Raw genomic sequence first — 57,671 nt, forward strand, 5'->3', positions numbered from 1 at the left:
ATTTCCATGTACAGGCTATTGCATATCCTCCGCCTAGTGGTTATCGCAGCACAGGACCGTCGGTGAGCCTGCTCCATCGGAAGCTGTTCCGCAACCGCCGCTAGCCTGCAACATTATTATTGGACAATCGTTTGCATTCCATAATCTCTTTTTTACTTCGATTTACTATTGTATTATTGTTAAGTTAATTTAATGCATTATAAATCATACGCATGAAGATATCTTTTTGGAGCACAAAAGCACAAGTCAGTTTACTGATGGGATTGGCTTCTCCTTTTATTTTTCAACCCACTCGAGTTGACGCTAAAGTAAGTACGATCAAATATTATAGTACAATAGGTCGCGATCAAGGCAACCGTATTATCACGATTCAGAAAATTAATCCGACAACAGTCGAGATAGTATACGATAATGGTCAACGTCTGACTTTAGATTTCTACGGTAATCATATTTTTAGGATGTTCCAGGATGTTCATGGCGGTATTATCCGTGATCCCGAAGCAAAACCCGAAGCAAAAATATTGGTAGAGCAACCTCGGAAAACGGTCACTGGGCTTGAGGTAAAGGATGAAGGTAATAAGGTCAGCATCTCCACTAACGATATTCTTTTTTCAATGGATAAACAGACTTCTCAGTTTAGTATCCTCAATCGGAAAAGCAATAAAATTGTCGTTGAAAGCTTAAAGCCAATTGTTTTCGAAGAGAAACAAGTAAGCGTTGAATTGAAGGAAAATGCGGATGAATACTTTTTTGGTGGCGGCGTTCAAAACGGGCGTTTTTCACATAAGGGAAAAGTGATTGCAATCGAAAATCAGAACAGCTGGACCGATGGTGGTGTTGCCTCTCCAAGCCCTTATTACTGGTCAACCAAAGGGTATGGTTTTATGTGGCATACCTTTAAGAAGGGAAGTTATACCTTTGGAGCCAAAACCCCTGGGACAGTAAAATTGGCGCATGATACAGATTATCTAGATGTCTTTTTTATGATTAATGACGGGATAGTACCTTTGCTCAACGATTTCTATCAATTGACGGGCAACCCAATTCTTCTACCGAAATTTGGTTTGTATGAGGGGCATCTTAATGCCTATAACCGCGATTTTTGGAAAGAAGATGAAAAGGGAATTCTATTTGAAGACGGCAAACGCTATAAAGAAAGTCAAAAGGACAATGGCGGAATCAAAGAATCGCTGAACGGTGAGAAAAACAATTATCAGTTTTCGGCCCGCGCTGTAATAGACCGGTATAAAGCACATGATATGCCTTTGGGCTGGATTCTTCCAAATGATGGCTATGGTGCTGGCTATGGCCAAACGGAATCTTTAGATGGAAATATCCAAAATTTGAAAGAGTTTGGTGATTATGCACGTAAGAATGGAGTAGAAATCGGTTTATGGACACAGTCTGATCTCCATCCGAAAGATAGTATAAGTGCATTACTGCAACGTGATATTGTAAAAGAGGTTCGGGATGCGGGTGTACGAGTCCTAAAAACGGATGTGGCCTGGGTTGGTCCAGGATACTCCTTTGGTCTCAATGGGGTCGCCGATGTGGGACATACTATACCTTACTATGGTAACAACGCTCGTCCATTTATTATTTCATTGGATGGTTGGGCAGGCACACAGCGCTATGCCGGTATCTGGTCGGGCGACCAGACTGGAGGCGTATGGGAGTATATTCGATTCCATATACCAACATATATTGGCTCGGGACTTTCAGGTCAGCCCAATATTACCTCCGATATGGACGGGATCTTTGGTGGTAAAAATTTTAAGGTCAATATTCGTGATTTTCAATGGAAGACCTGGACACCAATGGAACTCAATATGGATGGCTGGGGATCGAACGAGAAATACCCACATGCTTTGGGGGAGCCAGCTACTTCTATCAATCGTCTGTATCTGAAATTGAAATCTCAGTTGGTTCCCTATAGCTATAGTGTTGCGAAACAAGCAGTAGATGGACTGCCCATCATTCGTGCTATGTTTTTAGAGCAAGCAAATAGTTATACGCTTGGAAAAGCAACGCAATACCAGTACCTCTATGGTCCAAATTTCCTTGTAGCACCGATTTACCAAGAAACACATGTGGATGAGAAGGGAAATGATATGCGCAATGGTATCTACCTGCCGGATGGTGAATGGATTGATTATTTTACGGGTGAAAAATACAAGGGAGGGCGTATTATCAATAACTTTAATGTGCCTATTTGGAAGCTGCCCGTTTTCGTGAAAAATGGAGCCATTATTCCGGTGACCAATCCAAATAATAATGTGCTGGAAATCAAAAAAGATCAACGTATTTATGAAGTATATCCTTATGGGAACTCCAGTTTCCTGGAATATGATGATGATGGAGAGACAGAGGCTTATCGTTATGGTAAGGGCGCAAATACATCCATAACTTCACAGTTAAACAACAATAAAGTTGTTTTTGCGATTGCTCCAACGCAAGGCGAATTTGACGGCTTTGAGAAAATGAAGTCTACGGAAATTCGTTTCAACGTTAGCAAAGCACCGAAGAAATTGACGGTAAAGGTCAATGGGAAAAATAGCAAACTTAAAGAAGTGAATAGCATAGATGCGTTTAATACTTCTGAAAATGTATATTTCTACGACGCACAACCAAACCTGAATCAGTTTGCAACCAAGGGATCTGAATTTGAAAAAGTACCTTTGGTGAAAAATCCGATGTTGCTGGTACGACTAGCCAAACAGGATGTCTCATCGACCGCAATAGAAGTACAATTGGAGGGTTTCGAATTTGCTCCTGTTGACAACTATCTGGCTCAGACTGGTGCTTTGACTTCGCCCAAAGCTATTATCACAGATCAACATACACAAGCATATACCTTAACGCCAACCTGGGAAAAGGTTGCAAATGCTGATTATTATGAAATTGAATTCAATAATCTGATCTATTCGACCATCAAAGACAGTCAATTGCTATTCGAAGGATTGGCCGCGGAAACGGATTACCAGTTTAAAATTAGAGCTGTCAATAAATCTGGTGTTTCAGATTGGAGTACATTTGCCGCAAAGACAAAGGCAAACCCGTTGGAATTTGCCATTGAAGGAATCAAAGCAGAGACTTCTGTGGATAACCAAGGCGGAAATGGTATCAATAAATTGTTCAATTATGATGAGGGGGATATGTGGCATACAAAATGGGGACAGACTGCGGTTCCGTTTGATATGACCTTAGATCTAAAATCCGTTAATCAATTGGATAAGTTTGAGTATCTTCCAAGAACCGATGGCGGAAATGGCATCATTTTAAAAGGAAAAGTATTCTATAGCAACGATAAGGACACCTGGACGGAAGCTGGTAGTTTTGACTGGAAACGTGATGGCGAAATGAAACGTTTTGATTTTGGAACCCATCCGGTGGCTCGATTTATCAAAATTTCAGTTTCTGAAGCTGTTGGAGGTTTCGGTTCAGGAAGAGAATTATATGTGTTTAAAGTACCAGGATCGTCAAGCTACTTACCGGGCGATATTAATAATGACCGATTGATCGATCATAATGACTTGACTTCCTATATTAACTATACGGGATTGCGACTGGGAGATGGAGATTTCGAAGGTTATGTCAGCAATGGCGATGTCAATAAAAATAATCTGATTGACGCTTATGATATTTCCAATGTTGCTGTTGTCATAGAAGGTGGTGCAAAACCAAATAAAGAAGAAAAGGTCAGTGGTAAATTAAAATTGATTCCCTCAAAAACGACCTTAAAATCGGGAGATATTGTGGAGATCAGTGTTAGTGGAGAGAATCTTAAAGCTGTCAATGCACTTAGTTTTGCTCTTCCTTACAATCAGGGTGATTTTGAATATGTCGGTATTGAGTCCGTACATTTAAAAGAGATGAACAATTATAGCAACGATCGTCTTCACACCAATGGAAGTAAGGCTCTGTATGCTACTTTTGTTAATCTGGGCAACAAGGAGACTTTGAATGGCTCTGAAGTTTTATTTAAGATCAAATTGAAAGCAAAACGTAATGTCAACTTCAATCTGAAAGCAATAGATGGGATTTTGGTTGATAAAAAGCTGAATTCCGTTACTTTCTAAAATATAAATAGCCTTAACAAAAAGGGGAGCCTCATAGGCTCCCCTTTTTTTGTTAATTGATGTCTAAATAGTGCATCTAATTAGTCCAATATCATACTGAGATCCATCAGTAGGATTTCAGTATCTGCTGAGGTCACTTTCAGGTTAATTTCAGCGACATCCCATATTCCAAAGCCATCTCTGCTTTCTAATTCTTGTCCTTCGACAGTAACACTACCTTTTATTACAAAAACATATACACCATTTCCTGCCTTTTTGATCTGGTATTTTGTTTGGACGTCCTTGTCAAAATGCCCCATGGAAAACCAGGTATCCTGATGGATCCATACACCCTCGTCTTCTGGATTTGGAGAAAGAATTTGCTGGAATTTATTCTGTCTTTGTGTTATATCCAATGTAATTTGATCGTATCGGGGGCTCACATTCCGTTGATTAGGGTACACCCAAATTTGAAGAAACTTGACTACCTGATCGGTGTTTTTATTATATTCACTGTGTATGATACCCGTTCCGGCGCTCATCACCTGAATATCTCCCTTCCGGATAATAGCTTTGTTACCCATGCTGTCTTCATGTTGCAAATCACCTTCCAAAGGGATACTGATGATTTCCATATTGTCGTGAGGGTGTTTGCCAAAACCTCTTCCTTCAGCCACCATATCATCATTTAGCACACGTAACACACCAAAGTGCATACGTTCGGGGTTGTGATAATTGGCGAAGCTAAACGTATGATTGCTATCTAACCAGCCATGATTTGCATGACCGCGTGTAGCCGCTTTGTGGAGGACACTATGGTTTTCCAATTTGTCTGAATTATAGTTTACAGCTTCGGCATCCAGCGTTTCAAGCGGTTCTATCTCGTCAATATCATTCTTCAAGATATCAGCTGAAGACACTGTTGATGCAAATATCCCGGAACCTAAAAGTCCCTTTTTTATAAAGTTCTGTCTGTTCATGATCTTATTATTTAGTATCCAAAATTAGCCTATTAGCCGCCGATTTCTATTGATCTAGTTCAATAAAGAAAGAGTTTTAACGGTTTTCGGTTGTTTTTCTAGGACGCTATTGCCCGTGCTTTATTAAACGGAGAGTAAGTCTGGAAAAAGACTATAGACTTCATTTTTTAGAAGTCCACTTCCACCGCCATAATGTTTGATCAGACCAATCGGATAAGTGAGCCGCGTAAGGTGATCTGTTATTATACGCTCTTCCTGAGGAGAGAGTCCTGAACTCAATAACAAAACATCTACAGGGACGTCAATAAGCTGTTTTTTACAGGCATCCAAATCGTATTGTATCGTTGCATTCCAGTTGGGCGTGTTTTCAATGATTCTCTTGAGCGTGAGGAGAATTTCTTCATTTTTACCAAATATGAGAAAGGTTAATATTTTCATGATGTTCTTGTTTAAGGATTTGTCCTGATGAGCGTATTGACAATGGCATTACCCTTTAAAATTTTTGAAATGGGACATTCTTCGGCAATTTGTTGCAGGCGTTCTCGGGTATCCTCTGCTAAGATTTGTCCAAAAGCTATCTCGCGATCAAAATATGTAACCACCTGTCCTTTTTCAATTTTGAGGTACATATTTGAACTGACTGAAATTTCTGGAATATCAAGCCCTTTTTTATCGATGTACATGCGTAAAGTAGCTAAGGTACAAGATACAAGCGATGAGATGAGAAGGGTGTAGGGGTCAGGACCAAGATCTTTGCCACCAAGTTTTTCAGGTTCATCCGTAATAAATTCTCCATTTCTCCATTGTATTGTGGTCTTATATTTCTGCTCAGTAATATGGCCAAGGATAGGGTTTTCCAATATATATTTCATACGGATTATTCTTTTGTTTGTAATACAACAAAAATAAGCCTGAATTGATTCATTTCCATTGATGTAGTTCAATAAATATAGTCATATTGTCTCCTGATATTTTTTTATTGGCTGATAAGATTGATGGATTTCCGCTGATGAATACAGCTTATCGTTACAGAAAAAATAAAGATTGGAGTAAGTTGAATCACATAAATTTTCTTACTTTTAACAATCAAATTCGCTCAATTTTTTAAAGGATTTTAATTTAATATTTCGGTTATGATGAAGAGATTTTTACTTGTCGGACTTTTTGCTGGTATAACCCATTTTATGGCTTTCTCGCAATCTCATGAACTACGTGTGGGTGTCACCTCCGGTGTGTCCAATTTTACGGGATCGGGAACGGAAGCAAAGAGTACGTTGAATGGATCTACACAACAGGACTATTATACCAATAATCCTTATGGAAAAAAATATGGAATCAATATTGGAGGCGCTTTAAACTACCGTTATGTTTTTGCCAACAACCTAATATTAGGTTTAGAGGGTGCATATGAACGATTGCAGACAAAGATTGATTTGGAAGGCAATGAGTTTATGAATGGAAGCCGTGGTCAGACCCGTCTAAATCAACAATTTATCAATTTTAATCCTTTTGTTGGCTATCGTGTCTTTTTTGAACCGATGACAATGGATATTCAGTTGGGTATGGATATTGCCAAAACGCTGAGTATCAAAGAAAATGGTAGCATTGAAGATAAACAGGGGAATAAAACAAGTTTTGATCGTGATAGAGGCAAGGTTATCGATTTGGATCTACGCCCTCGTTTACAGTTTAATGTAAATTATGACCGTTATACCGTGTTTGCCGGTTATTCATGGGGATTGAAGGATTATAACAACGGGATGCTTGGTGCTGATCCCGGTGTGGCACGATTAAATGTATTCCGCTTAGGCCTGCAGTATCAGCTATTAACTCCGATCTTCAAAAATGACTAAAGGCAGGTTAGAAGCATTCAGTGATGGCGTTTTGGCCATCATTATAACGATTATGGTACTTGAATTAAAAGTACCTGAAGGATTTACTTTTGCGAGCCTTAAACCATTATATCCTAAAATTATCTCCTATATCGTTAGTTTTGTTTACGTTGGACTGTACTGGAATAATCACCATCATCTCTTTCAAATTGTTCGAAAAGTAAATGGAAAAGTTCTTTGGAGCAATTTGAATTTATTGTTTTGGCTATCATTAATGCCGGTTACAACAAATTGGATTGGTGAGTCACATTTTGAAAGGGATCCTATTATCGCTTATGGCTTTGTCCTGATCATGTGTTCCATATCATATAATATCGTTGAATATTTTGTGATTCAAATCGAAGGGGAAGAATCTGCACTGAAAAAAGCGGTTAAATCGAAGGTTAAGGAAAATATTTCTACAGCGCTGTATTTTTTGGGGATAGGACTGTCTTTTATTAATCCCTATATCAGTTTGCTCATGTATGGAACAGTCGCTATTATGTGGCTTATACCTGACCGCCGTATTGAGGAAGAAATGCGGAATCAATAGTTTTGCTGTTCCAGGGCTTTCAGGATGAACTGAACGCGATCGTTTACCGTTGTTTTTGGAACCTCAATGGTTTCATAACCGAGTTGTGTATAGGTCTCTTTCATTATCTTGAAAGTGTTTTCGGCCTCCCGCCAAGTTTGTTTCCGCTCGTTGTCATTCGCATAGATCTCTGCCCAAGGCGGTAAGATAAATACTTTTTTATGATAACGTCGACCTTTTGCTTCGTGAAGCAGTTCTTCTTCGATTGAAAGACCTTCCATCGCAATATATGCCAATGTATCTGGAATTCCGCGGTCAAAAAAAATGTAGTTTTGGTGATCTTGCCTCACCTGCATCAAATAGCTGGCTGACGAAGCGGCCAACATGAGTTTGGCATAGCGAGTTTTATTTTTCCAGGGTAGACCATCAGCATCGGCTTCCAATTGTTCTCGGATGATGCGCCGTGCATCCTCTTCCACAATGCTGAATCCCTGCTTATGTAATTCATTTAATAAGGTTGTTTTACCGACTCCAGGTCCTCCCGTCAGAACGATAAAATAATGTGTTTGATCCATAATGATTAAAATGAAATGTTTCCCGAAATGGAGAAAATTGGGGTAATGGCTGATTGTTGGCTACGATTTTAAAAATTAGCTGTATTGTTTTGCGATTTTCTTTTCGGGTTCGACGTAGAATGTATATAAGAAAAATAAAAATATATATTCTAGTGGTTTCATCAAAATATAAGTCACATTTGATGCGCTGCTGGAATTAATTTTGACGGAGATATTAAAACCATATTTATCGTAGCAATATCTGACATAGCGATGTAATGCTGGTGATAAATCGCTTAATATTTCTTCGAATGCGTTGGCCACCTGAAGCTGTCTATTGACAATGATCGTGTTGCCATGTCTTGTACCTAGCCGTAGGGGTTTAACAAGAGCGGGATCTCCTTTTGCCGCAACTGTACAGAGGTAATGGCCCTGATGATCGAGGATAGGAGGGTGCATTTTTTGTGAAAAAGCCCAAGTAGTTGTTTCTGTGAAAACTTTCACCATTGAATCCCGATCCTGCCCCAATAGGACAAGGATGATAGTTAGTAGGAGAAAGACTGGAACAAGTAAAATAAGAGCCCATGTCGGATAATTCAGCTTTTAGGAAAGCAGGTTATTGATTTTATTGAGCGTGCTGTTGGCATAGCTTCTGTTCATAGCGTAACCCCGCTCTTCAACGATGATTTTACGGATTAGCCCAATGCCCATAATCAAGCAGCATATTGGCGTGAAAATAAAGAATAAAGTTCCTTCGTTGCCAACATACATATCCAATGTGGACGTATCGTGGTGACTGACCTGAACGAGCACAAACAGACTGATAATACTACCTATCATTAACATAATCAGCATCAGAACAAGAGGAATAGGGGGGATTTTTCGTCCCTTGAGCCAAATCGCTATTGCTGAAATATTAAATGCAATAAAATAAAATGATAGCGATACAAGGTGTTTTCCGCCGAAGGGAATATAACAATCACCATCTACGGGATCTACGGCTTGATTATATTGACTCGAGTGGAATAATAGCCCTACCCCGCTTATCATTAATGAAATCAGGTAGCCGATGATAATGGCATACTCAGCAATTGTTATTTTCCGTTGTTGTTTTTTGACAGCCGAACGAAGCAGATATACAATCCCGAACAGCGTAAGAATAATAAGGAGAAAAATGAAGATCATAATGGGGTGAGCAGTTATAATTCTAAGATGAATATCGTCAAATCATTTGTTTAATTCAGACGCAAGGCGATCAATTGTTTTTGAAATATATCCGTATAACAGATTGAAATCAATATTATTGACGTGTTTAATGGGTCGGAATTCAAGATTTCTTCAACAGTGTAGATGCTATGAAAGGTAGCTATAGTGCCAATGTCCAGCAGAGACCAGCGCCTAATTTTTACCGAATAATCTCTTCCAAAAATTCTTTTTTTTGCTGCTTTGAGAGCTGTCTGTGGTTTCAAAATGTTTTGGGTCTGCATGGATTGTCTCTGTTTTGACATTTGGTAAAATCTCATTTTCTGGAAGTCCATTGCGTTGTTCTATTTCCTGGATCTGTTTTAATGCTGTTGTCTGATATAAAAGCGGTCCTTCTTTGTCGCAGTTAAAAAGGTTGGAGTAACTTTTTGATTCATTCAGATCAAAAGGTTGTGGTTCGACAACTTCTGTTGCTTCCAAGAGACCAAGGTTACGATCTTTGGCATATTGCAGTGCATTGAGGAAAATAGAAATACGGTTATCAGAAAATAGCGTATCTAATTCATCCTTGATCGTCGGGTCACTTTGGTAATCTATCAACAATTGCGCGACTTTTTCTGCGGGGATAAAGACACCGGAACAATAATTTTCTACAAGCCTATTTTCGATATTATTGGTTAGAAATTCTTGTTGAACAAATTGTTCCCACTGTTTGTAATAGCTGGATAAATGGTCATTTTTGGAGAAGGACAGGGCTCCACCTCGAACATAGAAGTATTTTTCGAAAAAACCTTGTACAACAGCAATGAAAAAACCGTGGGTTTTGTCAAAATAATCATTTTTGTCGGTTTCCCGACCCGCATTTAAGGTGTCTTGGTATTTGGTTTTATAGAAGTCTTCTAGTTGGTGAGTTGCAGAAACTTCCTCAATCTTTTCAGGATTTTTGAGCAAGTCAAAATACCAAGTTTCTATCTGCTGTTCTGAGATGGGGTGGTAACTAATATCATAGCCCATAATGACTGTTTTTAATCTCTTATGTTGTAATTGCTAATATATTAAAAATTAACATTTTGTGCAATATAAATCGCTCCGATATCGTGCTTTTTTGCCTAAAAGGAAGGGTTGATGACAATTTTATAAAGCAGGAGGGCGGGGGCAACATGTTTGCCTATTTCATGATAATTAATTACTTTGGTCACAAACAGAATTTATATATGAAGCACTCACTATTTATTATTTTTATGTCGATGAGCTTATTTTTTACAGCTTGTCAATCCCCAAGTCCAGAGACTTTTTTCGGAAAAGTTGTTTTAAACACAAATCTTGTAGCAGATTTTGCCCCTGAACGCTATGGCAAACAGCTCGAGCAGGAGACCGTAGAATTTGCGGATATGCCCTCCAGTAAGAAAGTAGGCGATGAAGCTCAAAAATCTGTCGGGATCAAAATTCAGGTTGTTGAAAAGGCCTTAATGGATATTAAGGAACTGAATGTTTCCGATGCCGATGCAAAAGCACTGAAAGAGCAGTCTATTGCATTATTTGAAAAAGTTTTGCCTGTCTATAAAAATGAATATACCGCCTATGCAAAGTTATGTGATGGCAAAGGTTCGGCTGAAGAAAAGCAGGCATTACTCCAAAAGATCGAAAAAAACGATATGCCTTCCATTAACGAGGTGTTTGACAACGTATATGCTTTAGGAAAAGCTTATGCTGAAAAACATAACCTGAATGTTAACTGGGGAAATTAAGCAGATGAAGGAAACAAGCTTATACAGAAATAAAAAGAAAACAAGTCAGCTACTGTCAATTTCGGGAGGCCTATGTTTGTTGCTTCTGATCGTTTTATTGTACAGTATCGGTTTATTTGATGGTGTATTTAAAGCCAAACCGACAGTTTTCTCTGCAGGAGCATTGCTAGTACTCTTAATTTTATTGTTTTCCAGCCTACTGAGCCTTCGGGATAAAACAGCGCAAATTGTTTTTAACGACCGCTATTTTCTTGGAAAGACAACACCAGTATCGAAAGCTTTTGGCCAAGGCGACTGGCAGGATGTCAAAAGCATCGACTTACAAAAAGTCGGTGGTGATACGATGGTCATTGTTACATTGGGTAATCCCCCTAAATATAAAGAGCAGCTTTCGTCGCTGTTATGGAAAATGGCTTATCAAGAATCCACTCAAGAACTGTGTATCATGTATTCGTCCTCAACTATTGATTTGGAGCCCTCGGAGCTATACCAACTTTTTGTATCCTATTGGAAAGGAGCAAAAGTAATCGATCAATAGCAAACAATTAGGCCATTGCAGACTTTATAGCATCGATCTTCTGTTGGATGATCTCTTTTTCCAATGTTGTTTTAGCCAGGATTTTTGCTTTGTTAAAGTTTGCGATGGCTTTGTTTTTGTCCAGTTCCTTATAGAGTTCTCCCAGCAGCACAAAATAAAAATGATTGTCTTCTAGTTGTAAGGTTTTTACTTCGACTAATGCAGCTTTAACACCTTTTACTTTATACAGTGCAAATATTCTATTCAATGCAGCTGCCGGGGAATAATTGACAACTAATAAACGGTCATACCATTGCAGTATTTCGGCCCATTTTTCTGGACTGTCTTCCTTTATACAATGGCATTGCGCAATCTTAGCCTCCAGATGGTAGGATGTGAGTTCGCCGCCCGATGCAGCGTTCTTGAGAAAATGAAGCCCTTGATGTATGAGTTCTTGATTCCAGCGTTCCTCATCCTGTTGCTCATACAAAATGAAATCACCTTCATTGGTCAGCCTTGCCTCGAAACGGGAGGAATGAAAACAAATCAGCGCAATAAGCGCATTGGTCTTAGGTGTATTTGTTTTCTCATAAGTCGAAAGCATTAGCGCAAGGCGTAAAGCTTCAATACAGAGCTCCTTTCTTAAAATTTGATTTTGGGTTTTAGAATAATACCCTTCATTAAATAAGAGGTAAATAATATGGAGTACGTTATCGAGGCGTTTAATAATTTCTGCTTCGGAGGGCAGTTCGAGTTCGATTTTTTCTGAACGTAGTTTTTCCTTTGCTCTGAATAGGCGCTTATTGATGGTTTCTTTGTTGGAAAGAAATGCTTCGGCAATTTCGTCTATACCAAAACCACAGAGGATTCTAAGGGCAAGACCTATTTGAGCCTCACTTGCAATTGCTGGCGTGCAGATTGCAAACAGCATTTTTAATTGGCTGTCTTTGATATTTTCCTGTGAGAAATTAAAGTCGTCGAAGGTTTCCGCTTCCAGCTCGCTCTGTCGCACTGCAGGGATGATTTTATCTTTAAATATTTTATTTCTTCGAAACTGGGCCAATGTCTTTTGTTTTGCAACCGTGTACAGCCAAGCCGTAGGATTTGCAGGAACGCCTTTGGTCTGCCAAGATTCTGTGGCCAATAAGAAAGTTTCGCTGACGATATCTTCAGCGATTTCGATGTATTGAAGACCAAAACTTTTACTGATGACAGCGACTATTTTGGTAAATTCTTGCTGGAAAAGCTCTTTTAGAAAATCCGGATCCATAAGTCTAAAACAGGGGCGGCTGTGCGCGTGTACAGCTGCCCCGTATATGATTAGTTGAGCAGTGCACGTATCTCTACACTACCATTAAATTCGAGTATAGGACAGCCATGGGCCAAGGTTGTGGCTTCGTCAAGATCGTCTGCTGCGACGACAATAAAACCGCCGAGTCTTTCCCTAATCTCCACAAAAGGTCCATCCGTAACGATACCGCCTGGCTTTAATACCTTTCCGGCTGGCTCAAGACGGGAGCCATGATCCTTCAGTTTACCTTGCGCATCGATGTCACTAATCCAGTCGTACCATCTTTTGTTTACAGCTTTTGCTTCTTCTTCTGTCAGTTGACTTGGTTCATTGGCCCCCTGACGAAATAATAAGATGAAATCTTTCATTTTTATGGTTTAATTTATCGTATAAATATCGACCTCCTGTTTATGAGGTTGGCTGTACTTTGTGCTGCCCAACTTTGTAGCTTCCTGCTTGTGTGCGGAAGGAAATATTGATCCTGTTATAAGAATTGATCGCTGTAATGGCCAAGGTCAGGTCGATAAGTTCTTCTTCCGAAAATACAGCAGTTGCTTTCGTATAAACCTCGTCCGGCACATCACCATGCGTAATTTTCGTCACGGCTTCGGCCCATTCCAGCCCAGCACGTTCACGTTCGCTATACAGAGGTGCCTCCCGCCAGGCATCCAATAAGAACAATCGTTGTGGTTGATCTCCGGTCGCCAGTAGATCTTTTGAATGCATGTCAAGACAATACGCACAGCCATTGATTTGTGATACACGGAAATAAATAAGATGCAAAAGCTCTTGTTCTATCGAACACTTGCTCAGATATGTACCTATTCCATACATTGATTTCATGGCGTTTTGCCCTTTTGCGAAAAAATTGATGCGTTGTTTCATTTTTTATTGTTTTTAGTGTAACTGATTTACACCACAACAATGCTTGAAGTTAAAGAAATTGGACAGCTTGATCTGTAAATTTTATATTTAAATTATAAGTAGCTGTATTACAGTTTTTTAATTTGATTATTTCTCTAATAAAATTCTAATAATTTTCTAAAAGATCTCTAACGGATCATGGAGGTAGGAATGCGCACCTTTGCAGGCAAAGGAAGACAAAGAGATGAGTGTTTTTGAATTTGCCATACGATTATTTGTAGCATTGCTTTTGGGGGCTGCCGTGGGAGTAGAGCGCCAATGGCGCCAGAAAAATGCGGGGCTTCGGACAAATACTTTAGTTTCGTTGGGAGCAGCAGCTTTTGTGCTGCTTTCCATAGAAATTGGCGGTGATGCTACCGGACGGATTGCTTCTTATGTGGTCAGCGGAATTGGTTTTCTTGGCGCTGGTGTGATTATGAAGGACGGTTTGAATGTGCATGGTCTAAACACGGCGGCGACGATTTGGTGTTCGGCTGCAGTAGGGGCGCTCTGTGGTCTAGGTTTGCATGCCCAAGCATTTGTGGTTGCGTTGGCTATTATTCTTACACACCTGATCTTTCGCCCAATCGGGCAAAAAATGGCCTTCTTGACTTTTAATAAATCTGCAGCATCACAAACCGAATATCTACTGACCGTAGGCTGTGGGATAGACATCGAAAATCATATTCGTGTTTTACTGATGCAGATGCTGAGCAGTAACGAAAAACTGTTGTTGTCTTCGCTTTCGAGTGACGATACCCTCGCTACAAACGGCGTTGTCATTAGGGCCATCGTTAGAGCCATCGGTCAGCAAGATAGTCTTATCGAACGGATGGCTAGTCGATTGACCATCGAGGAAAGAGTAACAAAAATAAGCTGGGAAATTATAGGTACAGAGTCGGACCTGTAATAAGAATCGGATCTATAATAAGAACGGGATTTACGGAAATTAACATGAAAGGGGCTATAGGGTTATGATTAAAATGAACAATAAAACAACAAAGAATCCATTGCACAATATGATCAGTTCCAATGGAATGAATGTGGGGACCGTGACCAAGTTACAGGGGGTGGCCAGTCAGGATGAAAAACTTGCCTGCGCGATGTTAGAAACGAGCAGAGAGGGGATTACAGATGAAATGGCTAAGGAACGTCAACAGAAATTTGGATTAAATGAGGTGAAACATCAAAAGGCCCCAAAGTGGTATGTGCAGCTATTGAAATCTTTTGCCAACCCCTTTATATATATTCTGTTATTGATTGCCACTGTTTCCTTTATCATCGATGTAGGGCTTCCAGAGGTTGGCGAACGAGATTATAAAACAGTTGTTGTGGTGTCCATTATGATTTTGGTCAGTGCGCTGCTTCGTTTTGTACAGGAGTATCGAAGTAATGCCGCGGCAGAAAAATTAAAAAGTATGGTCAAAACTACGGCAACAGTATTGCGGAAATTTAAAGGGAAAAGAGAGATTCCTATTGTCGAACTGGTGCCGGGAGATATTGTATACCTTTCTGCTGGGGATATGATACCTGCAGATTGCCGTATTGTTCAGAGTAAGGATCTTTTTGTGAGTGAAAGTATGCTGACTGGAGAGGCGCTTCCGGTAGAGAAGAATTATTTGCCTATCCGGAATGCGGCGGAAAAATCACCTATTGAACTTTGTAATATTTGTTTTATGGGGACCAATGTTGTTAGTGGATCGGCGATAGCCGTGATTGTAACGACAGGAAGTTACACCTATTTTGGGAGTATCAGCAAATCGATTACCGGCGAACGTCCCGAAACAAGTTTTGATAAGGGTATAAATAAGGTGAGTTTCTTATTGATCCGTTTTATGCTGGTCATGGTTCCGCTGATCTTCTTGATCAATGGGTTGATGAAAGGGAACTGGACAGAAGCGCTACTGTTTGCCATTGCTGTCGCTGTAGGTTTAACTCCCGAAATGCTGCCCATGATTGTCACCGCTAACCTAGCAAAGGGTGCTGTCAATATGAGCAAGCGTAAAGTCATTGTCAAGCGGTTAAATTCTATCCAGAATATAGGTGCCATGGATATTCTGTGCACCGACAAAACAGGGACGTTGACATTGGACAAGATCGTCATGGAAAAACATCTTAATGTGTATGGGGTCGAAGATGATGAGGTGCTCAAATGGGCCTATCTTAATAGTTTTCATCAGACTGGTCTCAAGAATTTGATGGATAAGGCTGTGTTGGAACATGCCGAATTGCACGATTACTTGAAAGTGGAGGATCAATATCTGAAAATTGACGAGATTCCATTTGATTTTCAGCGGCGACGGATGTCTGTGGTCCTCAAACAGCATAATGGCAAACATCTACTGATCTGTAAAGGGGCTGTAGAGGAAATGCTTGAGCTTTGTACACACGCTTTTGATCCGGGAGATGACCGTAGCCTGCATGTCGAAAATGACCGTACTGTACCGATGGACGATACGATGCGTAAAATTGTATTGAAAACCTCGAAAAAGATGAATGAGGAGGGATTACGTGTTTTATTGGTTGCCATCCGCGAATTTGAAGGTGCTCACCCCTTGACCTATGCTGTTGCAGATGAAGCGAAATTGACGTTGACGGGATTTATCGGCTTTTTGGATCCGGCCAAACCCTCTTCACAGCCGGCCATTGAATCCTTACAAAAATTGGGAATCGGGATCAAAGTGTTGACAGGAGATAATGAGATTATCACACGCAAAATTTGTATGGATGTCGGCATTCCGGTGGATCGGATTGTCAATGGAAATGAATTAGATAGCATTTCGGACACCGAGTTAAATCAATGTGTTGATGAGGTATCGGTATTTGCAAAGTTGAGCCCTCTTCAAAAAGTTCGTGTTGTAAAAGCATTGCGGGAAAAAGGACATACGGTTGGCTTTATGGGCGATGGTATCAATGATGCGGCCGCACTTAAGGAGGCAGATGTGGGTATCAGTGTGGATACGGCTGTTGACATTACCAAAGAAAGTGCAGATATAATTCTGCTGGAAAAGGATCTTATGGTGCTGCGCAAAGGGGTTATTTATGGACGTCGAACTTTTGGAAATATCATTAAATATATCAAGATGACGGCAAGCAGCAATTTCGGCAATATGTTCAGTATGCTTGGGGCCAGTTCTTTTCTTCCCTTTCTACCGATGCTGCCGGTGCATCTGCTTATTCAAAATCTACTCTACGATATATCGCAGGTATCTATTCCTTGGGACAGCATGGATGAGGAATTTATCGTCGAGCCAAAGAAATGGGATGCTGGTAGTGTCTCTAAGTTAATGTTATTTATTGGCCCCATAAGTTCATTGTTTGATTTCGCCACTTTTGCGGTATTGTTTTTCGTGTTCAAGGCCAATACGGTATCGGATCAAACACTCTTTCAGACTGGTTGGTTTGTAGAGGGATTGCTTTCACAAACATTAATTATTCATATGATCAGGACTAAGAAAATACCCTTTATTCAAAGCTGGGCTGCTGCACCGGTTGTTGCCTTGACGAGTTTAATTATGATTATTGGGGTCGTTTTGCCGTTTACGCCATTTGCCGCTGCCTTAAAAATGGAGGCACTGCCTCTGACTTATTTTCCATGGCTTATCGGCATTTTGGTCTGCTATTGTTTACTTACACAGTGGGTCAAAAATTGGTTTATCCAAAAATTTCATACCTGGTTATAGTTTTAAATTATTGGAGTAAAATGCTGAAATTCATCAACAATAATGTTAATTTTAGACAAATTACTCCAATGAAACTTATAACATATACCCTTGCTATCGCTGGATTGGGCCTGATGGCTTCCTGTGGATCGGGAACTCATAACAGACAATCTGCTGCTGATACTGCTGTGAATGAAAAGTTTAAATCGTATGAGGACCGCTTTATTCAGCAGCTTTGGAAAGAAAATCCGGAATGGGCTACCCAAGTAGGGTTCCATCAGTATGATTCCTTGTTGACAATTCCGGATGCCAATACGCGAAAACTACGTATGGAGTTTTCAAAGCGACATTTGGACAGCCTCAAAAGTTTTGATCTGAGCACCTTGAATCTTTCTCAGCAAACAGATTATCATCTGATTCAAAACTATCTTGAATCCAATGTGTGGTCTATTGAGAAAGAGCGCGCGTATGAGTGGAATCCTTCTTCGTACAATGTTGGGGGGACGATCGCTTTTATGCTTGCTGAGAATTATGCACCATTATCGACCCGACTTAAAGCTATTTATCAACGTTTGACGAAGATTCCAGCCTATTATGAGGCCGCGAAAGGACAGCTTAAAAATCCGGCCTTGGTATTGACCGATTTGGCAATTCAACAGAATTTGGGCGGTTTATCTGTTTTTGAAAGCGATTTACGGGATTCACTGAAAAAATCCGATCTGCCGGCTTCAGAAAAGGAGGCCATCCAGAAGGCTTCGCAACAAGCTATTGCGGCGATCAACGGATATGTTCAATTTTTAAAAGTGACACCTAATCCTTCTCCGCGAAGTTTTAGATTAGGAAAAGAACTTTACGACAAGAAATTTGATTTCGATATCCAATCGGGTTCAACGGCAGAACAGATTTATCAGGCTGCTCTAGCAAGAAAAAGCTATTTACATGGTGAGATGTATAAAATCAGCAAAGAGCTGTGGCCTAAATATTTTGGAAAATCATCCTTGCCGTCAGATAGTTTGCTTGTCATTCGAAAGATGATCGACACCCTGTCTGTCAAACATGTTAAAGCAGAAGAGTTTCAATCCGCTATCGAAGCACAGATACCGAAGCTGGTTGCGTTTGTCAAACAAAAGGATTTATTGTACATCGATGATAGCAAGCCGCTTGTGGTGCGCAAAGAGCCTGCTTATATGGCTGGTGTTGCGGGAGCTTCAATCAGTGCACCTGGTCCATACGATAAAGGTGGGAATACCTATTACAATGTGGGCAGTCTAACAGGCTGGACCAAAGAGGCAACGGAGAGTTACCTCCGGGAGTATAACCATTATATCTTGCAAATACTCAATATCCACGAAGCTATTCCGGGCCATTATACCCAATTGGTGTATGCAAACCAATCGCCGAGTCTCATCAAGAGTATTTTAGGTAATGGTGCAATGATTGAGGGCTGGGCTGTCTATACCGAACAAATGATGCTCGAAAATGGTTACGGTGACAATGCTCCTGAAATGTGGTTGATGTGGTACAAATGGCATCTGCGTACCGTTTGTAATGCTATACTCGATTATAGCGTCCATGTGAAAAATATGAGTGAAAAAGACGCCATGCATTTGTTGGTTGATGAGGCGTTTCAACAACAGGCCGAAGCAGCCGGTAAATGGAAACGTGTGTCTGTGAGCAGTGTGCAGCTGACGTCTTACTTTACGGGATATAAAGAAATTTATGACCTTAGGGAAGCTGTTAAACAAAAAGAAGGGAAACAGTTTAATTTGAAGGCGTTCAATGAAAAATTCCTGAGTTTTGGTAATTCACCCGTGAAGTATATTCGGGAAATGATGTTAAAATAATTATAAGGAATTCGAGCAATGATAAAGCCACTCAGAGGAGTGGCTTTATTGTTTATCACAGTTTATTGCTCAATGGCGACATCAGCAGTTACCTTGGCAAATTTGTTTCGATAATCTATTGGTGTAAGGCCTGTAATTTTTCGAAAAATATCCCGAAAGGCTTTTGTGTCGGTATAGCCTACATCAAACATCACCTCGGAAACGTTTTTTCGTGATGCTTCGAAGAATTTTTTTGCAGCTTCGATGCGTACGCGTTGCAGGTATTCGACAGGCGTGTTGTTGGTTGCTTCTTTGAATCTCCGTTCAAATGTTCGCCGCCCAATATTGACATGATTGGCCAGTTCTTCGACTGTAATTTTCTCCTCGTACTTCTTCTCGATATAGTCTTGAGCTTGTTGGATATCCAGATCAGCATGATTACGTTGGCCTCTGAATATGGCGAATTGCGATTGATTATCCCGGCTGATATCCAGCGCAAAATATTTGGCTATGAGTACGGCTGTTTCCCTGTCGGAATACTTTTCCACTAAATAGAGTATCAGATTCCATAAGCTGCTCGCGCCACCACTGCTGTAGATATTTTCATGTTCAGTGATCACAGCGCCATCCTCAATTTCAATGTGGGGGTATTTTTCCTTGAACTCTTCGATATGTGCCCAGTGTGTCGAACATTTTTTTCCATCTAAAAGACCTGTCTCAGCGAGCAGGAAAGCACCCACGCATAGACTGGCAAGACTAGCCCCTTTGTGGTACAGTTTTGTGAAATAAGGGATCGCTTCGGCATTATCACATATTCCTTTTTCTATGTTGCCAAAAATAGGCGGTATGATAAGCAGATCTGTTTTCTGAACGTCCTGTAATAGCCGGTTTGTCTTGATGGTATACTCCCCACTATTGGCCGGAACGTAAGTCGTTAAACCTACATATTCGACTTCAAAAATAGGCTGTTTTCCAAAGGCCGTTAGAAATTCATTGGCCGTATGAAAGGTTCTGAACGCAGGGGTAATACCTTCTATAGTGCCGTATTCGGGAACAAAAACAGAGATTTGCATATCATTTTTGGTTTATGATATAAAGGTACAAATAGTTTTTGTCGTAATCTACCCCTAAAGTTGTCGTCTTTGCAACAGCCGCAATGTTGTGATCCTTTGCATCTTTGTTATATCAATATAAACAACAGAAAAACGATGAAAAAGAACAAAATTGCTTTTTGGATAGCAACGGTATTTATAGTTCTCTGGGAAGGACTGATGCCACTTGGAACACTGTTATTTGCGCCGCAATATATCAATGCGGGCACAAAACCATTGGGATATCCCGACTATTTTGCCTATGCTTTAATTATCTGTAAGCTGTTGGGCGTTATTGCAATTGCAGTACCGCAGGTTCCGACCAAATTAAAAGAATGGGCCTATGCTGGATTGACATTCAATTTAATATTTGCTTTTATTAGTCACGCATGTGTTGACAAAAATGCAGCATTTATGGTGATGCCCATTTTAGTATTGGGGATACTTGCTGTTTCTTATTTCTATCAGGCGAAGATTACTCGTTTAAGCAACAAAGAGACAGCTGGTACAGGAGCATATCATCAGACTTCAGTAGTGTAGCAAGTTTACCGGATTGTATTGGACTGAAAGAATGTACTGATAGCGAGTAAAACAAAAAAAAAGAAATGGTTATTCACTTATAAACAATATAGTTATGAAAACGAATCATATTTCATTACATCGAATTATTCAGGCAAGTCCTGAAAAGGTATTCCGTGCTTTCGCAGATCCGATAGCACATGCCAGCTGGCTACCTCCTTATGGTTTTGTCTGTACAGTACAGCAAATGGATTTTAAAGTAGGCGGAAGTTTCAAAATGACTTTCATTAATTTTAGTACCGGTCATAGCCATTCTTTTGGTGGTGAGTACCTTGAGATTGAGCAAGATACCTTTATCAAGTACGTGGATCGATTTGATGATCCCAATTTACCGGGTGAAATGACTACGACTGTTTCCTTGCGTAAAGTGATCTGTGGTACAGAGCTTAAGATTGAACAGACTGGAATTCCTGAGGTTATTCCTGCCGAGATGTGCTACCTTGGATGGCAAGAGTCGTTGGAAAAAATGAGAAAACTTGTAGAGCCTGAAATACCGGATGCATAGCCAATTGATATGATGTTAGTTCAGCCAATGGAACGCTTGCAAAGCGGAATTTTCATTACATTCTCAGGAAATTGTAGAGCGGCACTTACGTTTTATCAGACCTGTTTTGGGGGAACGTTACATTTTGATATGTTCGACGAACCCTTGCAGGGCTGTGCTGAAATGCCTGTAGTGAGTGCCACTCTTATTTCCGGACGTATCGCAATTTACGGCTCTGATTTGGTGCACAACGAGGGACGGAGAGTAGGAAACTACGTCGCTGTGTTTTTGCCCTGTCGGGATATTTCCGAGCGTGGGGAATTGATTGAAAGACTTACATCCCAACAAAAAAGAAGAATAGATTTTGATAAGCAGCAGAAATTTATTGAAGTAACTGATTTGTTCAATGTGCGCTGGGTTCTAGGAATTTAGGTTCGGCTTCCTATACATTTGTTTTTTTTGATAAAAAAAAGCAAATTGGACTTAAAATCAGTGCTATGATCTTTGTAGAAAATGAGTTTGCCCCTTTAAAGAAAGTTATTCTTACGGTTTCTGAATTTGGCTTTCCGGAAATGATGAAGGTTGAAGATCTTCGGTTTTTATCTTCCACTGCGCTGGAGGGTGACGATGCCAATGCCGGAAAAGATTTTGGAGAAGTGTATCCCGAATTGCAAAAGGCATGGGAACAAGAGCGCCATAATTTTGCTTTGCTGTTGGAGAAATATGGCGTTGAAGTGTTGCGGCCACGTAACCTAACAACACTTGAAAAAGTGTCCGGAGGAGAACACGGTTATTCTAATTTCTTTGTCCGTGACCCATTTTTCACCATCGGAAATGCCGTTATTGAGGGGTCAATCCGTTTTATGCAGCGGCGCAATGAAATATGGCCCATTCGCGATCTGTTGGAACGTGAAGTTTATCAAAGTGACTGCCTTTATGTGGCAGCGCCAAGACCCGCCATGGCGGAGCAGGAGGAATTGGCCTTATGGCATGGCCCTTTTCTAGAAGGAGGCGACATCCTGGTATACGGTAAACATATTTTTGTCGGCAACTCTGGGCTTTCTTCAAACAGCCTAGGGATTAAGTGGCTCTCTAAACTATTACAGCCTTATGGTTATCAGGTTGAAGAAGTGAAACTTCATCCCAATATACTTCATTTGGACTGTGCACTAGGACTGATCCGCGAAGGATTGATGATCGTTTGTGAGGAAGCGCTACCCTATGGGATACCCCAAAAACTGAAAACATGGGACAAAATTGTGGTCAATTTGAAGGAGGCTAGCTTGCTAGCAACGAATGGTCTGCCTATTAATCCGACAGTCTATGTGACAGATCCTGTTTTTGGCTATATTGGAGATAAGCTCTCCGCTTGTGGTGTCCATGTTGAATACGTTGATTTCCAGATCAGCCGTAGCTTTGGCGGATCCTTTCGATGTAGTACACAGCCATTATTGCGAAGTTTTCAGTAGATCTTTTAATGCTATCTAACCCGCTTGGAGACTCATCTTTTTAGGGTATTTGTCCAAAAGCAAAAACAGTTTTTTTGTCTGCAGATGTGTCTATTGGAAGCTTTTCATTTTCGTTTGTTTTTAACTTTTACTATCTTGATGTAACATATCCTTGTTTTGGTATACTAACATATTATTAACAGTTAAAATAAATTATGAATTTATCCATAGAGACACTTAGTAAGACCTATTCTAATGGAGTAAAAGCTTTAGATGGCGTAAACTTAGAAATTAAGCCCGGGATGTTTGGTTTACTGGGACCAAATGGTGCTGGCAAGTCTTCTTTAATGCGGACAATTGCGACACTTCAGAAACCCGACAGTGGCCGTATTACTTTTGGTGATATTGATGTACTCAAAAATCAGCTCGATTTGCGGAAAGTTTTGGGTTATTTGCCACAGGAATTTGGTGTTTATCCCAATCTCTCTGCATCAGATATGCTGCAATATTTTGCAAAGCTTAAAGGAATTAAATCGAAAGCTGATCGGGATGCCATTATCAACCGTGTTCTTGAGGTTACCAATCTTTGGGACGTACGCAATAAAAGCGTAAGTGGTTACTCGGGCGGGATGAAGCAACGTTTTGGTATTGCGCAATTGTTGCTGAATGATCCCAAGTTAATCATTGTAGATGAACCGACTGCAGGGCTTGACCCCGCGGAAAGACATCGCTTTTTGAACGTTCTACGAGAAATAGGTACAGATCATACCGTCATTTTTTCTACGCATATTGTGGATGATGTGCGTGAACTGTGTCATGAGTTGGCCATTTTGAATGGGGGAAAGATTCTTTTGAGAGGCACTCCTAAAGAATCCATCGATCAATTGGATGGTAAAATCTGGGTACGTATCATCAGTCGGGATCAACTGGATGAGTATACACAAAAATATAACGTTATTTCAACCAATTACAATCAGGACAACACACTCAATATTCGGGTGTACAGCGATGTGCGTCCCGATGAATCATTTGTGAACGCTCAAGGCCAATTGGAGGATGTCTATTTTGTAGCGCTAAAAAATGATCAACGCCATGTTTAAAGCCATCTTTCATTTTGAGTTTGCGCGTTGGTTTAAGAGTTCTGCCGTCTACATCTATATGGCACTCTTCTTTGCGCTTTCGTTGTTTATTATGCTGTCTTCGCTCGGTATTTTTGATGGTATAACGGCAACGACTTCGTCCAACACCATTATGAACTCTCCATGGGCGATTAATGGTATGGTTAATGGCATGTCGACTATTATCTATTTTTTGATACCGTCCATCGTTGGAGCCTGCGTCTACCGGGATTTTCAATACCAGGTGCATACAATACTTTTCAGTTACCCTTTTTCAAAAACGGACTATCTACTCGGTAAATTCTTTGGATCAGTAGCTGTTGTATTGGTTATTGTATTTGCTTCAACCTTGGGTATTATCGTCGCACAATTCGTGCCGGGTATCAATCAATCCTTATTGGGACCAATTCATGTTTGGGCATATTTACAGACCTATCTTGTACAGGTTATCCCAAATCTCATTATTTTTAGTGCAATTATCTTTGTGCTGGTAACATTGACACGAAACGTATACGTTGGTTTTGTCGCGGTGTTGATCCTTATTATTCTTCAGGTGCTGGTTCAGAATCTGGCGAACAATATGGACAATCGTTTTGTGGGGGCATTGATAGATCCTTTTGGGGATAGTGCCATCTCATACTATACCCAATACTGGTCTTCAGATGAGAAGAATGTCAATAATCTTCCCTTTACCGGAGCTGTTATTTATAACCGGTTAATATGGCTCGCTGTCGCAGCCTTATTCATTGGCGGATTTTATATGTTGTTTTCTTTTTCACAACATTCGATTTCCTTTAAATCATCGAAAAAAGGAGCCCGTTTAACCAAAAATAACTTTGATAGTATCTTCAAAATCAATCTGCCTAAAGTAAACTATGATTTTTCGACCTTTCATTATTTGAAAACGACATGGACAATGGCACGGTACGACTATCGCTATATCGTCAAAAATCCGGTGTTTTTAATATTGACTTTGGTAGGAGTATTGTTCATTATCTTGATGGCAAGCACCATTGGCTCGATATTCGGAACGTCGACTTATCCGGTGACCTGGAAAATGCTGATGATCCCGGGGACTACGTTTAAGTTTTTCCTGCTGATCCTGACGTTTCTTTTTACGGGACTTCTTGTCCACCGCGGCAGCATTACGCGGATGGGAGGATTGTTGGATACAACAGCGACGCCCAACTGGGCTTTTATGGGGTCGAAGATTATCGCAATTCTTTTGATGCAATTGACTTTGCTGGCCGTTGTGATTGCGACCTGCATGGGGTTTCAGGTGTACCATCACTATTATAATTTTGAAATTGGACAATATGTGATGCATCTGATGGTGTATGGTATGTTGTCAAATTTGGTATGGCTATTTATTTCACTTTTTGTACATACGCTTTTCAAAAATTACCTGGCTGGATTTTTTGTGTTATTGACCCTCTTTATTGGATTACCCTTTTTATCCATGGTCGGTGTAGAACAGGAGATCTATCAGTTTAATCAGGGACCAGATCTGGATTACTCGGATATGGATGGATTCGGCTATGTTCTTCCGTTTTTAACGTATCGGGTTTATTGGCTGCTTTTTGCGGTGTTTTTTGCTGTCATCGCCCTGCTGTTATGGCGAAGAGGTGGTTTTTCGGGAGTTAGGGAGCGTTGGGGTATTTTTAAGGCGAATTTGGGACCGGTAACAACGGCGCTGCTCATTTTTGCCTTTGCGGGCTTTATTGGCATCGGTGCTGCAATATATTACGAAAACCACATTAAAAATCCATATTATACCAGTTTAGATCATGAAAAACAAGCTGTAGAATGGGAAAAGAAATATAAGAAGTATCAGTACAGGCCGCAGCCCCGTGTCGTGGATATTAAGTTTAATCTGGATATTTTTCCCGATACGCGAAGTTTTAAAGCGCATGCGGACTATGTATTGAAAAACAAGACCAATATGCCTATTGATTCTATTTTTGTCAATTACAATAATTACGATTATATATTTTCTTTAAGTGTACCAAATAAATTGATTTCTGCCGACGATAAATATAATTTCAATATTTATAAACTCGAGAAGCCTATGGCTCCGGGCGATTCTATTGTGTTGAAATTTAGTACTGTTAGTCCGGCCAATACCTGGATAAATGAAAAGTCGCCTGTGAAGGGCAATGGTACGTTTATCAACAATATGCTTTTCCCGAATATAGGCTATCTTGACCGTGGCGAGTTGGTAGACAATGATGTCCGCAAAAAGTATGGACTTCCGTATCGCGATAGAATGGCTGCGCAGACTGACAAAAGGGCCCTGCAGAATAACTATATATCCAACGATGCCGATTGGATCCGTTTTGAAGCTACAGTAAGTACGGCCAAGAATCAGTTGGCTATTGCTCCGGGCTATCTCACAAAACAATGGGAGAAAGATGGTCGTAAGTACTATCAATATAAAATGGATTCGGAAATCCTGAACTTTTTTGCATTTAATTCGGCCGAATATGAAGTCAAAAAAGATAAGTGGAACGGTGTTAATTTGGAGATTTATTACCATAAAGGACATACCTATAACCTCGATCGCATGATGGCTTCCAGTAAGGCTTCTTTGGCTTACTATACGAAAGAATACAGTGCTTACCCGCATCGACAATTGCGTATTATTGAATTTCCGCGCACAGCGGGAACTTTCGCGCAGTCCTTTGCAAATACAATTCCTTTTTCTGAAGCGATCGGTTTTATTGCTGATGTCAATGAGAAGAAAGAAGATGCGGTCGATTATCCCTACGCGGTAACAGCCCATGAGATTGCACATCAGTGGTGGGCACATCAAGTGGTAGGAGCCAATGTGCAAGGGGCTACATTGATGTCCGAAAGTATGTCTGAATATTCATCGCTCAAGGTTTTGGAAAAAAGATATGGTAAAGGGCAGATGCGTAAGTTTCTCAAAGATGCGCTCGATGGCTATTTGCAAGGACGAAGTGCCGAAAAACTAGGTGAAAAGCCGTTGATGTATAATGAAAATCAAATGTACATCCATTACCAAAAGGGATCCCTGGTGCTTTATGCCTTGAGCGATTATCTGGGCGAGGATCTTTTTAACAGGACAGCCCAATCTTATTTACAACGTACAGCGTTTCAAAACCCACCGTATACAACTTCATCAGAGTTTGTGGATAGTTTTAGACAGGCGACTCCTGACTCATTACGTTACCTGATTAAAGATATGTTTGAAACGATCACCCTGTATAACAATAAAATAGAAAAAGTAAGTTCAAAGAAACTTAAGGATGGTAAATACCAGGTTGATATCCAATTTGAAGTGTCCAAGTACCGCGTAGATGGCAATGGGAAAAAGAGTTACAATGACGAAGGTGGGCAGCCGCTGTCCTTTAAGAAATCAGATCGTGTGACTCTGAAATCATTGCCATTGGCAGACTATATCGAGGTAGGTGTTTTCTCGGATAAGAAAAGCAAAGACGGTAATAAACGTCAGGAGCTTTATCTAAAAAAGCATAAAATCGATCGAATCAACAATACGATGACGCTGATTGTTGATCAAAAACCCGAACAGGTAGGTATAGATCCTTACAATAAACTGATCGATATTGAATCGGACGATAATCGAAAGGAAATATAAGGAGAGCCCGGTAAAAAAATCCCCATCATGCGATGGGGATTTTTTTATGGCTTTGTGCTGCCTTCGTTTTTTACGCTGTTCATTTAAAGCGATAAGCACATGTTATTTTAAGAAGACTAGGTTGACACCTTATTTATCTTCGTATTAATGCTGGATTTCTCTTTTTATTTATTTTGGTTTATTCGGGCAATTTTGGCATCGTTATACGCTGTTGTGTACTACTACTGATAGCCCCTAGAAATTTAAGCACAGCATTAATTTCTTCATTTGTGAGGTTCAGCTTTTTCAGCTTCGCCGAATGAATGGGTTTGGTTTTAGGATCTATCGTAACGCTACGCTGTATCGGTTCAGGATTACCGAGATTATAAAGTTGTACGACGTCCAGTAATGTTGGAAAATTACCATGGTGCATCCAAGGTCCTGTAAGGGTGATTTCCCGTAAAGAGGGCGTTCGAAATGCACCTATATCTTCCTGCTTGCCACTGATATGGTAATGTCCAAAGTCCTGCTGCCTGGTACCATATAATGTTTGACCATCATTATGGAACTGATTATCTGAAAATAACGGTGTATTGTGGCAGTTGATGCAGCGTGCTTTAGTCCGAAAAAGATGAAGCCCCCAGACCTCGTCATCCGTCATGGCATCTTTATTTCCTTTAATAAAGCGGTCAAATTTGCTGTTGTAGCTACGAATGCCGCGCTCAAAAGTTGCAATAGCCTGTTGAATGCGCGAGATACTGATCGTACTGTCTCCAAAGGCTGATTTGAACAAAGGCCTGTAACCGGCTATTGCCTGAATATGACGTACAGCTACTTCGGGAGCGGTGTTCATCTCAACGCTATCGGTCAATGGGAATAATACCTGGGCTTCCAAGGAGGGAGATCGTCCATCCCAAAAGAAAGTATGGTAGTATCCAACATTATACAAGGTCATTGCATTTCGCTTTCCTACCCGTCGATTGTGCCCATTTGCTAAGCTTTTGCCGTCGCCCCAGCCCAGTTGCGGATCGTGGCAGCTTGCGCAGGCCAGCTGTTTGGTAGCAGAAAGTCTGGGATCGAAAAACAATAATTTTCCCAGCGCTGACTTTTCCTTGGAAAAGGGATTGTCCAAAGGGTATTCTACATCAGGCAGTGATCCGATATCCACAAAATTTGTTTTTACATCATCATCTAGGTGGGGAGTCGGCCATTGCCTGCTGTCGCCGGAAGCATACAGTCTGCGCCATAGCGCAATATCAGGAATATCCTGATCCTGCACAAAAGCCAGCAAGATCAGGACGACTCCCAATAAACCAAATACAAGTACTCTTCGTATCATTCGTTGTTTATAGTTCTAACGCTTTGGTACTCAATTTGTATTTACGGGTTACCTTATTTGCTCCTCCGATCGCAGACTCGTTAAAATTCACTTCCAAGTCGATTACACCTTCATTTAGGTCATAGGTTCCCGAACCACTGATACCAATTTCAAAGAACTCCATATCTTTTCGTTCTTCAGCGGATTCGGTTTTCTTATAGATTTTTACCTGTTGTTCTTTTACAGTCACTTTACCGATTTTATCATTATTCTCATTTGGTAAAAATTGCAATACCTGATCGACATTTATACCAGCCGTTTTGATGTTTGTTGAGCCGATTTTATCGCTGTAAAGCGTGACCATCTGGAATAGGTTTACCCCGCTATCTGTCACATAAGGATTGGTAAAGCCCATATAAGTTGTGTCTGTTAATGACACGGTAGGATAGTGTGCTCGGATACGTTTGCCCCAGGTTTGAGTGGCATCATCGAAGCGGTAGATATAGAGTTCAAAATAAGCATCTGTACTGGTAAATGCAGCTACGGCATTATATGGCTTAGCAACAGACTCGGGCTCAGGAGTCACGGTACTGTCCTTGCTACAGGACATGGTAAAAAATAAGATGCTGAAAATAGTGACTAGCTTGGATAACTTAAGGATTGCTTTTAAACTGTTCATGTGTTGTTTTATTAATTTGTGTTTTATTGAGTGATTAATAGCCGGGATTCTGTCTCATCAGTGAATTGGAGAGTACAGACTGTTGTGGAATAGGCAGTACCATATGATCATTTGGATAAGTGACATTACAGTTTGCACCAGTACAGTCATTGCGCATAACGGATTGACCTCTACGCATCAGATCCAGGTATAAGAAGCCTTCAAGACAGAGCTCACGACGACGTTCGTCAAGGATCTCCTTGATCAGTAGGTCTTTTGTGTTGAAAAGATAAGCGCCGAGCTGCGGATTACCGCGTAGTCTGATGACATTTAGGTCTGAAATAGCTTCATTAGCATAGCCAAGTTCAGCTGCCGCTTCGGCATGAATCAAATATATTTCGGAAAGACGGATCAACTTGACGCTTGTTACTGCAGTTTGTATAGTTGGATATTTAAATATTCCACCCTGAGCACGCACATCATTTTGCCCATACAAATGGATTAGATCCTGACTTGGTCCAAACTGATAGTAGGAGTTGCCTGAATCATTGACATAATAACTACCGATTGAGTTACTGGAATAATTGCTCGGCACAGCCAATTCGAATATAGATTCTTTGGTGTTGGCCTGTTTCCAACTGTCGATATACTCAGCATTGGTATATAGCGAATAGTTCGCTTTGAGCAGTTCGGCACATAGTTGGTAAGCTTTTTCCCAATCGTTGCGATTTAATGCTAACCGGGCTTGGAGTGCTTTACTTGCCTGTAAGCTCATATATATTTTGGCATTGCCTTCAAATATAGCTTTGCTATTGGCAAATAAAGAATCAGCGAGGGACAGATCAGCCTGTATAAATTGATATACATCTGCCACTGTGGAGCGTGCAATCTGTGCCTCATTGGGTATAATTGTCGTTTTGGCCAATATGATGCCCGGATGTGAAGCATTTTCGGTGTAACGATAAGGCTGGGCATATAACTGCACAAGATCGAAATGAACCAATGCCCGCAGACCATAGGCCTGGGCCATTACGTTATTGCGTTCGAGTTCACTGACATTCTGCATCGCTGGGACACGCTTTATGATATTATTGATTGCATTGAGTAGCGTATACTGATAACTGTATAGACTGTTCATAGAACCATTTTCGGCATCTGTCTCAAAGGAATAAACATCCGAAAGTGTCGTTTTGCTCGCTACGGTAAACGTTAAGTTTCCGCCAAGCAGGTCTGGGTAAACCATACGCAAGCCATTGTAGTAAGTTGACTGAAATAGGTCTTCGTAAACTCCCGCCAAAGCCGATTTAGCACCCTGCATATCTGAAAAAAGCAGGTCGACCGATACTTTGTTTTCCGGTTCTTTATCTAAAAATTTTGAACAGCCCGTTGTGCCCAAAGTGACAAGAAAAGCAATACTTAGCATCTTTATGTTCATAGCTCAAATTATTAAAGGATTAAAGTGTGGTGCGTAGGCCAATCGAAAAATTACGTGTCTCGGGATAGACAAACCTATACTCGCGGATACCGTTTCTGCCAGCGGGGCTTTTGTCTTTGAACCAGTAAAGTACATTTGTAACATTGAAGCTCAAAGCTGTCTGCCCTATGCCGATGCGCTTGGTCAATCGATCTGCCAGGCGATAGCTTAAGGATACGTTGCTCAGCTTGAGATAAGTCATGCTGTACAAATAGCGGGAGGAATTGTTGAGTGGTGAGCTTGAATTAAGTTTGGGGATTGCAGTGATATCGCCCGCATTCTGCCAACGATCCAGTAGGTTGACCGACATATTGGAGTTTGCCAGATTATTGCCATCCCGTAAGTAGGTTGTCGATGCAAACTTGTTGCCACCAAGGTTATACTGTATATTGAAGGTGAACTGAAAACCCTTCCAGCCCAGATTGTTGATGATACTTCCTTGAAAATCAGGCATCGAATTGCCTAGTAATTGGTAAGCGTTTTGACCCATTGCCCGTATTTCAGTCCGATTTAACAGCTCTCCATCTGGGGTATAGAATTGTTCCACTCCGGTGCTTGGATCTACACCGCCCCATTTGATACCCCAGAGCGAAGTTGAACTGTATCCAACACGCTGACCTATACCTACATTATCGGAGGAGTTTGCTGCATATTGTTCAATGAGTGGATTATTAAAGGAGGTCACCTTATTTCTATTCCAACCACCGATAAGGGTACTGTTCCAGGTTATCTTAGACTGTTTAAGCCATTGATAGGCAATGCTTAAATCGAGCCCTTGATTGTACATATTGCCCGAATTGACTGGCATTTTGCCATATCCTGTTTCTAATGGCACACTGATGTCTGTAATGAGATTGCGGATATTATTCCGGTAAAGGTCTAATACAAGACGCAATCTATTGAAGGCATTCAAGTCAAAACCGAAGTTGAATTTGATATTCGTTTCCCAACCTAGATCTGGATTTTCGGCAGCAGAAGAAGAGGGAGTTGCACTCATTTGCCCACCATAGGTCACGTTGTTTAAATCATAAAGCCCTCTGGAAGCATATGATCCGATCCGCGAATTCCCTGTGGTTCCGAAGCTGGCTCGAAGACGTAAGAAATCAATTGCTGCAACGGGTTGCATGAATTTTTCGTTGCTGATATTCCAGCCTAATCCAAGCGCTCCATTGAGTGCGACCTGTTTGTCGCCACCAAACATGGACGACTGATCTGCACGGCCACTCAGAGAAGCATAAAATCGCTTGTCATAGTCGTAATTCATTTGTACATAGTTGGATACTGTCGCATCCGAGATTTTAGAGGAAGACGACTGTGTCGAACTTGCGAGGCCGAGTGAGATGACCCTATCGTAAGTAAAGCCGGTACCTTGGCCCACTAATAATTTGCTGTATTGATCTTTTAGTTCTATCCCCGCAATACCAACAAAACGATGCCCGTTTTGCCATTTTGGGCTATAGGTTAACTGTAACATGGAGGTCCAGCTGTACGTCGTGCGATCGTTGATTCGGAGACGCCCATCTTTAGCTGTGGAAGCACCGGCTATGCCTGAAAGAAAAGTTTCCTGCTTGGATTGCAGCATATTCCCGCCGATAGCTCCGCGCAGGCTTAACAAGGGTAACAGTGCATATTGCAGTTCAATCCGTGCAGTCCCTGTAAAAGCCAAGGCTTTATCTGTATTTTCAGCCAGCGCTGCGACAGGATTCACGAGCCCTAAGAAGGTACTGTAAGTTCCGTCTTCCTTGTAGGGATTTATATTGGGAGGCATGTAAGCAGCATTTGCAAATTGGTCGAGCCCCTCACGCTGCATCAGTGTCGGCGATATAGTCGTGGTCATTTGCAGTTTATCACTAAACTGATTGTAATAACGCATGGAGCTTGTGTATTGCTTCAGTCCATTTCCCGGACTGGCATTTTGTTGATTGCGGTAGCCCATAGAGAGGTAATACGTATCGTTACCTTTTCCGCCCGAAAGTGATAGATTTACATTATCATAGCGTGCATTGCGTGAAGTCAGTCCAAACCAATCTGTATCAATGGTATTGCTACCCGCCAGACGCGTTGCTTCACTCTCGGTTTTGCCCGTATTGATATGGAACTCCCGTAGTAGCTCATAGTATTGCGGCCCGGAGAGCAATTTCATCCGATTGATAAATGTGGATACACCGGTATTGTATGACGCTGTCAACTGCGGTTTGCCGCTCCGCCCAGACTTGGTGGTGATTAAAATCACACCGTTTGCTGCATTAGCACCATAGATTGCGGTTGCGGCAGCATCCTTAAGTACCGAAATGGATTCAATATCTAACGGATTGATTCCTGCAATTGGGTTCAGCAATGTTTCGCCATTAAAAAGCGAACTGGCGTCGCCAATCTCCTGTTCTTGGACAACGACACCATCCACCACGTACAAAGGCTGCGATGAGGTTGATCGTCCAGTATTGCTTGTCAGGTTTGTCAATGTTCCCTGTCCTCGGATATGGAGCTTAACGGATGTGCCCAAGGAAGTGCTGGGTTCGACATATAATCCCGGTACCAATCCTTCCAACATCTTATCGACACTCTCTATAGGGCGATCGGCCTGTAAATCCTTTGCGCTGACGGTATAGACACTTCCGATCATCTCTTCGCGCAGTTTAGGCGCTTCGTAAGTACTGCTGACGAATACTTCTTCAAGCTGTTGATCTAAAGGTGACAGATTGATCTGCTGTACAGCGGTATCCACCTTGAAGTCGTAATTCTGATAACCTAAGTAACGTACGCCTATTCCCTCGCCGCGATTTTCGGCTGCTGTCAGTATGCGATATCGCCCTAAACTATCGGTGAAATAGGTTTTGTTTTCTTTGCGTAGCATAATAGTCGCACCGGCCATAGGTAAGCCTGTTTTGGCATCTTTCACTACACCTCTTAATTGTATGGGTTTTGGCGCCTTGCTGACGGCTATCAGATTTGAATGTTTAATCCGCTGAAAGCGCAACTGAAGCGTTGAAGCAAGTCTCGACAAATACGTATCGATATTCTCTTTTGCTGTCGGAAGTGGAACGCGTCGCTGCAGTCCGATGGATGCATCGTAGGAAAAATGTACAGCATGTTGCTGCGTCAGTAATTGAAAAGCAGTTTCCAAACTCCCTTGGTTGGAAGCATTTTGAGCTGAAACAGCGCCAGCGAATAATAGAAAAAAAGTATTCAATAAACAGGTTCGTCTTACTGTTTTTTTAATAAAGCACATAGGTATCTGTTGCTATTTTTTTTGATGACAATTCTTTTGAAAAACAAATCGCGGCGAGTGCGGTCTCAACAGGCAGCTTCTCAAAATGCCCGCTATACCGCCATCGTGCATTTGGTTTGCTGAGAGAGATGTGGATACCATAATATTGCTCCATTTTTCGCGCGACTTCAGCAAAAGAAGCATTTTGAAAATGCAAAATACCTTCTGCAAAATTATTGATCTCTGTTGGCGTAAATTTATCGAGATGGATCTCCTGATTTGTGACATACCCCTGTTGTCCTGGACTGAGTAGGGCTTGTTTGTTGTTTAATTGGTTGGTCAATTTAATTTTTCCAGAAAACAAACTGACTCTGGTATTTTTAGTGTCAGCTTGTTCTACCAAAAACTGTGTTCCTAATACTGTTACCAAGGTATTGCCTGTTTTTACAGCAAATGTGCGATCAGGCTTTTTTGCAATGTTAAAGCGTGCATCGCCATCTAGCAGGACATACATTGTATCCTTACGGAAATGTTTGGGGTATTTTAGTTTACTACCACCCATCAACGTAATCTGGCTGCCATCAGTTAGATTGACTTTAACCATTTTGCCATTTTGGGCGACGACACTGAGCCATTGTTCAGCGGAAACTGTATTTACAGCTAAAGTACGCTGAGGTGAGTCTTTGTAGAAAAACTGACGGAATGTAAATGTTCCTATGAGCAGGATTGATGCTGCGGCGATCCAGCGCCATCTCGTTGTCAGTCTTCGAGTTTTTGTAGGCACTTTGCTTTCGAGTGTCGCAAATAGTTTGTCTTTTTCAACTTGATATTCCGTTTCGGTGATATGCATTTTTAGGGTATCGAGCATCTTTCGCGCGTCTGCAACAAGATCCAATTTATCCGGATTTTCTGCGATCCATGTATCCCAAAAATGAATTTCCTGTTTATTTGCGGTTCCATTATGATAAGACACAAAACTCTCGTCACTGAGCAAATCAACGCTGTCGTTATAAATTTTTTTCATGTATATATGAAGGTAGAGGGAGCAATTCCGTTTTTTTACCGGATTATTTTTATTTTTTTTCTTTTAAAATCTTAACAGATTCATATACAATGTTATAGATTGTGCGCTGACTATTGCCTGTTTTGGAAGCGATCTGTTCATAGGACATATTTTGAAAAAACCTAAGGTCAATCACCTGTCTTTGTTTAGGTGTGAGGGATTCCAATGCTTTTGATAGACGCGCAGTGGTTTCGTTTACGGTTTCCTGTTGTATGAGTAAAGCTTCATGTGAAGGTGTATTATCATTGGGCTGATAATTTCCTGAATTTAATTTTTCATTCAATACGCGATGGTCATTCAGGACACGGCGTAGCCATGTCATTAAATAAGACTTGATATTATCAACATCGGGCAGACGGTCACGTTTTTCCCATAGTTCTAAGAAAAGATGTTGTATACCGTCTTTTACGGCCTCGCGCGAATACCCCAACATAACGCCATAAGCGAAAAGCTCTCGATATACTAAGTCATATAAGGATTCAAAAGCTTCAGAAGAACCTTTTAATGTAGCTGTCCAATGTTGTTTCATGGTAAGAATGGCGCAAATCTACATTTTTATTTAGAATAATTACAAATAAGATTCTCGTTTGTATTTTTTTTGAATAAATATTTCTAGAAAAATGAAGGAATAGATTGGCATCTGCTATATGATTTGGCCTGTTTATTTCGTCAGATTTTTTGTACTGTTCTTAAATTTTTGGCATATAGATGGCTATTTCTTTGCTTTAGCAATCGTAAGGTGTGGTTACTTTTTTGTTCTGGGCTCCCACCTGGGTTCGAACCAGGGCCCAAAAGATTATGAGCCTTTTCTTCTGTACCTCATTACTAATTGGAAGAGCTTGGACGCTGCTTTGATAACGTAGTTAGTCGAATATTTTTTACTTATCAAAATTTAGCTCCGTTACACTATCTTTACAAAATTTGTGATAAAAATTGTCTCCTCCGATTTTAGGTTTACATTCTGAACTTTGTAGATGGAAAATAATTAATGGAATTAACAGTAGTTTAATATTGGGTTTACCTTGTGTAGGTTAATTTTGGAAGATGAAAGTTCGGTTTTCTGAAGTAAAATAGATCTAATGATTTGCTAAATCGAAATGAGCATTCTAGAAGAATTAATAAATAAAAAACATCAGGCGCTGAAAAAAATAGTTGTTTGCTATGGCCAAGAACTGTATAGGTTAGCTTTTCGTATCGTGAAAAATCAGTTTGCGCCCTTTATACATATGAAAAATAATAGACTATATATGAAAAAATTACTGCTGTCTTTGATGCTCTGTTATGCTACAATTGCTGGAGCGCAGACCGATCGTGTAAACGTCTTCTTGGGATCTTCCGGCGACCACGGCCAGCTTTCACCAGCGGCTTCTTCTCCTTTCCATCAATTGAGCATTGTGCCTTATACTAATCCGGGAACGCATACGGGCTATGAGCATCTTGCCAAGGAAATTAAAGGCTTTACACACAATCGCCTTGAGGGAGTAGGTTGTATGGGCAGTGGTGGACTGATCCTTATTAGACCATTTATAAAAAATGATATAAAGCCGCTGAATAAAATTGACGAGCATGCCCAACCTGGGTATTATGCTTTAAAAACCGCAGAGGGTATTCAAGTTGAAGTGGCTGTGAATAATGATTTTGGTCGTGAACAATACACTTTTCCCGTGGGTAGAAAAGGTTTTTTTATTGATTTGGGGCATGCTTTCAATGGCGCTTTTGTTGACAATGAATTTACACAGGAGGGTAATCTGCTATTCGGTAAAGTACGTGCAAAAACGACCTGCCATGTGGGAACATATACCATTTATTATGCGCTGGAAATTCCTACAGCGAGCGGATGGCGAAAGGAGGGGAACAAAATCTGGGTAGACCTGAAGGAGGAAAGCCTTATAGCAGATGTCAATATTGCATTTTCGGCTGTGGATCAACAGGACGCAAGAAAGACACTTGCAGAATATGATAAGCTAGATTTTTCAACGGTAAAAAAACGTGCAGCTGATCGTTGGAAAACTGCCCTGTCGGTACTGCAGGTAAAGGGCGATTCGGATAAGGTAGATTTATTCTATTCCTTGCTCTACCGCAGTTTACAATCTCCTTTTGTTATCAGCGATGAGCAGGGAAATTTTAGGGGAACAGACGGGAAAATACATCGTTCCAAAGAAACACGTTATCATGGATGGGCAATTTGGGACAATTATAAAACACAACTACCGCTTTTGGAGCTGATAGATACTGAAATGTATGAGGGCGTTGTCTCCTCGATTGCAGACCTGTACCGTTATGGGAAATTTGACTTTGCAGGAGCTCATGAACCAGCAAATTCGGTCCGGACAGAACATGCCGCTGTCGTTCTTTTGGATGCGGTCAAGAAAGGATATCGGGTCGATATTGATGGAATAAAAGATTCGTTAATACACGATACCCTGCGCTATGATTTTAAGAAACCGGACAAGTACCTTGAAGCATGTTATGATATGTGGGCAATGTCCAAGCTTTTTCCGCAGAACAGCAAAACCTATCTGGAGCGAGCAAAATCATATCAGGCAATTTGGAATAAAGATTTTAAAGACCTGACCAAACGGGATGTCGACCGTATGTCGGCACGGGATATGTATCAGGGAACAATTAGGCAATATCGTTGGAATGTACCTTTTGATGTTATGGGATTAAGAAAGCTAGCAGGTGGTGAAGAAAATTTCACACAGCAACTGGATGAGTTTTATGACGGTTATTATTTCAATAGGGCGAATGAACCGGATATGCAATCGCTGACCTTATATAATGCGAGTAAAACCCCTTGGCGCTATCAGGAGTGGATACATCGAATTGCATTGGACACCATCATACAATATTACTTTAATGACAACAGCCGTGGAATCGGAGCACATATCGACCGGATCTATAAAAATGAGCCTAAAGCCTTTGTAAGAACCATGGACGACGATGCTGGTGCTATGTCGAGCTGGTGGGTGCTTTCTGCGATCGGATTGCAACAACCTTTGGTCGGGGAACCTATTTTTTATATCAGCGTGCCATTTTTTGATCAAATCAGATTGGAAAATAAAGAGAATCCACTGACCATTGAGGTGCCGAATCGAAGCGACAAAACGCGTTATATCAAATCGATTAAGTTGAATGGAAGGGATTTGAAGAGGTTATGGATCACACATGAAGAGCTTAGAAAGGGAGGGACGCTACAGATTGAATCGTCGGAAATACCAACTGATTATGGAAGGGATGATCCTTGGATAAGTCACATAGAAAACAATTAAACATAAGTTGATCAGAGATTGTAGACTAAATTGGCGTTTTTTACTACTTGGAGATTTAAATATACTGACCATACAGATTTGAAAATCGATGACCAGTTAATTTGCTCCAGAATAGAATAACCTCATGCTAAAATAATGCAGTTACAAAATTTGCGATAAAAACTACGAAACTCAATAGTTGTTAATATCAAAGTACGATTGATCAGAGAGTCAGAGTTATTTGGCTACTTTTATTTGAGGTATTGAATCTGCGATTGGAGAGATCAAGACTGTATTTTCAAGGTGTAAATTTCTATATACTTTTGGGGTCAGACCTTTATGGTTTTTAAAAAATTTGTTTAAATGGCTTTCATCGGTAAAACCAAATTCATATACGATCTGCGATAGTGAAACGGTCGGAACAGTTAATCGAGTTTGAATTAAGTTTATGCGGTATTCGTTGACATAATTTCGATAACTTATACCAAACTTTTTTTTGAAATAATCACTGAAATAACTATTCGCAATAGAGAAGTGAGCGGCGATGTTTTTAATCTGAATAATTGACGGTTGGTAGATATGTTGATGTATGAAGGAAATGAGCTCTTCTTTACCGGGCTGACCATTGTCAATTCTTATATGAAGTTTAGCAGCAGCTTCGCTAATTAAGACTAAGATAGATCGTATCTGATAAAATATGAGCGCTGAACGAGAGATATCCTTCGAAAATTTGTACAATACTATATTCTCAATAATATTTCGAAGTATAGCATTGGAAGGTTCATCTATTTTTAATTTCACTTCCTTTAATAACTTATTCTTCATTATTCGGACAGGTTCATATAAATTGAAATTATCTACTGTATGCTGTGAGTGTTCTGACAGATATGCGTCTGTGAACTTTATAAATGTGAAGTGAGTACTTTTGTTTATCTCAAAATAATGTTCGTCTTCTGGACTTATTATAAACAGATCTCCTTCCCCATATTGAAACCTATTATTGTTCAGTAAATGAATGCCACTACCTTTGTGGATATAAACCAGTTCATAATAAGTATGGCTATGAAGGGGTAAATGAAAAGTCTTTTCTTCATAATCATGAATAACGAGTTGATCAAACTGTATTTTCTTCATTTTAAAAAGTGCTTACGATAAAAATACAAAAAATACCTTTAAATATACCTGGGCGTGGCGCCGGTAATATGCAATCTTTGTAATAGAAGATTTATCATTTTGTATCAATTACTTTATTTCACATTTATGCAAGATAACATTGATTTTTTGCCTTTTATTACGGGCTCTTTTGCCAAACCAGCTTCTGAGAATCCAACTGTAATGATGATTGAAGCAGCTTATAGATATCACAGTATCAACGCTCGTTATCTGAATTGCGAGGTTGAGCCTATGCATCTGGCAGATGCTATCAAAGGAGCAAAAGCCATGGGATGGATTGGTTTCAATTGTTCTATTCCACACAAAATAGCGGTCGTTCCATATCTTGATGAATTAGGAGGCTCTGCACGATTGATAGGTGCGGTTAATACTGTAGTTAGAAGGGGGGACCTTTGGATAGGTGAGAATACAGATGGAAAAGGATTTTTAAAAGCGCTAGAAATTATTGAAGATCCTAAGGACAAGTGTATTACAATATTTGGTGCTGGAGGAGCTGCTCGCGCAATTGCAGTTGAATTGGCGTTAGCGGGAGCCCATACAATTATTATTGTAAATAGGGACAAATCTAAAGGTGAAGAACTTGCCGATCTGATAAATAGTAATACTAAAACTAACGCGTTATTTAACTGTTGGGAAGGAAGGTATAAGATAAAATTATCAACGAATATTTTGATCAATGCAACTAGTGTAGGGCTGTTTCCCAATGTGGATCAAAAACTCGATATTGAATTTGATCTTATCGGAAAGGAGATGATTATCGCAGATGTTATACCCAATCCCCCAGATACTCATTTTATAAGAACCGCTCGAGAAAAGGGATGTAGCGTTTTAAATGGTCTTAGTATGCTCGTTAATCAAGGCAGAATAGCAATTAAATATTGGATGGATATGGACGTTGAGCCTTCTGTTATGCATTCAGCGTTGGCCAATGTTTTAAAAATACACTAATGATCAAATTTAAACGTGTAGATCATATACTCATAAGTGTTCCTTTAGGCGGGCTAGCTTCAGCGCAAAGGTTTTATGCTGAGATATTGCGTTTGAATCAAATCCTTGGTAATCATCCCAGGGGGGCTATTTGGTTTGAAATCGGAGATATCCAGCTTCATATTCGTGAAGAAAAGTACCATCAAACAAATTCTGATATACATCCTGCGTTTGAAGTTTTTGACTTATCCCATGCTAAATTATTTTTGAAGAATCAGAATATAATCGTAAAATACTCGTCCAAGATAGATGGTCGAGAACGATGTTTTTTTCGAGATCCATTCGGAAATAGGTTTGAATTGATCGAATATCTAAGGTGCTAATATAGTGTAAACTTTACAGAAAAGGTATTTTATTTCTTGTGGTGTTCATAAACTTTTGCGCTGACGGTTGCTATAGTTTTTTCTTTAGCAGGTGAAAAATCCCGTTAGATATCTTTTTACGTGAAGTTCAATAAAAAACTATGCAAAACAGGCCGAAATAGAGTGATTCTCCTAGGCCGTTATATCGTCGCAAAACGATGCTTAGAAACGGAAAAAGTCGCTTTTCTATATAGAAAAGCGACTTTTTTGTTCTGTGCTCCCACCTGGGCTCGAACCAGGGACCAAAAGATTATGAGTCTATTAGTCGGTACCTCATTACCTAACGCAAAAACGTTGTTTCTAGCTTGCTAAGGCAATATATTGAATATTTTTTACTTATCAAAATTTGGGGCTGTTACACTATCGTTACATATTTTGTTATAAAATTATAATTTAAATAAGATTTGATCTTAAAATAGCTTCATTTTTGAAAGGTCGAGAAAGGAAATTTTAAACTGATTAGTTATTGAAAATATCGTAAGTTTTATTTCTCAAATATGTATTTGATACTTCTTGAAATTGGTTTCGATATCCATTGTGAATTCGAATCTCACGTTATAATTAAATCAGGTTATCTATTAACAAAAGAGACCTTGTTGTGTCTGGAATTGAAACTGAGCAACTCAAACAGGCAAGGTGATAGAATGCCTGTCAAGAATTGTGTTCAAAATTTTTACGTTCGAGGAGTTGAATGGAAAAAGCTATAGCTAAAAGACTGTTTATATCCAGATAACCAGAGTTCTATTTATCTATATCGATAGCCCATTAGATATATAGCCAATGGATTTTTTGCCTAGTGTATAAAATCAATCTAAGTATACTGTTCAGTATACTAAAAAGAGGCTTAACGGTTTCGTTAAGCCAAATGAGTATCCCCGGAGGATATTCTAAACCCAATCTTAGACAAATGGAGCAAGAAAAGTAGGGTCTGCCCAACTTCCGCTTGCTGAAAGTGTGTTTTTTCATGATAACAGTTAAGTTCTAAAATAACATTTTTTGGATAAATAACTTTCCTATTTCCGGGGAAGGCTACATTATCACCAGAGGAGTTTGAAAGGAAATTGAATAAATAAAATATTGCACCTTAACCAAGTGTCCATTTTATTGTTGCAATTCCACACTTTCTTCTTCTTTGCTCATGTTGTTTATAATTATTTATTATTGTCTACGGTTTTTAGTTTTAATTATTTTGATAGCTCTACAGGTTATCAAGTAGACAATGAAGATGAGAACCGTAACTATTATAATACTATAATAATTTCTGATAGAACTCACCAACATCGGTTGTGTTTCAACTTTATTTATGATTGGAGATCTAAAAGATGCCAGTAATTGATTATTGATCATTATGCTTAGACAAAAACCTAAATATCTAGCAAAAATACCTAACAATGAACCGTTAAACGCAGTCCGTAAAGGAAGTGCTCCTAAAGTAAATATCACAAGAGGAACTATTAAAGTTCCAGTAGCTAGCCCGAAAAAAAAGAGAGGTAAAACAAAATCGTATACTTCACCCTTGGATGAAAGCAATGCCAACATATATATGAAATACATTGTAAGACAAGAAAACCCCATGATAACTAAATTAATTATTGGCTTACCCATAATTAGTAATCTCGCTGTAGTAAAAAGACCTATGCATATCCCAGTAATGTTAGCCAGCCAAATGGGTACCATGTTTACAGGACTTACACCCAACACTACCTCGAGATGAACATATGTTAACCCAATTGTTCCCTTGAAAACATAAAAGAAAGTTAGAAGAAGCAGTCCAGCTTTAAAGTTTCCAACTTTTAAAGTACGAAGTTCAATAAGCGGATGTTTATATCTCAGTTCTCGTATAGTGAAAAGAATAGCCGTAATTAGTAGCAGAACGCTTAGTTTGATTACTTTAAAATTGTCAAACCACTTTAGGAATTTTCCGTATACTGAGATGTAGCTGATAATGAGGCATAAATAGCAGTATAAGGACAATCCCACCCAGTCAAAGTGGTAAAGTGGTACTTTCCTAGAAAATCTGCCTGCTGAATTAAATGTTATCCACACCAACAGCCAGACTGGTATCGAAGCTACAATGAGACCGGCAAAAAGGTAGTTAAAATTAAAGTATTCAAGCATGTGTGTGGAATATATGGCACATATGGGCCCCGAGGTTTGTAGCCCGCCGTAGAAAACGGCGTAACCAATGAGTTTCGCTCTGCTTGGATGAAGTCTGGCAAAAGTGAGATTTAGAACTATATTACATAGTAAGGAGCAGACTATTCCCTGTATAATTCTACAAGCTAGAAATACACCCCAGTCCCTTACATAAAAACACACAATATAACTTAAAATATTTAATGCAAGACCGAAAATTAAGTAATCCTTAACACGAAAATATTTTATGATGCGTAAGTCCAAAGTTAAAAATATTACAATTACTGCATATAGCAAAACCACTGAATATTGGATATCTAGTTGATCAACGCCATAAAAAGTAGCTGCAATTTTTGTATTGCTGGAATACAAAGAAAAACTAAACAGGGAGGTCATCAAAACGGCAAATATAATGGATCTGGCTAACCACTCTGATACCCAAGGTTTAAATATCTGAAGATGCAATGTCATATTAATAAGTTGTTAAATTAGCATATGAATTTATTCCTGTGTAAAGTATATCTGTAATATCTTTATCTGTAGTATATTTAATTCTTTCGGAGATTAGGTGAAGAACCTGGAGAAAACTTTCGTAACTTTTAATGGTGAAAAACTGTGAATACCATGATTCAGTTGTTAGGGGGCAGGGTTCAATATATCGGCTAAAAGTTAATCTTAGAAAAGCATCAATTTTTATGAATTTTTTCCTATCGATGCTGATCTTAATTATTTGTTTTTTTTTCAGGTTAAGTGAAATCCATTTTAATTTACTTTTATCAAGCAGGAAAATTATTAGTTCACTAGACCAAACTATGTGTTGTTTTTTAAATGAAATTCTGGCCATTTCACCAGCGTAAATAGGTCTATTTATATATTCATGCACATCTTGACATGGCCTTTTAAGAATAGTTTTTAAATTGAAGGTCCCATTTTCACGAATATTTATAGTATTAGCAAGATTGCTATTTTTTAATTTAAATAAGCATGAAAAATCCTTTTCCTCTTCTATCCAAGAGTCGTAACCGCCCCACTTGTTTATAGGCGAGTTACTTTTTATTCCACTGTAAAAATCCTTACCTATCATATTAGTTCGGTTCATTACAGTATTGTGTAAATGAAATGCATCCAATTTTACTCTAAGCATTATTTCATCCAATTAAGATATTAAAAAGATATTTTTGCAATAGGATTTAAGTTTCTGTTCTCACGTACTAAATTCAGTCTCAAATGTGTCCCTCAATAAATATTTATTAACTTATAGAACCAACAGTATTATCCCTGAAAAAATTAAATAAGAAACTCCTATTTTATACTTGCAAAAGTAAATGAGCGATGCGAAGTACTTTTTTAATATATGGACATAGTTTTATGAAATCTAGCCAAAATACAATAGTGGAAAATTTATTTTTGATGCATAGTTTTAGAAGTTTGATAAATAGTCTCAGTAAGGTCTTAAATATGATTTAAAAAGTGGCTGTGAACGATATAGCAAGGAATTCTATATTGAGTTCGCTAAAACAGATCACCACATGATGGATATAAACCTATTTTCTCATATTCTCTCGCTTATCGATCGCGATCGTTTCAATTTTTTATTCGCAAGCATCATTCGGATAAGTGCCACATGGGTATAAGTACGGTGGCAAGCAAGGCCAATATGTCTTATGTGAATTCTTGTCGGGACCGCAAATTGTTTCGTGATCAGTATGTGGGGTTATTAAACACACACTGAAAGAAGCATACGCATCTTCGTTCAGAACTACGTATGTTAAATTTCTAAGATGTCTCTGTGACCCCGTTTTGCCTGTCCAAGAATGATAGGATTAGGTTATGAAGTGCCTAATATTTAGGTAAAGATTTGGATTACGATGGTTGTGTTCTAAGATTCGTGCATATTAGCGATGACAAAACACATGAATCCACCATGACAAAGACTCTATCTTTTCCACAGGATTGTGTCTGGATATACGTTTTGGACAGTAGGGGCTTTTTCGTATTAAGGAGAAATACAATATGAAATATATAGTACTGAAGTGTCGGCAAAGCGATGAACGGGTGATTGCAGACCAGTTATTGTCTTGGATGGAGTCTGCAAGAGCTCAGTACGAAGATAATAAGGTGCGTCCTGCCAAAGTTTGGAATAGTATAAAAAATGTGGAGTATAACTCTTTGACCAAACATTTTCAAAGGAAAGCGGCCACGGTAGCGGCAATTTACATACACTGCTGGGAGATTGTGATATTCTCTAAATACCTCAAGTAGCAGTTGATTTTCACAAGTTTTGTTGCCACTTGCGAGAATGCCGTTTACATCTGGATTTCGACAGCTCCGATCGGAATATTACTCTTCAAATGAAAAATATGTGGAACATGTCCAATCTGCTGAATTTCATACGGCCAAATTTACGTCAAGATTGATCTGTAGGGATAGGTCGATGATCCGTCTATTTCAGACAAAATACACGAAAATAATAAACATGAACGGTCAATGTGAAGAGTAACAAAAAAAGCCGCGTAAAAGTAGCCAGAGATAGGGACTTATATGTACCTAACGGTACTGAAATAGTCTAATAAAATTTAGTAGATAAGTTTCGAAGTGAAATAATTGTAATATTTAATCGTCAAAAATCTTATTTTTGTTTGTTTTTGAAATTATGGCTATTGAAATTGAATATAAATATGGAATTGATACTTATGTAGAATCTATATTCGTATTACGACAGCAAATTGAACAAAGGTTTCAGATGCACAGTCATAAAAAAGCACAGCTGCTGCTTATAACTGGAGGTCTTGCTATTCTGCAGACAAAGGAAAAAGACTATTATATCCCTATTAACCATTTCATTTGGATACCTAAGAATTTTTTTCATAACTTAAAATTTACGGCAAATAATCTAGAACTTATCAACATATACTTCCCAGACGAAGATCACTACCGGTCCCCTTTTTATGCAGAGCTTGGTATCTACCCTGTAAGTAGTCTTCTAACTGAAATGTTAAAATTCACCAAGGATTGGCAAGGACACTATTTTAAGGGGGCTTGGGAATATGAGTTTATGTCTGCCTTAAAACACATGCTACCGCATGAAGAACTTCCGAGCTTTAACTTACAGCTTCCCACAACAGAAAATCACAAAGTATCACCTATACTGGAGTTCATTTGGAATAATTTACATGAACCTTTAACATTGCATCATACATCTCGAGCTTTCGCACTGAGTGAGAGAAGTCTAACAAGGCTTTTTAAAGACATTCTCGGTATTTCTGTCATACAATACGTTAAGATGGCAAGAATTATTAAGGCATTACATCTGTTAGCTGACACGCAATTAAACATAAGCAGTATCTCATATTCTGTGGGATTTTCTAATAATTCTGCATTTAGCGTTGCTTTTAAGCAGTTAACTAATTTGAGTCCATCTGAGTATAGATTAATGGTAATCAAATAATATTATGCATTCTTTAAAATTTTATAGTAAATTAAGGATTCCTGATTATCTGAACAAAAATTTGTTACCAATGATTTCATTTGATAATTTCAAATTGATATAATTAATCGGTAGATTTCAAATTAAAGTAAAAATATCCATCCTTTGTTTTATATTCAGGATTAAATGAGAATACTTTTTTTAAATTCAAAATAATCATGGCGACAAGCTTTAAGGAGGCTATTTAGATCAGCGTTAAGATATGATTTAGTTAATGGAGAATCAAAAAATAAGATTTAAAATGGAAAAGAAATCCCACCAATATAAAATTCAATTGGAATATTTAAAGAATAACAAAGGGGAAATATTGGAGCAGGAACCCTTGACGTTCGAATTCCAAAATCACGATGACATTTTTAAAATTATTGAAATGTCAATACAAAGGAATAATTTTCCTACACAACAAGACAATGTAGAGTTTGCGTTGGGATTGAAGCTATTTAGTGAGGTAATGCTGAGAAATAAAGATAATTCTTTGTTTGAGGATTTTATTCCTGCATTCCAGCAATTGATGAATAAAATAAAATCTAAGTAATAAAATACGATCATGTATAATTCTTTGTTTTTATTTTTCTTCTTCTGGTCAAACATCCTATTTGCTCAAAAGAAGCAGTATATCCTGGCTCTATCGAAGGGAGATAGTTCATTGGTTGTTTTGGATTATCAAACGCTCAAGGCTATAAAATCAATCCCCCTCAGTACAGATCCCCATGAGATCGTAACCAATAGCGAAGGAACTGAAGCCTATATTTCACATCCGATTCTGACAGGGATCGGAACCAAAATTAATGTGGTCGATCTGAAAAACTTAAATTTAAAAAGGACAATAGATACAAAGCCTTTTTATACACCTCACGGCTTATCCTATCAGTCTAATAAGCTCTGGGTTACAGTACAGGGATCGAAAGCAGTGGTCTTATTGGATTTAAAGACGGATCGAGTTGAACAAGTATTTGGAACCGGTCAAGACTTTACTCACTTGATATCCGTTCGGAATGACGGTTTAGCATTCTATACAACCAATGTTGAATCCGGAACAGTCAGTGTTTATGAAAAAAGGGATATTCCTCCCTATATGCCTCCAACAGGAGTCTTGCCTCCCAATGCAAAAATACGGAAGGAGTGGCGGCAAGATCTCATACAGGTTGGTATCGGCGCGGAGGGGTTTGATGTTTCCAGAGACGGCAAAGAATTGTGGACAGCTCGTCCAGATGGTCATATCATCGTGGTGGATTTGGAGAAAAAGCTTATCAAGCATGATATAAATAGTGGTGTATTGGGCTTACATCGTCTCAAAATAACACCCGATGGAAATACAGTATGTATTGTGAGTGTTAAAACAGGCGATCTACTTTTTTATAATCGGACCACATTGCAACTTGAGCAAAAACAAAAAATTGGTAGAGGTGCAGGTATCTATATGGATCCTGAACAAGAACGTATGTTCATCTCTTGTACCCCAGACAATTATATTGCTGTAATAGACCTAAAGACTCGGCAGGAAATTAAGAGAATTAATATAGCAAGGCCTGACGGAGTTACTTCCGTGGAGGTTCTTAAATAATGAGCATGAAAGTGAGTAAATTTAATAATATAAGGGTGTTGGTACATCTACTTTCCTGGACATTGCTTGCATTTGCTTTGCTTGGATACCCCTATACATTAAAAAAGGAAATATCTTATCCCGCTGAATTTTTGATTAAGCAGGTTATTCACCTTTGTATTATGGTGATAGCTTATTATATGAATTCGTATTATTTTGTGCCCTACTTTCTATTTAATAAGAGATATGTATGGTATGTAATAAGTATCGTATGTTTTGTTCTATTTGCTTCTTTTTTTATGTCTTTTGTGTCTCGGCTACTTGATCTCCATAACAAGGAACCATTTTTACAGATTCCTACTATCTGGCATAGATTATACCTTGACCGTTTTGCAACTTGGACAACTTTGATCATGCTGGGTATTAGTACCTCTATGTCGATTATGACTAAATGGAATAAAGACAGTAAAAGGTTAGTGCATTTGGAACACGAGCAAGTTCAAATGGAACTTACCACGTTGAGAGCACAAATCCATCCGCATTTTCTTTTTAACACCCTTAATAGCATTTATGCACTTAGCTATTTAGATGCAGATGCTTCACGAAAAGCGCTTGCGCAGACTTCGCGGTTGCTCCGCTATCAATTTTACGAGGTAAAACATACATTGACCCCATTAGCAAATGAGTTGGCATTTATAAAAGACTATGTGTCTATTATGCGATTACGTACAAATAACAATATTCATATCGAATTGTTGATCCCCGAAGAAACTGGAGATTTTCAAATTGCACCCATGCTTCTGATCTCATATATTGAAAACGTTTTTAAACATGGTATTACTGATGATGATGCAACTATATTCATCAAAATAGCAATGGAGGGTGATATACTAACGTTGAAAACAAAAAATAAAATTGGTACATTTTCCAATAGCTTAGAGGAGCTTGAAATAAAAGGAGTAGGAATGAGTAACGCAAAAAGGAGACTAGAATTATTATACGCATCGCGTTATAACATAATCACTGAAGTAGACGAAGTAAACAGGACCTATAATTTAAAACTTGCAATCCAACTGACATGATATTAAATTGTGTGACGATCGATGATGAACCATTAGCACTAGGTCTCCTTAATTCCTTTATCGAAAATACGCCAGCATTGCGGCTGATTTCTACCTATAATAGTACAAAGGACATTATCGATAGAATTTCTGAAATAGAATTTGAGTTGTTGTTTTTGGATATAAATATGCCTGGCATTAATGGAATCGAAATCGCGCGATCTGTTAAGGAATTGGAGGAATCCAAACGGCCAAAAGTTATTTTCACTACAGCGCATAATGAATTTGCTGTCGAAAGCTATGAAGTAGAAGCTTTAGGCTATTTATTAAAACCCTTTGAATATCATGAATTTTTGAATGTTGTCGATAAAGCTTCTAAATACTACCAGTCAACAATTGCAGCCTTGCCTAATCTTCTCGGGGAGGGGGCACTATTTGTCAGATCTGATCATCAACAAATAAAGATTGCATGGGAGGATATTAAATTTATTCAAGGCTTAAAAGATTATGTTGCTATTCATTTGAAATCCTCTGACAAAACAATTGTCACGTTAGCTACATTGAAGTCACTTGAACAGAAATTGCCGTTAGAAAGATTCCGGCGGATTCAAAAGTCGTATATCGTGGCATTGGATGCGGTCACGTCTTTATCCACCAATAGTGTATGGATTGAGGATTATGAAATAACAATTGGGGAGCAGTATAAAAAAGGACTTCACGCAATCTTTAAAAAGTTGCTTACTTAAGAGAGATTAAATTCCTCAACTGCCTTATCATTTCTTGGTGCCAAGTTATCCGATGTATATAGTTGTAACTTAAGTGATTTACTAATCATGCTCAATTTTTTCTGGCCATTTCTTTAGGAGTAACATCGAAAGTTCTTTTAAAAATGAGAATAAAATGAGAAACATTTTTATAACCCAATCGTGCCGCAATATCGTTTACACTATATCCATCGCATACTAAGGCTTTTGCTTCTAGCATACGAAGATGGATAATATAGGATTTTATCGTTGTTCCAAATTTTAACTTGAAGAAATATTTAAGTTTAAAATCATTTAATAGCACCAACCTTGACAACTGTTTGATTGTCGGAGATTGTTGATAATTTGTAAGTAAATAGGCTTTTGCAATGGCTAATTTTTGTTCAACTTCGCTTGGAATTGTTGAATCAGAAAAATTCAGGGGAGCCTGTAGAAGCAAGAGATATAAAAGTTCTTTTATTTTTAACTCAAAATAATATCTTTTAAACGGACCATCAATATTTTCGTATAAAAGGCTGTCAATTATATTTTTTATGCTGGGTTCAAGAAAATATTCAAAGGAATTGCTTGCGTGGCTCACCAGATTTTCAAAAAAATTATCCTTATTGATCCAAGGTTCCTTTCCAAAAAGGTTGGTAAAAAAATCTACAGAAAATAAAACGGTACAGCGGGATGCCTTAGTTTCCAGTGTAGTTAACTGTTGTGCCTGAGTCGTTAACTTATTGGAGATCCTAACTATACCTCGTTGACAGACTATTGATATAAAGGGTTTATCTATGTATAATTGTGTGGCAAATAAGTTTTCTTCCTCTAATATGCATAATCCGGGCATAACCCATCTTCTCACCGACAATTTACCCAGATCAGTTTTAAATTCCTTTTTGCTATAAACTATTTCATCCCTATCACTGCCTCTCACAGGGAGTGTAATTTCCATTATTTGTCTACTATTATCAGCTTGTGCTAAGAGACGAATATTGATATAATTCTTCATTTTATTTTTAATCATTCTAAACAAAGCAAAGTTGCAGCCTCTAAATCTTGTAAAAAAGAGTTTCGTCGATCTAGGTTGAGCTTTGGTCGAAAATATCCTTATAATCCCTAAAACATGATTTTTAATCCCATTTCCGTTATCCCGCGAAGGTCGTCATCTCTTAAATTTGCTTCAATTTGAAATTAGTCTAAATAACAATAGTATTACAAAAGATTGGTCCATGTTAATTAATCTAAGTCATATAATGAGGAAATATCTACTTCTATTTATTTTGTTTTTTACGCTACAAGCATTAGCTCAACATCATACATCTGTGAAGATAATCGGTTATGTTAAAAATGCGGATGGAAAAGCGTTATCAGATGCGACGGTATATATTAAGAATACGGCGTATAGTACTTCAACAGATAAAGACGGACACTATATATTGGTGGTTGCGCCGGGAAAATATGAAATTATTGGTTCTAAAGTTGGATTCTTAGCTCATAAAGAGTCTGCTACAGTGACTATTGGTGAAAATAAGTACCTACAATTTGATTTAAATGCAGATCCGAATACAACATTGGACCAAGTCGTCGTTGCTGGCAAATCTGGTATTCAGGAGGTCCGAGAGTCACCTTTTAATGTAGTCGCGTTGGATGCTAAAGCAAGATATAATTCGACGATGAACCTTACAGATCTCTTGGCAAAAGCTTCGGGAGTCAAAATAAGACAGGCTGGAGGTCTGGGGTCGGATGTTAATATCGCGATTAATGGATTCACTGGGCGTAACATAAAGATTTTTATGGACGGTGTGCCTATGCAGGGTACAAGTTCCTCCTTCCAGCTCAATAATATTCCAGTGTCACTTGCTGAACGTATTGAAATCTATAAAGGCGTAATACCCATTGAATTTGGATCTGACGCTTTGGGGGGAGTAATTAATATTGTAACTAATCAGAGTACGAATTCTTTTGTAGATGCATCCTATTCGTATGGTACATATAATACACATCGCACCAATATTATCGTGGGGCACACAACTCCCAAAGGTTTCTCATTTCAGCTAAACGGATATCAAAACTATTCGGATAATAGCTATAAAATAAAAAGCAGATTAAAAACGAATGGAAATACCAGTCGCGATACGATGTGGTTCAAGCGTTTTCATGGTGGTTATCACAATGAGGGTTTAGTTGCTAAAGTTGGGTGGGTAAATAAACCTTGGGCGGATCGATTTTTTATTGGAGCGACATTGAGTCAGGATTATAAAGAAATCCAGAATGCTCCCGGAAATATAGAAACGGTCTACGGAGACGTGTTTCAAAAATCAAAAGGATTACAACCTACAATGGAATATTATAAAAGAGATCTGCTAATTAAGGGATTGACGGCGCGTGTAACCGCTAATTATAATTTTAGTCGAAATAGTACAGTAGATACGTCCAGTTATTCTTACAACTGGTTGGGGGAACGCATCATTGCTGTGTCAAAAGGAGAGCGTGGTGTTGCAGGCCTTTCAGACTCAGATAATTCTAATTATTCTGGGACGGCTAATTTAAGCTATCGAATTAATGATCAGCATGCCATTACCCTGAATGATATCCAGACCGGTTTTGTAAGAAAATTAGTGTCAGATCTGCCCGAAGAATCGCTCAGTGAATTTGAAAAACTAAAAAGACATAGTTCAAAAAATGTACTTGGTTTATCCTATCGTTATCGTCATAGCCGCAGTTGGAACGTAAATGCTTTTGGTAAAAATTATTTACAGAAGGTTCGAGGACCATATAATAATGGCGATGAAGCGCATCCGGATTATCAGGAAAAATCAGTATCGTACAATAAAATCGGTTATGGAATTGCCAGTACCTATTTCTGGAGGGAATTTCAGTTCAAGGCATCTTGGGAGCGGGCATATCGTTTACCTTCTGATAGGGACCTGTTTGGAGATGAGACGGAGGAAGTCGGTAATACAGACCTGAAACCAGAGAGTTCGATGAACTATAATCTTGGTGTGACCATGAATAAAGAATTTGGTCATGCACATGTAATCTATGTGGATGTCAATGGTTATTATAGAGATACCAAAGATTTTATTAGGACCACATTTATGCCACGATCGCAATTAACAGAGCTTGTCAATTTTGGTAAGACGCGAACTATAGGAGTCGATCTTGAAGCCCGTTATTACTTTAAGAATATAGCAACTATTGGAGGAACATATACTTTTATGAACCTGTACAATAACGAAAAGACGAGAGATGCTGCTTCTGGTACAGTAGCGAATTCTACTTACAAAGATCATATGCCGAACATCCCCTACAATTTTGGCAACCTTGAGGCGGGTTATTATTTGCATCATCTAGGCGGTAAGGATAATGTACTAAATCTGACTTACTCCTTTAATTATGTTGGGAAGTTTTATCTGAATTTTGAAAGTTTAGGTGATGCTGTCAATGGAGGAGAAAAGTATGCTCTTCCAACACAAATATCACATGATTTTGGGGCTACTTATATGGTCAAAAACGGAAAGTACAATTTTACGCTTGAAGTGCAGAATTTAACCGGTGCCGAATTGGCGGACAATTTTGGAATGCTCAAACCAGGGCGTGCTATCTATGGTAAGGTACGCTTCTATGTAATGAAAAGAACTAAAAATCAATAAAATAGATAATTTTTAATAAAATAATGATGAATAGAACAAAAACCAAGTTTTTTAGCTTCGCTATGGTCTTTCTGGCTTTAGCGTCTTGTAGTAAGGATAATAATATTAATGATACAGATCCTACACCAGTTGATCCAGAGAATCCTGAAGTTGTTGTCAAGGATAAATATTTCTTTGCGGGTGTGAATAATGGATTTACCTATGTTATGGCATTGGATGATCTTGCAAAAGATACCGTTATTACCACAAAATATCCCGGTACGATCGAATATAATGGAAGCTTTACGCAATGGGGATATAATGGCACAAGTGCATTGTTTGCCATAGAATATCGTCAGGGTAACCCTGCTCCAGGTTCGGTGTTTCAGTTAAGTGCATCGGGAGCACTGAAGAAAATAGATGACTTTACATTGGATAAGGGGTTCAACAGTATCGGTTCTTTTAGTCATTACTTGGTAGCTATTGCCAATGGAGAAACATTGACTGCTCCAAATGATGGTAAAAAAGGATCGGTATTTTATTCAGTGAATATTTCGAATCAAAATCAGATCACGCCATATCCAGTACTTGGTGAAAACTATGTGAATGATTTTACAGCAAGTTTTGTAGGTTTAGCAGATGCCGGCAATGAAACTTTCTTAAGTGGGGTCAATTTAGCGGCAGGGCCTAGTGCTGTAGCCCCTCCAACAGATAAAATATATGTCGCAAAATTTGACGCGTCGATGAAAATTTTGACAAAATATGAAGATAGTCGCCTAAGTCCAACGGGTGGGCAATTTAGGTCGGCAAGATACGGTCAATTGGCGAATGACCAGGAAGGAAATACTTATGTGTTCTCTTCAGGCTATCAAGGCGTAAAACCTTCCGGTGCATTATTGATAAAAAAAGGAGCCGCAGCCTTTGATGCAAGCTATTTCTTTGATATTTCAGCAGCATCAGGAGGCTATGCACTTCGCAAAGTTTGGAATATCAAAGATGATTATTTTTTATTAGAAATGTATAATACCGCAGGAACTGCTTCAAGTGGAGGAACCGCAACACAGTATGGAGTTGTTAAAATGAGCGATAAATCGTTCAAAATGATAACAGACGGTTTCCCTGCTATTGACAAAATATCTAGCGTTGGCTGGCCATTTACAGCAGACGGAAAAGCCTATATTCCTGTAGTCACAACCGATGCGTATCCAACAGTTTATGTCGTAGACCCTGCAACTGCTAAAGCAACTAAAGGTGTCTCTATTTCTGATGCAACTTCTATCCCTGGATTGGGTAAATTGACTCCTCAGGCAGATATAAATTAGTTTTATTTACGTATTTGCACTATTCTAAATTGCTCAATAATATTTGAGCAATTTAGAATACGAATAATAACTGAATCCACCGTGAATCAATATTTTAAAAATATAAGAAACTATGGAGTACAAAATGATAAAAATTGCACTAGGTTGTTTGCTTTTCACAGTTATTGGACACAATGCATCTGCACAAGCTGTGAGAAAATCTACCAAAGTAGGAGATGGGGTGTACGAACTCGTCTACAATGAAAAAAATAATCAGGTTTATGTAACAACAACCCGTGGAAATGCCGAAAAGCCAACAATATATGCCTTAGATGCAAATACACTAGCGGTTAAAGATTCCATTACACTCGAAAACGGTGCTTTTGGTCTTGGTATCAATCAAAAAACACAAATTATTTATGGTACAGTTACACGTGGAGCCGCTGTGATTGCAATTGACATAAAGACAGGCAAAACACTGGCCTCGATTACTAACGGACTGGAGAAAGGGCATACTCGAGAGGCTGTCGTAAATGAGAAAACCAATAAGATTTATGTTTCTGACGTGGGTGCTGGCGTATGGGAAATTGATGGTAAATCAAATACGTTCACACATATGCTGAATGGAATAAAAGGAGCTACTGGATTAGCGGTAGATGGAACACGCGATAGACTTTATGCCATCAGTAAGGGTAAAGTAGTGTTTTATAATCTAAAATCGGATGCTGTAATTGATAGCTTTTCAACTGGAGCCGAAAAGGCAATTAATCTAGCTTTGGATACAAAACGCAATCATTTATTTGTCTCGCATCAGACCGGGGCTGTCAGCGACCTAAATGCTGAAAATGGAGAGCTGCTGAAAACTGTTCCAGCGGGTGAAGGTGCTCTGGGTATCGTTTATAGCGCACAAAAGGACGCTGTTTTTGTAGCTAACAGAGCTGCGGGCAATGTCACGGTCATTAACGCAAAAGACTATACTGTCCTTGCTACGGTAGAGAGCGGTTCTTTGCCCAATACCGTCGTAGTCGATCCCAAAGGGAATGCCTTTGTCAGCAACAAAGCGCAGGGAGGTGGACGTCCAAAAAAAGGAGAAAAACCAAAAGCGTCTAATGATCCTAACGGAGATATAGTTACCAAAATCAGTTTATTGAATTGATTCTTTGGTGAAGGTTATCTAATGCGGAAAAAATATTATTTATGAAAGAGGAAATTATTGAGACGATGAAAAATCGCGGATGCATTATTACAGATAGGCAAAAATGGATCGTCGAGGCTGTTTGTCAGGTCGAGGTCATTGACAGTATTGATGATTTTTGGATAAAATTACGAGAGAATCGGTCTGTTTCCTGGTCTACTGTACGTACTACCTTCCGTTTTATGACCTTATGTGGAATTTTGCGTAGGGAATCGCGAGGCAACCGATCTGTATCTTATCGTTTAATGACCCAAGACAATACGTAGTATCTAATTTCCGCGAAACAAGCTCAGTTATCTAAACACAATTTTAAAAAATGAAAAAAATATTTGTTGCAGCGTCATTGTTCTTTGCAATGCAGGCACAGGCACAGGAAAGCACTTTGTTGAATAAAGAGTTTTGGACAGGTAGTCCAACGATAGAGGCTGTAAAATCTGAATTCTCAAAGAAAGCCTTTAATTTTAAAGAAGTCATGGCTGGTGATGATCCGCTGAGCTTAGCCATTAACAATGATGCACCCATTGATGTGATCAAATTTCTTGCTGGCCAGCCTGGCGTCGATTTCAAACGTGGTATTCACGAGGGGCGTACTTATTTACATGCTGCCGCGTCCAAAGGAAATGCCGAAGCGGTCGATTGTCTTATAAAGAGCGGTTCCGACATGAATTTTACCGATGCCCATGATCAGACAGCATTGAGTTATTCGGCCTATGTTGGTAAAACTACACTTCCCGTATTGGAGGCTTTTGTTAAAAATGGATTCGATGTCAATACAAAGTTTGAGAAAAAGGGCGGAGCAAATATTTTATTGTTGGCGGCTCCAGCAGATCACGATTTAGCGATCACGGATTATCTTGTTTCTAAAGATGTTTCACTTCATTCAGTAGATAACAATGGTGCTACCATAGTTGACTATGCTGCTAAGTTGGGGAATGTGGATATTCTGAGGAAGCTGATACAGAAAGGTGCGAAGTATACAGATAACTCGCTGACAATTGCAGCCCAGGGACCTTTCCGCAGCGCTAACACCATAGGTATTTACAAGTTTCTTGTTGAAGATCTAAAACTGGATCCTAAAGCGACTAATAAACAAGGGCAAAATGTTTTGCATCTTATCGCCGGTAAGCAGGACCAAAGTGATATTATCGCTTATTTCTTAGAGAAAGGAGTTGACGTTAACCAGAAAGACCGAAATGGTAACACTGCTTTTATGGGAATCGCCGGTATCAAAAGTGCCGAAATTGTTGAGGGGGTATTGCCAAATGTAAAAGATATCAACGCTGTCAATAATAAAGGAGAATCTGCACTTACGAATGCCGTGAAAAGTTCAACGGCCGAAGTAGTATCATTATTAGTAAAAAGCGGAGCAAATGTAAAGCTTGAGCATAACGATGGACACAATTTAGCTTATATTGCAGTGGATGCATACCGTGGTGCTGGCGGCAGAGGTGGTTTTGGTGGAAGAAACGGAGGCGGACAAAGTGCTGCTCCAAAAATTTCTCCAGCAATAGATTTAGGAAACAAACTGGATCTCCTAAAGGAAAAGGGACTGAATGTGGCTGCTTCTGCTGCTGATGGAAGTACTCTGTACCATTTGGCCGTGACCAAAAATG

The 57,671-nt window shown here is 39.2% G+C and carries 46 protein-coding genes and 1 pseudogene (1 of these 47 running past the window's edge); 26 read left to right on the forward strand and 21 right to left on the reverse strand.

Annotated elements, in window-relative coordinates; all coding sequences use genetic code 11:
• Positions 1–212 precede the first annotated feature (212 nt).
• Positions 213–4,079 (forward strand): TIM-barrel domain-containing protein, encoded by a 3,867-nt coding sequence (locus IQ31_RS22130; RefSeq protein WP_088162745.1) that lies wholly within the window; start codon positions 213–215, stop codon positions 4,077–4,079.
• 80 nt (positions 4,080–4,159) lie between these two features.
• On the opposite strand, the gene IQ31_RS22135 is transcribed toward IQ31_RS22130, so the two are convergent.
• From IQ31_RS22135 to IQ31_RS22145, 3 genes are all read right to left on the reverse strand, one after another.
• A complete protein-coding gene (locus IQ31_RS22135; RefSeq protein WP_088162744.1) occupies positions 4,160–5,038 on the reverse strand; it encodes a pirin family protein in 879 nt (292 codons plus the stop codon).
• A gap of 123 nt (positions 5,039–5,161) precedes the next feature.
• Positions 5,162–5,476, reverse strand: coding sequence for a hypothetical protein (locus IQ31_RS22140; protein ID WP_088162743.1), 315 nt, complete (start codon positions 5,474–5,476; stop codon positions 5,162–5,164).
• A gap of 11 nt (positions 5,477–5,487) precedes the next feature.
• A complete protein-coding gene (locus IQ31_RS22145; RefSeq protein ID WP_075993955.1) occupies positions 5,488–5,910 on the reverse strand; it encodes an OsmC family protein in 423 nt (140 codons plus the stop codon).
• A 261-nt stretch (positions 5,911–6,171) separates the two neighbouring features.
• On the opposite strand from IQ31_RS22145, the gene IQ31_RS22150 reads away from it, so the two are divergent.
• Together IQ31_RS22150 and IQ31_RS22155 are read left to right on the forward strand one after the other, a co-directional pair.
• The gene (locus IQ31_RS22150; protein ID WP_145330102.1) at positions 6,172–6,891 is read left to right on the forward strand and encodes an outer membrane beta-barrel protein; all 720 of its coding nucleotides are present in this window, start codon (positions 6,172–6,174) and stop codon (positions 6,889–6,891) included.
• Positions 6,884–7,462, forward strand: coding sequence for a TMEM175 family protein (locus tag IQ31_RS22155; protein ID WP_075993953.1), 579 nt, complete (start codon positions 6,884–6,886; stop codon positions 7,460–7,462). The genes IQ31_RS22150 and IQ31_RS22155 overlap by 8 nt, the downstream gene beginning before the upstream one ends.
• Here IQ31_RS22155 and IQ31_RS22160 read toward each other — a convergent pair.
• The 4 genes and pseudogenes from IQ31_RS22160 to IQ31_RS22170 form a co-directional block, all read right to left on the reverse strand.
• Positions 7,456–8,016: an AAA family ATPase gene (locus IQ31_RS22160; protein WP_088162742.1), complete on the reverse strand. Its 561-nt coding sequence runs from the start codon at positions 8,014–8,016 to the stop codon at positions 7,456–7,458. The genes IQ31_RS22155 and IQ31_RS22160 overlap by 7 nt on opposite strands.
• A gap of 75 nt (positions 8,017–8,091) precedes the next feature.
• Positions 8,092–8,454: a DUF6688 family protein gene (locus IQ31_RS28295; RefSeq protein ID WP_208734347.1), complete on the reverse strand. Its 363-nt coding sequence runs from the start codon at positions 8,452–8,454 to the stop codon at positions 8,092–8,094.
• Positions 8,455–9,180 (reverse strand): annotated as a pseudogene (locus tag IQ31_RS28170) (DUF6688 domain-containing protein); the annotation flags it as partial.
• 213 nt (positions 9,181–9,393) lie between these two features.
• A complete protein-coding gene (locus IQ31_RS22170; RefSeq protein WP_075993950.1) occupies positions 9,394–10,212 on the reverse strand; it encodes a hypothetical protein in 819 nt (272 codons plus the stop codon).
• A gap of 200 nt (positions 10,213–10,412) precedes the next feature.
• On the opposite strand from IQ31_RS22170, the gene IQ31_RS22175 reads away from it, so the two are divergent.
• Together IQ31_RS22175 and IQ31_RS22180 are read left to right on the forward strand one after the other, a co-directional pair.
• Positions 10,413–10,946 (forward strand): hypothetical protein, encoded by a 534-nt coding sequence (locus IQ31_RS22175; RefSeq protein ID WP_145330103.1) that lies wholly within the window; start codon positions 10,413–10,415, stop codon positions 10,944–10,946.
• On the forward strand, positions 10,927–11,484 hold the full coding sequence (locus IQ31_RS22180; RefSeq protein WP_145330106.1) for a hypothetical protein: 558 nt from the start codon (positions 10,927–10,929) through the stop codon (positions 11,482–11,484). The genes IQ31_RS22175 and IQ31_RS22180 overlap by 20 nt, the downstream gene beginning before the upstream one ends.
• Positions 11,485–11,491: 7 nt before the next feature.
• Here the strand turns inward: IQ31_RS22180 and IQ31_RS22185 are convergent, their stop codons facing one another.
• Genes IQ31_RS22185 through IQ31_RS22195 form a run of 3 tightly spaced genes read right to left on the reverse strand, consistent with a single transcriptional unit; the run spans position 11,492 to position 13,639 of the window.
• Positions 11,492–12,733 carry an RNA polymerase sigma factor gene (locus tag IQ31_RS22185; protein WP_145330108.1) on the reverse strand — a complete coding sequence of 414 codons (1,242 nt, stop codon included), beginning with the start codon at positions 12,731–12,733 and terminating at the stop codon, positions 11,492–11,494.
• 50 nt (positions 12,734–12,783) lie between these two features.
• Positions 12,784–13,122, reverse strand: coding sequence for a YciI family protein (locus tag IQ31_RS22190; protein WP_075993946.1), 339 nt, complete (start codon positions 13,120–13,122; stop codon positions 12,784–12,786).
• Positions 13,123–13,162: 40 nt separating this feature from the next.
• Positions 13,163–13,639 (reverse strand): carboxymuconolactone decarboxylase family protein, encoded by a 477-nt coding sequence (locus IQ31_RS22195; RefSeq protein WP_145330110.1) that lies wholly within the window; start codon positions 13,637–13,639, stop codon positions 13,163–13,165.
• Between the two features lie 199 nt (positions 13,640–13,838).
• Here IQ31_RS22195 and IQ31_RS22200 point away from each other — a divergent pair, with 199 nt between their 5' ends.
• The 3 genes from IQ31_RS22200 (at position 13,839) to IQ31_RS22210 (ending at position 19,163) form a co-directional block, all read left to right on the forward strand.
• Positions 13,839–14,567 carry an MgtC/SapB family protein gene (locus tag IQ31_RS22200; protein ID WP_244294557.1) on the forward strand — a complete coding sequence of 243 codons (729 nt, stop codon included), beginning with the start codon at positions 13,839–13,841 and terminating at the stop codon, positions 14,565–14,567.
• Positions 14,568–14,640: 73 nt separating this feature from the next.
• On the forward strand, positions 14,641–17,340 hold the full coding sequence (gene mgtA, locus IQ31_RS22205; protein WP_208734349.1) for a magnesium-translocating P-type ATPase: 2,700 nt from the start codon (positions 14,641–14,643) through the stop codon (positions 17,338–17,340).
• Between the two features lie 68 nt (positions 17,341–17,408).
• The gene (locus IQ31_RS22210; protein ID WP_075994945.1) at positions 17,409–19,163 is read left to right on the forward strand and encodes a DUF885 domain-containing protein; all 1,755 of its coding nucleotides are present in this window, start codon (positions 17,409–17,411) and stop codon (positions 19,161–19,163) included.
• A 62-nt stretch (positions 19,164–19,225) separates the two neighbouring features.
• Here IQ31_RS22210 and IQ31_RS22215 read toward each other — a convergent pair whose 3' ends face one another.
• A complete protein-coding gene (locus IQ31_RS22215) occupies positions 19,226–20,215 on the reverse strand; it encodes a GlxA family transcriptional regulator (RefSeq protein ID WP_145330112.1) in 990 nt (329 codons plus the stop codon).
• 135 nt (positions 20,216–20,350) lie between these two features.
• Here IQ31_RS22215 and IQ31_RS22220 point away from each other — a divergent pair, with 135 nt between their 5' ends.
• From IQ31_RS22220 to IQ31_RS22245, 6 genes are all read left to right on the forward strand, one after another.
• Positions 20,351–20,773, forward strand: a complete 423-nt coding sequence (locus IQ31_RS22220; RefSeq protein ID WP_145330114.1) for a DoxX family protein — start codon at positions 20,351–20,353, stop codon at positions 20,771–20,773.
• Positions 20,774–20,867: 94 nt separating this feature from the next.
• Positions 20,868–21,317 carry an SRPBCC family protein gene (locus tag IQ31_RS22225; protein WP_145330116.1) on the forward strand — a complete coding sequence of 150 codons (450 nt, stop codon included), beginning with the start codon at positions 20,868–20,870 and terminating at the stop codon, positions 21,315–21,317.
• 9 nt (positions 21,318–21,326) lie between these two features.
• A complete protein-coding gene (locus IQ31_RS22230; RefSeq protein WP_182330823.1) occupies positions 21,327–21,728 on the forward strand; it encodes a VOC family protein in 402 nt (133 codons plus the stop codon).
• Between the two features lie 65 nt (positions 21,729–21,793).
• Positions 21,794–22,765, forward strand: coding sequence for a dimethylarginine dimethylaminohydrolase family protein (locus IQ31_RS22235; protein ID WP_145330118.1), 972 nt, complete (start codon positions 21,794–21,796; stop codon positions 22,763–22,765).
• Between the two features lie 194 nt (positions 22,766–22,959).
• The gene (locus tag IQ31_RS22240) at positions 22,960–23,844 is read left to right on the forward strand and encodes an ABC transporter ATP-binding protein (protein WP_145330120.1); all 885 of its coding nucleotides are present in this window, start codon (positions 22,960–22,962) and stop codon (positions 23,842–23,844) included.
• The gene (locus IQ31_RS22245; protein ID WP_145330172.1) at positions 23,837–27,481 is read left to right on the forward strand and encodes a M1 family aminopeptidase; all 3,645 of its coding nucleotides are present in this window, start codon (positions 23,837–23,839) and stop codon (positions 27,479–27,481) included. Before IQ31_RS22240 ends, IQ31_RS22245 begins: the two co-directional genes overlap by 8 nt.
• A gap of 178 nt (positions 27,482–27,659) precedes the next feature.
• On the opposite strand, the gene IQ31_RS22250 is transcribed toward IQ31_RS22245, so the two are convergent.
• From IQ31_RS22250 to IQ31_RS22275, 6 genes are read right to left on the reverse strand one after another with little or no spacing between them, the layout of a single operon-like run.
• On the reverse strand, positions 27,660–28,799 hold the full coding sequence (locus IQ31_RS22250) for a cytochrome-c peroxidase (RefSeq protein ID WP_145330122.1): 1,140 nt from the start codon (positions 28,797–28,799) through the stop codon (positions 27,660–27,662).
• Positions 28,800–28,806: 7 nt separating this feature from the next.
• Positions 28,807–29,457, reverse strand: coding sequence for a hypothetical protein (locus tag IQ31_RS22255; RefSeq protein WP_145330124.1), 651 nt, complete (start codon positions 29,455–29,457; stop codon positions 28,807–28,809).
• A 34-nt stretch (positions 29,458–29,491) separates the two neighbouring features.
• The gene (locus tag IQ31_RS22260) at positions 29,492–30,871 is read right to left on the reverse strand and encodes a RagB/SusD family nutrient uptake outer membrane protein (RefSeq protein WP_145330126.1); all 1,380 of its coding nucleotides are present in this window, start codon (positions 30,869–30,871) and stop codon (positions 29,492–29,494) included.
• 19 nt (positions 30,872–30,890) lie between these two features.
• On the reverse strand, positions 30,891–34,100 hold the full coding sequence (locus IQ31_RS22265; RefSeq protein ID WP_158638953.1) for a SusC/RagA family TonB-linked outer membrane protein: 3,210 nt from the start codon (positions 34,098–34,100) through the stop codon (positions 30,891–30,893).
• A gap of 25 nt (positions 34,101–34,125) precedes the next feature.
• Positions 34,126–35,142: a FecR family protein gene (locus tag IQ31_RS22270; protein WP_075993935.1), complete on the reverse strand. Its 1,017-nt coding sequence runs from the start codon at positions 35,140–35,142 to the stop codon at positions 34,126–34,128.
• Positions 35,143–35,191: 49 nt separating this feature from the next.
• Positions 35,192–35,710, reverse strand: a complete 519-nt coding sequence (locus IQ31_RS22275) for an RNA polymerase sigma factor (RefSeq protein WP_088162722.1) — start codon at positions 35,708–35,710, stop codon at positions 35,192–35,194.
• A gap of 718 nt (positions 35,711–36,428) precedes the next feature.
• On the opposite strand from IQ31_RS22275, the gene IQ31_RS22280 reads away from it, so the two are divergent.
• On the forward strand, positions 36,429–38,453 hold the full coding sequence (locus IQ31_RS22280) for a glycoside hydrolase domain-containing protein (RefSeq protein WP_158638954.1): 2,025 nt from the start codon (positions 36,429–36,431) through the stop codon (positions 38,451–38,453).
• Between the two features lie 216 nt (positions 38,454–38,669).
• On the opposite strand, the gene IQ31_RS22285 is transcribed toward IQ31_RS22280, so the two are convergent.
• On the reverse strand, positions 38,670–39,566 hold the full coding sequence (locus IQ31_RS22285; RefSeq protein WP_088162720.1) for a helix-turn-helix domain-containing protein: 897 nt from the start codon (positions 39,564–39,566) through the stop codon (positions 38,670–38,672).
• Between the two features lie 126 nt (positions 39,567–39,692).
• Here IQ31_RS22285 and aroE point away from each other — a divergent pair, with 126 nt between their 5' ends.
• Positions 39,693–40,553, forward strand: coding sequence for a shikimate dehydrogenase (gene aroE, locus IQ31_RS22290; protein ID WP_145330133.1), 861 nt, complete (start codon positions 39,693–39,695; stop codon positions 40,551–40,553).
• 1,559 nt (positions 40,554–42,112) lie between these two features.
• Here aroE and IQ31_RS28300 read toward each other — a convergent pair.
• Together IQ31_RS28300 and IQ31_RS22305 are read right to left on the reverse strand one after the other, a co-directional pair.
• Positions 42,113–43,561, reverse strand: a complete 1,449-nt coding sequence (locus IQ31_RS28300; protein WP_208734350.1) for an MFS transporter — start codon at positions 43,559–43,561, stop codon at positions 42,113–42,115.
• Position 43,562: 1 nt separating this feature from the next.
• Positions 43,563–44,174, reverse strand: coding sequence for a hypothetical protein (locus tag IQ31_RS22305; RefSeq protein ID WP_145330135.1), 612 nt, complete (start codon positions 44,172–44,174; stop codon positions 43,563–43,565).
• A gap of 1,569 nt (positions 44,175–45,743) precedes the next feature.
• Here IQ31_RS22305 and IQ31_RS22310 point away from each other — a divergent pair.
• The 5 genes from IQ31_RS22310 to IQ31_RS22330 all read left to right on the forward strand — a co-directional run bounded on the left by IQ31_RS22310 (position 45,744) and on the right by IQ31_RS22330 (position 49,927).
• Positions 45,744–46,538, forward strand: coding sequence for an AraC family transcriptional regulator (locus tag IQ31_RS22310; protein WP_145330137.1), 795 nt, complete (start codon positions 45,744–45,746; stop codon positions 46,536–46,538).
• Positions 46,539–46,818: 280 nt separating this feature from the next.
• Complete coding sequence (locus IQ31_RS22315; RefSeq protein ID WP_145330139.1) at positions 46,819–47,112, forward strand: DUF3861 domain-containing protein; 294 nt, start codon at positions 46,819–46,821, stop codon at positions 47,110–47,112.
• 12 nt (positions 47,113–47,124) lie between these two features.
• A complete protein-coding gene (locus tag IQ31_RS22320) occupies positions 47,125–48,141 on the forward strand; it encodes a YncE family protein (RefSeq protein WP_145330141.1) in 1,017 nt (338 codons plus the stop codon).
• 5 nt (positions 48,142–48,146) lie between these two features.
• Positions 48,147–49,202, forward strand: a complete 1,056-nt coding sequence (locus IQ31_RS22325; protein ID WP_158638955.1) for a sensor histidine kinase — start codon at positions 48,147–48,149, stop codon at positions 49,200–49,202.
• Entirely contained in the window at positions 49,199–49,927 is a 729-nt protein-coding gene (locus tag IQ31_RS22330; protein WP_145330146.1) for a LytR/AlgR family response regulator transcription factor, read from the forward strand. The genes IQ31_RS22325 and IQ31_RS22330 overlap by 4 nt, the downstream gene beginning before the upstream one ends.
• Positions 49,928–50,018: 91 nt before the next feature.
• On the opposite strand, the gene IQ31_RS22335 is transcribed toward IQ31_RS22330, so the two are convergent.
• Complete coding sequence (locus tag IQ31_RS22335) at positions 50,019–50,954, reverse strand: helix-turn-helix transcriptional regulator (protein ID WP_145330148.1); 936 nt, start codon at positions 50,952–50,954, stop codon at positions 50,019–50,021.
• 229 nt (positions 50,955–51,183) lie between these two features.
• Between IQ31_RS22335 and IQ31_RS22340 the strand changes: the two genes are divergently transcribed.
• The 5 genes from IQ31_RS22340 to IQ31_RS22360 form a co-directional block, all read left to right on the forward strand.
• Entirely contained in the window at positions 51,184–53,583 is a 2,400-nt protein-coding gene (locus tag IQ31_RS22340; protein WP_158638956.1) for a TonB-dependent receptor plug domain-containing protein, read from the forward strand.
• A gap of 23 nt (positions 53,584–53,606) precedes the next feature.
• Entirely contained in the window at positions 53,607–54,884 is a 1,278-nt protein-coding gene (locus IQ31_RS22345; RefSeq protein WP_145330152.1) for a DUF4374 domain-containing protein, read from the forward strand.
• A 112-nt stretch (positions 54,885–54,996) separates the two neighbouring features.
• Positions 54,997–56,019: a YncE family protein gene (locus IQ31_RS22350; RefSeq protein ID WP_145330154.1), complete on the forward strand. Its 1,023-nt coding sequence runs from the start codon at positions 54,997–54,999 to the stop codon at positions 56,017–56,019.
• 41 nt (positions 56,020–56,060) lie between these two features.
• Positions 56,061–56,324: a hypothetical protein gene (locus tag IQ31_RS22355; protein ID WP_145330156.1), complete on the forward strand. Its 264-nt coding sequence runs from the start codon at positions 56,061–56,063 to the stop codon at positions 56,322–56,324.
• Positions 56,325–56,374: 50 nt separating this feature from the next.
• Positions 56,375–57,671, forward strand: partial view of an ankyrin repeat domain-containing protein gene (locus tag IQ31_RS22360; protein ID WP_145330158.1) — the 5' portion only. The gene runs 242 nt beyond the window's last position; only the first 1,297 of its 1,539 coding nucleotides appear in the window; the start codon lies at positions 56,375–56,377; its stop codon lies off the right edge, out of view.

This window comes from Sphingobacterium siyangense (assembly GCF_007830445.1).
GTDB classification, from domain to species: Bacteria; Bacteroidota; Bacteroidia; order Sphingobacteriales; family Sphingobacteriaceae; genus Sphingobacterium; species Sphingobacterium siyangense.

Bases quoted from the DNA above. Each gene is read 5' to 3' on its own strand.
- IQ31_RS22340 (WP_158638956.1), top strand. From the start codon at position 51,184: ATGAGGAAATATCTACTTCTATTTATTTTGTTTTTTACGCTACAAGCA.
- IQ31_RS22195 (WP_145330110.1), bottom strand. From the start codon at position 13,639: ATGAAACAACGCATCAATTTTTTCGCAAAAGGGCAAAACGCCATGAAA.
- IQ31_RS28295 (WP_208734347.1), bottom strand. From the start codon at position 8,454: ATGCACCCTCCTATCCTCGATCATCAGGGCCATTACCTCTGTACAGTT.
- IQ31_RS22310 (WP_145330137.1), top strand. From the start codon at position 45,744: ATGGCTATTGAAATTGAATATAAATATGGAATTGATACTTATGTAGAA.
- IQ31_RS22355 (WP_145330156.1), top strand. From the start codon at position 56,061: ATGAAAGAGGAAATTATTGAGACGATGAAAAATCGCGGATGCATTATT.
- aroE (WP_145330133.1), top strand. From the start codon at position 39,693: ATGCAAGATAACATTGATTTTTTGCCTTTTATTACGGGCTCTTTTGCC.
- IQ31_RS22315 (WP_145330139.1), top strand. From the start codon at position 46,819: ATGGAAAAGAAATCCCACCAATATAAAATTCAATTGGAATATTTAAAG.
- IQ31_RS22345 (WP_145330152.1), top strand. From the start codon at position 53,607: ATGATGAATAGAACAAAAACCAAGTTTTTTAGCTTCGCTATGGTCTTT.
- IQ31_RS22190 (WP_075993946.1), bottom strand. From the start codon at position 13,122: ATGAAAGATTTCATCTTATTATTTCGTCAGGGGGCCAATGAACCAAGT.
- IQ31_RS22175 (WP_145330103.1), top strand. From the start codon at position 10,413: ATGAAGCACTCACTATTTATTATTTTTATGTCGATGAGCTTATTTTTT.
- mgtA (WP_208734349.1), top strand. From the start codon at position 14,641: ATGAACAATAAAACAACAAAGAATCCATTGCACAATATGATCAGTTCC.
- IQ31_RS22330 (WP_145330146.1), top strand. From the start codon at position 49,199: ATGATATTAAATTGTGTGACGATCGATGATGAACCATTAGCACTAGGT.
- IQ31_RS22235 (WP_145330118.1), top strand. From the start codon at position 21,794: ATGATCTTTGTAGAAAATGAGTTTGCCCCTTTAAAGAAAGTTATTCTT.
- IQ31_RS22140 (WP_088162743.1), bottom strand. From the start codon at position 5,476: ATGAAAATATTAACCTTTCTCATATTTGGTAAAAATGAAGAAATTCTC.
- IQ31_RS22305 (WP_145330135.1), bottom strand. From the start codon at position 44,174: ATGATAGGTAAGGATTTTTACAGTGGAATAAAAAGTAACTCGCCTATA.
- IQ31_RS22325 (WP_158638955.1), top strand. From the start codon at position 48,147: ATGAAAGTGAGTAAATTTAATAATATAAGGGTGTTGGTACATCTACTT.
- IQ31_RS22145 (WP_075993955.1), bottom strand. From the start codon at position 5,910: ATGAAATATATATTGGAAAACCCTATCCTTGGCCATATTACTGAGCAG.
- IQ31_RS22230 (WP_182330823.1), top strand. From the start codon at position 21,327: ATGATGTTAGTTCAGCCAATGGAACGCTTGCAAAGCGGAATTTTCATT.
- IQ31_RS22245 (WP_145330172.1), top strand. From the start codon at position 23,837: ATGTTTAAAGCCATCTTTCATTTTGAGTTTGCGCGTTGGTTTAAGAGT.
- IQ31_RS22150 (WP_145330102.1), top strand. From the start codon at position 6,172: ATGATGAAGAGATTTTTACTTGTCGGACTTTTTGCTGGTATAACCCAT.
- IQ31_RS22210 (WP_075994945.1), top strand. From the start codon at position 17,409: ATGAAACTTATAACATATACCCTTGCTATCGCTGGATTGGGCCTGATG.
- IQ31_RS22280 (WP_158638954.1), top strand. From the start codon at position 36,429: ATGAAAAAATTACTGCTGTCTTTGATGCTCTGTTATGCTACAATTGCT.
- IQ31_RS22170 (WP_075993950.1), bottom strand. From the start codon at position 10,212: ATGGGCTATGATATTAGTTACCACCCCATCTCAGAACAGCAGATAGAA.
- IQ31_RS22250 (WP_145330122.1), bottom strand. From the start codon at position 28,799: ATGATACGAAGAGTACTTGTATTTGGTTTATTGGGAGTCGTCCTGATC.
- IQ31_RS22285 (WP_088162720.1), bottom strand. From the start codon at position 39,566: ATGAAGAAAATACAGTTTGATCAACTCGTTATTCATGATTATGAAGAA.
- IQ31_RS22260 (WP_145330126.1), bottom strand. From the start codon at position 30,871: ATGAACATAAAGATGCTAAGTATTGCTTTTCTTGTCACTTTGGGCACA.
- IQ31_RS22240 (WP_145330120.1), top strand. From the start codon at position 22,960: ATGAATTTATCCATAGAGACACTTAGTAAGACCTATTCTAATGGAGTA.
- IQ31_RS22130 (WP_088162745.1), top strand. From the start codon at position 213: ATGAAGATATCTTTTTGGAGCACAAAAGCACAAGTCAGTTTACTGATG.
- IQ31_RS22215 (WP_145330112.1), bottom strand. From the start codon at position 20,215: ATGCAAATCTCTGTTTTTGTTCCCGAATACGGCACTATAGAAGGTATT.
- IQ31_RS22275 (WP_088162722.1), bottom strand. From the start codon at position 35,710: ATGAAACAACATTGGACAGCTACATTAAAAGGTTCTTCTGAAGCTTTT.
- IQ31_RS22220 (WP_145330114.1), top strand. From the start codon at position 20,351: ATGAAAAAGAACAAAATTGCTTTTTGGATAGCAACGGTATTTATAGTT.
- IQ31_RS22320 (WP_145330141.1), top strand. From the start codon at position 47,125: ATGTATAATTCTTTGTTTTTATTTTTCTTCTTCTGGTCAAACATCCTA.
- IQ31_RS22255 (WP_145330124.1), bottom strand. From the start codon at position 29,457: ATGAACAGTTTAAAAGCAATCCTTAAGTTATCCAAGCTAGTCACTATT.
- IQ31_RS22225 (WP_145330116.1), top strand. From the start codon at position 20,868: ATGAAAACGAATCATATTTCATTACATCGAATTATTCAGGCAAGTCCT.
- IQ31_RS22270 (WP_075993935.1), bottom strand. From the start codon at position 35,142: ATGAAAAAAATTTATAACGACAGCGTTGATTTGCTCAGTGACGAGAGT.
- IQ31_RS22185 (WP_145330108.1), bottom strand. From the start codon at position 12,733: ATGGATCCGGATTTTCTAAAAGAGCTTTTCCAGCAAGAATTTACCAAA.
- IQ31_RS22335 (WP_145330148.1), bottom strand. From the start codon at position 50,954: ATGATTAAAAATAAAATGAAGAATTATATCAATATTCGTCTCTTAGCA.
- IQ31_RS22155 (WP_075993953.1), top strand. From the start codon at position 6,884: ATGACTAAAGGCAGGTTAGAAGCATTCAGTGATGGCGTTTTGGCCATC.
- IQ31_RS22135 (WP_088162744.1), bottom strand. From the start codon at position 5,038: ATGAACAGACAGAACTTTATAAAAAAGGGACTTTTAGGTTCCGGGATA.
- IQ31_RS22350 (WP_145330154.1), top strand. From the start codon at position 54,997: ATGGAGTACAAAATGATAAAAATTGCACTAGGTTGTTTGCTTTTCACA.
- IQ31_RS22160 (WP_088162742.1), bottom strand. From the start codon at position 8,016: ATGGATCAAACACATTATTTTATCGTTCTGACGGGAGGACCTGGAGTC.
- IQ31_RS22180 (WP_145330106.1), top strand. From the start codon at position 10,927: ATGTTAACTGGGGAAATTAAGCAGATGAAGGAAACAAGCTTATACAGA.
- IQ31_RS28300 (WP_208734350.1), bottom strand. From the start codon at position 43,561: ATGACATTGCATCTTCAGATATTTAAACCTTGGGTATCAGAGTGGTTA.